The sequence below is a fragment of the Faecalimicrobium sp. JNUCC 81 genome (assembly GCF_053667625.1).
In genome coordinates this window covers 807,398-865,068 of sequence record NZ_CM132203.1, presented here as the reverse complement: position 1 = coordinate 865,068, position 57,671 = coordinate 807,398, and the positions used below count along the sequence as shown (strand labels likewise).

Sequence of the window (57,671 nt, the reverse complement as noted above, 5' to 3'; positions counted from 1 at the left end):
GCTTTATTATATCTACATTACTTCTTCCAGCCCAAACTTCTAACTGTTCTATAGCTGCTGCTCTAAATGTATCTCCTGCTGCTAATAAAACTTTCTTACCTTCTCTTTTGTATCTATTTGCTAGTTTTCCTATTGTCGTAGTTTTACCAACTCCATTTACACCTACCATAAGTATTATAGTTGGAGAATTTTCTACATCTAATGTAGAGTTTTCATTAGTTAATATCTCTTCTACTACACTTTTTAATTCTTCTCTTACATCCATTGGATTTGTAATACCTTTTGACTTTATTTTATCTCTTAGAGAGTCTATTATGTCCATAGTAGTGTTTACGCCAACGTCCGCTGTTATTAGTATTTCTTCTAATTCTTCTAATAATTCTTCATCTACTTTTGTATATGATTTTAATACATCATCTATTCTATCAGTTATGCCTTGCTTAGCTTTAGTTAAACCTTGTTTTAATCTATCAAATAAGTTTACTTTCTTTTCTTTTGGTTCTTCTACTATTTCTGGTTCTTCTTTCTCAGACATCTCTTCTTCTATTCTTTCTTCATTAATAGCTTCAATCGTATCTAATATATCTAGTTCTTTAGTAATATCTATTTCTTCTACTGCTATTTCTTCATTTAAACTTTCTTTTTCTACTTCTGTACTTTCTGTTTCAATTACTTTTTCTTCATAAGTTACTTCAACTTCATTAGATTCAATATTTTCTTCTTCTTTTTTATCTATCTTGTCTTCTTTAGTATTATTTTCTTCATTGCTAGTTTGAGGTTGTTCATCTTCATTAGTTACAACTTCTGCTTCTTTTACTTCTTCTTGTTTTTCTTCTTTTTTCTTTCCAAAGTTAAATAATTTTTTTAACACTTATTTACCTCCTAATAGATTTACTATTATGTTTTATATAATATCAGTCATTTCTTGAGCTTCTTTAAGCTTTAGACTTAATACTTTCGAAATTGCTTTTTCTTGCATTGTTACACCGTATATGTAATCAGATGCTTCCATTGTACCTCTTCTATGAGTTACAGATATAAACTGAGTATCTTTAGCTAGTTCTTTTAAAAACTCTCCAAATCTATATATATTGGCATCATCTAATGGTGCCTCTATCTCATCTAATATACAAAACGGAGTTGGCTTAGCTAAAAGTATTGAGAATAATATACTTATTGCAGTAAGTGCCTTTTCTCCACCTGATAATAGATTTAGATTTTTCATTTTCTTTCCTGGTGGTTGTGCGGTTATTTCTATATCACTTTCTAATATATTTTCTTTATCTATAATAGTAAGTTCTCCGTAGCCTCCGCCAAATAGCCTTTTATATACGAATTTAAAGTTTTCATTAATTTCATTAAACTTAGCCTCAAATTCTGACTTCATATTTTCTTCTAAGTCAGATATTAAAATCTCTATTGCCTCTATTGACTGTTCTAAGTCTTGCTTTTGTTCACTGTAGAAATCATATCTTTCTTTAACTTCTTCATACTCTTTAATAGAATCTATATTTACATTCCCTAAATTTCTTATTTCTCTTTTTAGGCTTTCTAGTAATTTTTTATCTATTTCTAAGTTCTCATCTTTAATTTCTTTAGCTTGAACTACAGTCATTTCATATTTTTCAAATAACTTGTTTATATAAGTTTCTTGACTTGATTTAAGTCTTTCAAGTTTTCCTTGAATTTTAAATAAACTTTCTTTTAACTCTATATATGTTCTATCTGTAGATTTAAGCTCTTTGTTTAATTCATCTAACTTGCTTTTTAGTCCTTCTTTAGAAAGTTTTTTATTCTCTAAACCTCTACTATTATCAAATAACTGTTTATTTAAGCTTACTTTTTCAGTTTCTTCAATAACTATTTCTTCTTCTAATTTAAAAGTTTCTTTCTCACCTTCTCTTAGAGACTCATCTAAATTTTTAGACTTTTCTTCAAGTTCTTTATCTTCATTATTAATTCTTAGTATGTCATTTATTAAAGATTCATGTATTTGTTTGTATTTTACTAGTTCTAAGTTTAATTCATCGTATCTAAGTTTTTCATTTTCATATAAGCCACTTGCTTCCTTATGTTCTTTACTTAGTATTTCTATTTTTTCTTTATGTTCTTTATGCTTATTATCTATATCCAGTATTTCAGCTTTAACTAATTCAGATTTTTCTAATGTATAGTTTAAGTTAGAGTCTAATCCAGTCTTTTCTTTCTCTAATTTATCTATGCTCATTTGCAATGAACTTCTCTCAGCATCTACTCTATTTATATTAGAGTTTTCTATTATTATAGATTTATCAAGCTCTTTTATATTCTTTTCTAAATCAAGTGCTTTTTCTTTAGTTATAGATATAGATTTTATACATTCTTCTTTTTGATTATTTAATAATAAAATATCTTTTTTTACTAATTCTATTTTTTCGCTATATTCATTTATAAGTCTTCTTCTAGATAATATATTTCCATTAGTTCTAAAACTTCCTCCAGTTAAAGATCCCCCTGGATTTAATATTTCTCCATCTAAGGTTACAACCTTAAACTTATGACCTGTTTCTTTAGCAAATTTTATCCCTTCGTCTATAGTACTTATTATAATAGTCCTTCCTAGTATACTTTCAAATATATTTCTATATTTTTCATCAAATGATATTAAGTCACTGGCAACCCCTATAAATTTAGTATTACATCTTATATTTCTAACATCTATTTTGTTTGATTTAATAATATTTAAAGGTAAAAATGTAACTCTTCCTAAATTATTTTTCTTTAAATAACTTATAGCAAACTTGGCACTATTTTCATTATCAGTTATTATATTTTGCATATATGCACCTAATGCCGACTCTATAGCTTTTTCATATTTAGATTCTACATTTACAACTTGTCCTAAAGCTCCATGTATACCTTGTAAGCTTTTATTTTTAAGAACTTCTTTTACACCTTTATTAAATCCTTCATTATGATTTTCCATTTCAACATAAATATTAAGTTTTGAATTATAATCATTTAAGTTATATTTATTATTTTGGATTTTTCTATCTAAATCATTATTATTTTGAATTAGGCTGTTTAGTTCTTTATTTACATCTTCGTTTTTAATTTTCAAACTTTTTAATTCTTCATTTTTAGATTTAAATAAAGATTCTAAATTCCTCAATTCTTCATTTTTATTTTTTAAACTAACATTTATCTCATCTATATCTAAATCGATATTTTTAGTTCTAGAATTTATATTTTCTGTATTAGCAACTAATGTTGATAATTTACTAGTTGATTCTTGCCTTTTATTTAAAAGGTTTATTATGTCATCTTTTAAATTTTCAATATTAGTTCCTATATCCCCAAGTTTATTTTTCTTATCGCTATTCTTTTCTTCTATAAGCTTTATATCTTCTGTCAAAGCTTTTATTTTTTCTTCTTTTTTAGTTTGTTTTTCTTTTAATTCAGTTATAAGTAATTTATTATTGCTTAATTTTACTTTTATATCGCTTATTTCTCTAGATTTTCTTTCTATCTCATTTTTACAGTTTTTTATTCTTTCATTAATAAGATTTACTTGAGCATCTTTTTGAGATATTACCGACTTTATTGTATTAATATATTCCTGAGATTTGTTTATACTTTCATCTATCTCTTCAATTTCTTTGTTAGTTTCATTAAAACTTTTTTCTATTAGAGACTTTTGTTTATCAACTTCGTTAGATTCTTTTTCTAATAAATCACTATGTTTAGTTATTTCATTTAATTCTCTTTCTAATTCTTCTATTTCTTTTACATAGCTATTAACCTCTATAGTTTTTAGTTTTTCACTAAGGTCTATATATTTTTTAGCTTTTTCTTGCTGATTAAAAAGAGGCTTAAGTTGGTTTTCAATCTCTACATATATATCATTTATTCTTTCTAGGTTTTCTTTCGTATTTTTCAGATTTCTTTCTGCTTCTTGCTTTTTGTATCTAAATTTAGATATTCCACAAGCTTCATCAAATACTTTTCTTCTATTTACAGGGTTATTACTAAGTATTTCATCTACCTTACCTTGTTCTATTATAGAGTATCCATCTTTCCCTATACCCGTATCTAGTAGTATTTCTTTTATATCTTTTAATCTGCAACTTTTATTATTTAAGAAAAACTCACTTTCTCCATTTCTATAAGCTCTTCTTTTTATAGTTACTTCACTAAAGTCTAGCTCTAATTTATTATCTTCATTATCAATAGTAAGTGCAACCTCACAATAATTCATCGGTTTTTTAGTATCCGTTCCTGCAAAAATTACATCTTCTAACTTGTCTCCTCTAAGACTTTTTATACTTTGTTCACCTAATACCCATCTAACTGCATCAGAAATATTACTTTTACCACTACCATTTGGTCCTACTATTGAAGTTATACCTTCTTTAAATATAATGTCTGTTTTTATAGGAAAGGATTTAAATCCTTTTAATTCTAATCGTTTTAAATACAATTTTTTCTCCCCCTTCAATGATAAAACTAAAGGTTGTAAATATTATATAAGCTTTTGTAAATGTCTTTCATATCAACGTTTATATTCTTTTGATTATCTAGTACAATTTCTAATCTATCTATATCAATATCTTCTTCCTGCGTTTTTAAAGTTATACCTAATTCATTTTTCATATATAAACTATTACATTTTTTATTTCCTATTATCTTAGATACATTTTTTTTATTCGTTTTTACCACTACACTATCTACGGTTTTAAAATCTAAAACAATAGATTTTAAATAGTCTTTTATCATTTCGCCTTCAACTAGTTCTCTAAAAGCTGGATGGTATGGACCATCAACTATAGCTTTACCTAATTGTATATCATCAGTTGCTTGTAATCCAACTCTTATTACATTTATATTATTAACATAATAAATAGCTAATAGTTTCTTAACTATTTGTATACTTTCATCTAAAGTAAATGGATTATACTCTTTTTTAGATAATAAGTTTTCAAGTCCTGTTTCTTTTACTACTAATGTAGGATATATTCTAACACAATCAGGATTAAGCTTTATAAATTCTCTGGCTGTATTTATACATTTTTCTTCTGTATCAGATGGAAGACCTACCATCATTTGTAACCCTAATTGTATACCATTTTCTTTTATTAATTTTGCACTTTCAAATACTTCATCAGCATGATGCCCTCTTATACTCTCTCTTAGTACGTCTTCATCTAAAGATTGTACACCTAATTCTATTATGCTTGTCTTATATTCTTTTAACATAGTTAATATATCTTGACTTATACAATCTGGTCTTGTAGACATTCGTATATCTTGAACAACACCTCTCTCTACGTATTCTTTGGCAACCGATAATAAACTCTTTTGTATATCTTCATCTATAGCTGTAAAGCTACCTCCAAAGAATGCTATTTCAACACTTGCATCTTTATCTATAGTAGTTAAATATTCTTCAACAATATTTCTTACATCATCACTTGTCATATCTGTGCTTACGCCTGTTATCTTCTTTTGGTTGCAAAATATACAGTCGTGAGGACAGCCTCTATGAGGTACAAATATAGGAATTATTCTTTTTTTCATGTGGTATTATCCTCTTTCTGTATTTTATGAATTCTATATTATGCTTTTTAATGCTACTCTTGCAGCAAGTTGTTCTGCTTCTTTTTTGCTTTTTCCTTCGCCTGTTCCTAACACATCTTCATTGCTTCCGACTTGCATAACAAATCTTTTGTTATGGTCTGGTCCTTTTTCCTCTACTAATTTATACCATATATTACTTTCGCCTCTACCTTGTAATACTTCTTGAAGATGAGTCTTATAATCTCTAAATATTTTACCTTTTCTAGAGTCGCATATTATATTTTCCATATATTTTAAAATAAACTTTCTAGCACTATCTATTCCACCATCTAGATATATAGCTGCTATTACTGCTTCAAATGCATCTGCTAATATTGATATTCTTTGTCTACCACCAGTAGCTTCCTCACCTTTTCCTAATAATATATGTTCTCCTAGGTTTATTTCATTAGCCACTTCGCTTAAAGATTCCTCACAAACTATATTCGCTCTTAGCTTAGTAAGTTCACCTTCAGGCAAGTCTTTTTCTTTCTTAAATAAATAGTCACTTACAACTACACTAAGTACAGAGTCTCCTAAGAATTCTAATCTTTCATTAAAGTCATAGTTTTTATTTTCATTAGAATAAGAACTATGAGTAAGTGCCTCAAGTATATATTCTTTATTTTCAAATTTATAATCTATAATATTTTCGAATTTATCTATATTATCTAATATTTTTTTATTTAATTTCATACTACTACCTCCGAGTTAATTCTCTCTAGATTATAGTGTACTATTTTTCTAGAAGTATTGCAAAATAAAATATGCATTTAGTCGGTTTTTATATAATAAACAAAAATTCGCTTCGAGCCACTTGTGGGCGAATTAATTTGCTCGTGTCGCCGACACAGTCGCTCAAGTTTATAGGTTGAGATTATAACTTATCTATAAAACCAGATAACCTATAATCTCTTAGTAAATAAAAAACCTATGAGATATATCCCATAGGCTTTTTATTTATCTGATTTTATTCACAGTCATCACAATCATCGCATATACATTCATCATCTTCTGATGATAATATAATAGCTTGGCAGTTTGGACAAACAATGTCTATTTCATCGTCATATAAAAGTTCTTCATCTATTTCTACTAAATCAGAACAATTCGGGCATTCCATTTCTATAAAGCTAAGTTCATCATCATCTTCTTCATCTTCTTCGCCATCTTCATAGATATCATCTTCTATATCTGCTAAATCTTCATCTATAGATTCTACATACTCTACAAGGTCAGCTTGTTCTTCTTCTAGTTCTACTATAGCATCAGCAAAACTTTCTAAAGTCTCAACTATTTTATGTATGATTTTACCTTCTTTTGTTTCTTTACTTATTTCTAATCCTTCTGCTAATCCTTTTAGATATGCAACTTCTTCATATAAGTATTTCATAAGTAGCCCTCTCTTTCCTTATTATATAAATTAAAAGCCCGTACATCCTTATTATTAAGATATACAAGCTTTTATATACATTAATTCTTAAACTCTTGATAAATAATCTCCAGTTCTAGTATCTATTTTAACTTTGTCTCCTTGATTTATGAATAAAGGCACTTGAACAACAGCTCCTGTTTCAACTGTAGCAGCTTTTGTTACGTTACTTGCAGTATCTCCCTTTATTCCTGGCTCAGTTTCAACAACTTCTAATTCTGCAAAGTTTGGAGCTTCAACTTGGAAAGCTTGTCCTTGGTAGAATCTTATTGTAGCAACTTCATTTTCTTTTAAGAATTTTATAGCATCTTCAACTTTTTCATAATCTAGAGGCACTTGATCAAATGTCTCTTCATCCATGAAGTAGTATAATTCTCCGTCATTATATAAGTATTGCATTTGTCTTGTTTCTATATGAGCTTTAGGGAATTTATCACTTGGGTTGAAAGCTTCCTCTCTTATTGCTCCAGTTTTTAAGTTTTTGTATTTAGTTCTAACAAACGCTGCACCTTTTCCTGGTTTAACGTGTTGGAAATCAACTATTAAACATGGTTGTCCATCCTTTTCGAATGTAACACCTTTTCTAAAATCACTTGCTGATACCATTTTTGTCCCTCCATCTAAAGTTTATTTTCGATGATACTAATAATTAAGTTTATTTCTTTATTATTATAATCAAAATTTTAATTTTAATCTTAGGCAAATAATTCAATCAATTTGTATATCTGCCGCTATATATGTATTATATCATCGCATCCTTTTTCAATTATATATACTATTGTAATCTTGTCAAGTTATATAAATCTATATTTATACCTATTTAAGTAATGATTTTATTCCTAAAATATAACTTTCAAAACCAAAACCTGATATTTGGCCTATACAAGCGCTAGCAGTTACACTCTTTTGTCTAAATTCTTCTCTTTGATGAATATTAGATATATGAACTTCTACTACTTTAGTAGATATAGATTTTATAGCATCATGAATTGCATAGCTATAATGTGTAAAAGCACCTGGATTTATAACGACTCCGTCAAACTTTTCATTAGCTTCATGAAGCTTATCTATTATACATCCTTCATGATTACTTTGGAAAAAGTCTATATCTACATCATCTTTAAATTCATCTTTAACATATTTCATTAAATCATCTAAAGTTTCATTTCCATAAATACCTGGTTCTCTTTTACCTAACATATTTAAATTAGGTCCATTTATAACTATAATCTTCATAAATACCCCCTGGTTGTTCGACTACAAACTTTTACCAATATAATAATATCACATATTATCTAGTGTAAACAAGTATTTGACTAACTACTTCATCTACATTTTTATTATTAACATTAATTTTTATTTTAGATATATTATTATATTTTTTATATCTTTGTGATAAAAGCTTATTTATAGTTTCATATAAATTGAAACTATTTTTAAGTAGTGGTCTTTTATTTAAATCATATGATACATTATTTATTATAGTTTGCTCATTTGCATCTAAAAAGATTACACATTTTTCTTTTTTTAATAGCTCACAATTTTTCTTTTCTTTAATTATTCCCCCACCAGTTGATATAACTATATTTTCTTTATTTAATAATCTTTTAAGCAAGTTGCTTTCTTTTTCTCTAAAGTATTCTTCTCCACTTTCTTCAAATATATCTTCTATAGAGGAATTACTTTCTCTTTCTATTTCTTCATCCATATCAACGAACTTTAATTTTAATTTTTTAGATAACTTTTTTCCTACTACTGTTTTTCCTGACCCCATAAATCCAACTAATATTATTCTCATATACAATCTCCATTAAAGTTTCTTATAAATACATCAAACTCAGTTTCATGAATTTGATTGTTTTTTGATAACTTTAGCCTTACCTTAACAAAATTACCATCTTCGTAAACAAATGCATACATTTTATCTATATAATCACCTATTTCATAGCCTCCACTTTCACTATTACCCAAATAATTAAGAGTATTTATAAATAATTTACTTTTTTCTTCCTTTAAACTAATCTCTTTATCTTTTATATTTTTATCTTTAGAGTTTTCTTCTTTATATTTGCATTTAATAGAATTGGTCTCCACTAATTTATTACCATCTTGATTTGATTTTGGGCTTATAGATATAATTCCTTTAGAATTACCTATAACTTCTTCTATATATTTACTTATTTCACTCGCTTGTTGCTGTAACTCTATCTTATCTTCAATTTTAGTTTTTGTGTTCATACAAAAAAATAGCAAATAGTATGATACGCCCATTAAAATCATTATTATAGAAAGTGATACTACACTTTCTAACAGTAAGTATCCTCTTCTACGTCTCATACTTACCTTCTTTCAAAAGCACCCTCCCACTAACTGGTACTATTGTTAGTTCTATTTTTACATTTTCTTTATATATATTTATAGTTTGCCCTTTAGGATCTGGAGATCCATCAGATTTAAACTTAATCTTACTATTTCCATATTGAAGATTTGTACCGATTGGTAGAGACACTTTTTTTAAATCTTTTCCATCTTCTCTTACTATATAACTAGTTAATTTATTATCTTCAGAGTAATATATGTATGTTTTTAAATTACCAAGCATATTTGCTTTTCTTACGTATCTTATATCTGAACATAATTGTTTAGTAAATAATTTTATTTGATGTTTACTGATACTATCTTTTGGAAAGCATAAACTTGATATTATTAGCATTATACTAATAGTTATGACTACTTCTACTAAGGTCACATTCCTTCTCTTTTCATAGGTTATATCTCCTTGTAATTATATATAATTACTAAGCTTTTAGAGTCTATACTATCATGTTTATTTTCTTCATAGTAATCTTTTATATCATTTAAATTTGAATCATCAACTTCTGGTTTATCTATTATGTTTTCTTCATCTTTTTCATTTTCTTTTATTGCTAAATAAGGATTCAGTATTTTAACACTAGCTTGAATCTTTTTTGTATAAGTATCTTCTGATGAATTGCATATAATATCAAAGTATATAAACCCTTCTTTATCATATAATATTTTTTTAGATGTATTCACTAATACATTATCTAAGTCACTCTTTGATATATCTTTTATATTATGTATAAAATTATTTTCCAAGAAATATTGTTTAAATTCTTCTTCATTTTTACTTCTTTGTACTGCAATCTCTACTTCTTTTGAAATATTACTATGTACAATTTCTATCGCACCTAGTGCCAATTCTTTTAGATGTATATTTTTATGTTCTAAATTAAAAATACTTTTATTGCTATAGTTTAAACCTATACACATCATACATACCGTACTTATAATAGAAAATATCATTAATGTAGTTATTAAAATTAAACCTTTATTGTTTAAATACATAACTATAAAGACTTATATTATTTCTTTCATTTTTAACTTCAACATTTACTTTATGACATTCGTAGTAGATATCTTTTTCTATTATTGTACTTATTTCGTATGAGTTTACTATTTTTGTATTCTTGGTATTTTCTATAAATTCGCTTGAACTTTTTTTAATTTGATATTTAGTAAGTTCTAAGTTAGTTTTAGCTAGATTTAACATTTCTAGCTGTTCTTTATTAGTATTAACTATAACGTAATTACTATAAAGTGATGTTGATATTATATATACGGCCAAACTTATTATAGATAAACTAATTATACATTCAATAGATACAAATCCATCTTTTTTATACTTCATTTTTTCTCCTTTAACTAGAGATTTTACTTAGTTTTTATACTTTCTTCATAAAGCATCTTTATATGTTTTATATCTTCATTGTTAGCTTTAATACCTGTCCATATATAAAAGGCTTCTATTGCTTGGTTTATCAACATATCTATTCCATATACTACATCTAAGTCATGTTTTTTTGCCCACTTAATAAAAGCTGTTTCATGTGGTTTGTAAACTATATCACAAACTAATAAGTTATTTTTAGGAATTAAATTTTCATCTACCGGGCATAATTCACTTTCCATTCCTATAGGTGTTGTATTTATCAGTATATCTATATTATCCAAATCACTTTCTATGATAGCTTCATTTGAATACGATATATATGTATTAAAATTTGATTTAATTACATCTGATATTTCTATAGAACTATTTATACTTCTATTTCTAATTTCGATAGATTTAACATCATTTGAACATAACTCAATAGCTATACTTCTACACGCACCACCAGCGCCTATTATCATTATTTTTTTACCACATAAATCATAACCTTTATCTAATATAGATTTAACAAAGCCCATTCCATCGGTATTATATCCTTTTAATACATTACCTTCATTTTTGATAGTATTTACTGCACCTATTAATTTAGCATTTGAATCAATACTATCTATGTATTTTATTATATCTACTTTATGTGGTATTGTAACATTACACCCTTCTATTTTTAATGCTTTTATACCCTTTACACTATTTTTTAACTGATCTAGTTCTACATCAAAACATGTATATATTTTATTTTCATTGTATTTCTCAAACAAATAATTATGTATCACAGGTGAAAAGCTATGCTTAACTGGATGTCCCAATAAACATATTGTTTTAGTTGTTGATTTTATATTCATATGTTCTCCTATCTAGCTTTATTGTCATTCATACCTTAATTTATACCACTAAATGGTTAATTTTTACATATTCTTAAGTACTCTTCATAAATAAAGTCATCACCTTTATTTTTAATTCTTTTTTTATAAATTTCAGATTCTTCATCTGATTTAAAGTCTACTTTTATATCTATATCATTATTTAATCCTATTTTTATATCTACTTCTCCGTTATACAGTTTTACTATAGATTTAGCTACTTCGATTCCCATATCTAAACTTTTTCTTTCTTGGTCATTTATATATCTTTGATAATTGAATTTACCCTTACTACTTATATGTATAGTTGTTTTATCATCTAATACATTTAAGTCAACATATACTACACTATCATTATCTAAGTATCTTATTATCATAGATAGTAAAGTTAATATAACTTTTTCTATATCTTGTGGATCAATTTTTGCTACCTTTTCTTCTTCATCTGTATCAAATAATATACTCACATTATTTACTTTAACATATTTATCAAACTCAGAACATACATCTTCTACAATGCTTACTATATTATAATAATCCATTTTAGACTCGTGGAAATCTGATTCTAGTTTAGATAAATTTATAATATTGTCAATTAATCCCATTAGCATATAAGAGTGCTTCTTAACTACTCCTACAGCTTTAGATATTTCACTTTTTGGATTTTTATCTATATAGTCTTTATGCATAACTTCTAACAATTGATTTGATGATGTTATTACATTTAATGGAGTTTTTAACTCATGGGACATATTTATAAAGAATTCATTTTTTATTTTATTTTCTTTTTTCTTTTCCTCTATTTCTTTCTCCATTAATTCAGCTTTGACTTGGTCTGTTACGTCTCTTGTTATACCAATCAGTTTTAATTTTTCATTTACATCTATAACCATAGCCCCACATTCTAAGTATACATCTTCTCCAAATTTATTTTTTATAACTTTTCTTTCAAATTGAACTACATCATTATCTTTTTCTGATGGTATTATAATATTTTCATTTATACTATTTTGAATTTTTTTCATATCAACACTGTTTATCATATTTTCTATTGCTTTATTTGAATAGGTCATTTTCTTTTTAGGTAAATCTAATATACATATCCCTTCAGGAATTATGTTTACCAAAGATTCATATTTTTTCTTACTATATTCTAAATCTTGTAGTAACTTTTTATATTGTGTTATATCTCTTATAGTAATTACATTTTTAGTACTTTCTCTGTCTTTAAAACTTATCCTATTAATATTTAAACATGTTTGTTTACATTTTTCATCTGTATAGTATATTTCTCCTTTTATACATGGTTCTAGTATTATATTTTTTATATTTTCTTTATTAAAGTTTATATTTTCACTCTTATCATTATCGTATAATATATTATTTTCATCAGTAATAAGTACTGAATAAGGTATATTATCAACTACCTTTTTATATTTAGCATCATTTTCTTTTATTTTTAATTTACTTTTCTTTTCGTATGTAATATCTGTTACTGAGCAAATAACTCCTATATTTTCATTACTAATTATAAAAGGAGCGTAGTCTATTTCAAAATATCTTCCATCTTTACCCTCTAATTCTCCTTTTATTTCTTTTTCAAACTCTCTAGCTTTTCTTAAATTGTGTAAAAACTCATCTGAATTTTTTATACTTTCCATTAAGAATAAATTTATATTTATCTTACCTTTGAACCCTTCATACTCTTTCCACATTTTTATAAAATTATTTTCATCGCTTACTATGTATCCATCTTTATCTATTATCATTATACATTTTTTAGATTCATTTAAAATGGCATCTAAAATTGTTTCTTTTATTTCTAAATTGTCATTTATTCCTTTAGTAACAGACTTAGTATGGTTTAATTTTTCATTACTTACTTTCATTTTGTATTCAACTTTATTTAACTTACTATTTAGAGTTAATTCTTTTTTAAACATATCTTTAATATCAACTATGTATACAGTATAAAAAATATATATTGCTAATATTAAATCTAATGTTTCTTTAAAATTTATAAATTTATCCTTAAATGCTAAATTCATTATTATATATATGGAATACCCACCTAAAAGTAATATATATTGTCTTTTCTTTTTTACTAAATTTAGTTGCATTATAGTTAGTATAATTAAAAATTTATATAAAAAGTCTATTGTCATAAGATTATTGTCTATTAAAAAAATAACTTTACTAATAATTATCATAGTCATTGATACTAATAAACTAAAATTTTTTTTACTTTTATTTATTGTAAAATTTGAATATATTATGTATAAACTCATGAGAAAAATCGAGATGCTTAATATACTTATATATTTATACATTTTAATCCCCCCTCATGTTGCCTTATATTTTAAGAACTTACATCAAAATATATATCTGAAAACTCTATATCTATTTTTTCATTATCACTTAAGTTATACCCTAGCTCTATATCTTTATTTAATGTATCATATACTTCATTATTATTTAGCGTAATCTCAAATTGGCTTCCTTTTCCTAGTTTGCTTTCAACAGATATCTCTCCTTTATGAAGATTTACTAGTTTCTTAACCAAAGATAATCCTATTCCAGAGCCCTCTGCACCCCTTGATAGTGTTCTGTCTACTTGTTCGAAGTTATTAAATATAACTTCCATTTTATCCTCTGGTATTCCAACTCCTGTATCTGAGACTTTTATTCTAACTTTGTCATCTTTAGCGTTTACAGATACTTTTATATTTCCATCTTTTTCTGTAAATTTAATTGAATTGGATAATAAATTTAGCACAATTTTCTCTATTTTTTCTTTGTCCATAATTATTACTTTTTCTTCTACATCAGACTCAAAACAAATACTTAAACCTTTTTCATAAATATAATATTTTGATTTTTCAACTATGTCTTTAATTAGTTTTACTACATCATATTTTTTTAAATTCATGCTATAGATGCCATTGTCTGCTTTTTCAATCTCTTCTACATTATTTAATAATCTTATTAATCTATAGCAATTTTGTTTAACTAATCTAGTATAGTTACTTATGTACTTAGAGTTATATTTATCTTTATTAATATTTAACATATTATTAACTGTAAATATTGTATCTATTGGCTTTCTTATATCATTTGTTAAGTTTGCTAAAAACTCTGTTTTAAACTTATTTTTATCACTTATTTCATTTAACTCTTCTTCCATTTTTTCTATCTTATATTGATCATCTAAAGTTCTAACTACTACTACAAAAGTTTCATCTTCTATTCTATCTATTATTGCAACAGATATATTAGTTTTCTCTTCTAAATTTAAAGTGAATTTTTTAAATACTCCATATTCACTTTTATCAATATAATCTTTTATCACTTCATTTAAATTATCAACACCAATATCTTTTAATAGCTTCATCATAACTTTATTTCTGTATATATAATTATTACTTTTTTTATCAATTATCATTATCCCTTCAGGCAATGTCTTTAGTAATAATTTATATGTTTTTTCACTTTGTTCTAGATAAGTTATTACTTTTTCAGAATCAGTTATGTCTATAGCTATGCTAAGTAACATACTTTCGTTATTTAAGGTAATGCTTGTTGTTATAAATTCAATAATTCTACCTTGATTTGTCTCTAATTTCATTGTTGTTTTTTCTTGTTTATTTAATTTAACTATACTCATATTCTTCATAAAGTCTTGTTTAAACTTTTTATTTATATTTAATTTCATATCATCTACTAATATGTTATCTAATGATTCATTTCTTAAATCAAATAACTCTATAGCCTTGTTATTTGCATAGTTTACAGTATTCATATTGTGGATTATCACTCCATCATTTAATATATCCATTAGTTTTTTATATCTTTCCTCACTTTCCATTAACTTATGTTGGATTAATGTGCTTTGAGTTATATCACTTAATATGCATATCTGAATGTTTTTATTGTCAATTTTATTAGCAAAACTTACAAATCTGTATATTTTTCCATCATAGGCATTAATATTTATACTATTTTGTTTTTTAGATTTTATACTTTCTATGATTTCATTGCTGTTTATGAACTTATAATTTAGATAGGCAAATATATCTTCTTCTGCATTACTAACCTTATCTTCATTTATAAATTTTTTAAATGCTTCATTGCTATAAAAGTTTTCCTTTTTGCCTCCTATTACAAATATAGGGGTTTCTGACTCCTCTATAGCTTTCTCTATTTCCTTATTTAATTTTAATATTTCATCTTCATATTTATTTTGTAAATTGCACTCTACATTTATTTCATCAATAGATTTAGAAATAATTTTTTTATTCTTTTTTAATTTATGCTTAATTTCTTTTAGGTCTAGGGAATTTGATTTTATGTGATTTATTATTGTCGATTTGATTATAATAACATTTATTAATATATTAGCTACAATAGGATATTCATATCCTTGTTCTGATAAATATATTATTAATATTAACTCTACAGTGAAGATTAAAGATGTAATAAGAAATGATGTGATTTTAGATGTTCTATAGAGTATAAGAGATATTAATGGAACTGATATAACTATCGCTATATTTATAAGTTCCAATATATCCCTATGTTTATATAAAGTTATCATAATAGTCACCATCCTTTTCTAATTTATTACTGCTTAGTATAAATTTAATTGATTTTTAACTAAATACGATATATATATTTATATGTCTTGATAATACTTGCCTTTGCTACTATATAAGTTATAATATCACATGCAATCTGAATATTTTGTCACTTCTTGATTAGAAAAAACAAATTTGTTCAACAAAAAATTATCTTTTATAACACTTTAATACACTCTAAATAAAGTATTTTAACGTACAAAAAAAAGCCTTAAACAAGGCTTTTTTCTGATTTTAACTCTTTTCTAAGCTTCTTAAGAGCTCTTTTTTCAATTCTAGATACATAAGATCTGGATATGTCTAATTTTTGTGCAATTTCTCTTTGTGTCTTATATCCACTGGTAGTTAATCCATATCGTAAAAGAACTATTTCTTTTTCCCTCTTAGTAAGTATTTTTTCCAACTGTTCATACAGCTTTGATATTTGTACCTTTAGCTCTACTTGATCTATTATATCATCAATATCTGTTCCTAATACATCAATTAAACTAATTTCGTTACCTTCTTTATCCATGCCTATAGGATCTTGAAGAGATACTTGAACTTTATTTTTTTTATTTGTTCTAATACTCATCAATATCTCATTTTCAATGCACTTAGAAGCATACGTTGCAAGTCTAGTTCCCTTATCGACTTTATACGTTTCTATAGCCTTTATAAGGCCTATTGTGCCTATGGATATAAGGTCATCCTGATCCTCACTAGAATTGTTATACTTTTTTGCAATATGTGCTACTAGTCTCATGTTTCTTTCAATTAAAATTTCTTTAGCAGATTCATCTTTTTCGTCTTTAAATTTTGTTAGATAATTAACTTCTTCTTCAGGGGTTAATGGTTTTTCAAATGATTTAAGAATAGTCACAAAGCACCCCCTCTTTTTGACGTGTCATTGTAAATTATATGACGAGAGAGTGCTTAAATTGCTTGTTTCATAAATATTTATTTTTTATTTTTCATTTAATTTTTGGCATATTTCTTTAAATAGAGGTGTTGCAGACTTACTTTTATCAGGTTTCCCTTCTACTAATACTGTAATTGCATACTTAGGTCTATTTTCTGGATAATATCCTGTTATCCATCCATGGTTTATATCCTTTCCATCTGACCTACTTTGTGCTGTTCCTGTTTTAACTCCGCATCCTCCATCTAAATCTTTTAACTCTTTACCTGTACCATTTTTTGATACATCTTTCATCATCTCTTTTATTCTAGTTAATGTATAAGGAGATATAATTTCTTCTGACTTAGAACTTCTAAATCCTTTAATGATATTCTTTTTATTATCTATAATACTATCATACATATACAAAGGCTTATATGTACCATTATTAGCAACTATTTGAGTCATTTGATTTATTTGTAGAGGTGTAAACTCTATGTCTCCTTGACCTATTGCTAAATTACGTATAGCTATATCTATTGGTATATCATTTTTCTTTTCTTCGTCTAATCCTATATCTACCTTCTCATCTAAATGAAGCTGCTTTAAAGCTTTTATTATATTTTTCTCACCTACTTTTAATGCTATATCTAAAAATGCTGTATTGCAGGAATTTGAAAAGGCTTGTTGTAAAGTTTGAGTACCGTGACCATCAAGCTTATTACAATTTAAAACTTCTCCTTTTACTCCAATTTTTGCATTACCAGTACAAGTATATGTATAATTTTCATCTATAATATTATTTTCAAAGGCTGCATAAAGAACTGCTATTTTAAATACAGATCCTGGTGGATATGTGGCTTGTATAGCTCTATTTATAAACTCACCGTCATCACTTTTATTATTTTTAGATATATTATTTAAATCAAAGGTTGGCCTTGAACTCATAGATAATATTTCTCCAGTATTTACATCTGATATTACTACAGCTGTTGGGTTTTCTTCTTTATCTAATACACTTTCAACTTTTCTTTGAATATCTTTATCTATTGTTAATTTAATATGCTTAGCATCTTTATTTTCATTTACTGTTTTTATACTACCTTTTAATATATTTATATTACCTGTATTCCCTGAATCTCCAGCTTTAAATGCAGACACATATTTTTCATTAGATCCACTAAGTACATCATTCATACTCTTTTCTATTCCCGATTGACCTGTTTTGTCTGAGCTTTTTATATATCCTATTGTATGAGATAGTAATTTATCTTTTGAATATCTTAATGTCTTTTCTTCAACTATTAATCCATTATCTTCTAATTTCTTTTTAGTTTTGCTGTCCATTTTAGCTACTTCAATTTGAACTACTGATGAATCAATTTGTTTTTCTATATTTTTATATATACTTGCTTCATCCATTTTAGCTACGTCTTTTATTAATTCACGAATATTATAGTCTTTAATAATTCTTTCTTTTTCAGCTATTATTATTTGCTTTTTTTCAATATCAGTTAATGGTTTGTCATTTCTATCATATATTGTTCCTCTTCCGCTATTTAAATCTACTTTTTGTAAACTTTGGTTATCAACTCTTTCTTTATAACCGTTAGAGTCCGTAACTTGTATATCAAATAACCTGTAAATTAAAAATGTATATACTATAGCGCTTATAAAAAACATACTCCAAGCTCTTCTTATAAGTTTTTTATCTATTACACCCTTTTTTCTTGACATAAAATCACCCCTTAGATACTTGTCATTTTTGACAATTTCTAAGGGGTTAATACTATATATATTAATTTAATTGTGTTCTTATTTTAGTTATAACTATATCTATAGCCACTTCATTTTGCCCACCTTCTGGCATTATAATATCTGCATATTTTTTATATGGCTCTATAAATTGGTCATGTGCAGGCTTTACTGTAGTTAAATATTGTTCTATAACAGAATCTACAGTTCTTCCTCTTTCTTTTATATCTCTTTGAATTCTTCTAAGTATTCTTATATCATCTTCAGTATCTACGTATACTTTTATATCTAATTTATCTCTTAGTTCTTCATCTTCTAATATCATTATACCTTCAACAATAATTATATCCTTAGGACATATGCTTATTGTTTCATTTTTCTTTCTTGTGTGAAGTTCGTAATCATATATTGGTTTTTCAACACAATTACCTTCACACAAATCTTCTATATGTTTTATAAGAAGTTTATTATCAAATGCAAGAGGGTGATCATAATTAGTTTTTAATCTATCTTCAAAACTTAAATGAGTTTGATCTTTGTAGTAAGCATCTTGTTCTAATATTGCTATATTTTCTTCTGGTATGTTCTCTATTATAGCCTTACATACAGTACTTTTTCCAGATCCAGTTCCTCCCGTTATCCCTATTATAAGCGGTCTTTTCTTATTTTTCATCTTTTGATTCTCTCCTTAACATACAGTCCTTGTCTATACTTTGTGATAATTTGATTTTTACAATTTGTTCTTTTTCTGCTAACTCTATTTCTTCGTCATTAGCGTTATATATTTGTTCTATTTTAGATGATATAGTTTCTTTAAATGGAGATATTACTTCAACTTCATCTCCAATATTTATTTTATCTTCTAATTTTATTAAAGCCAGTTCGTTTTCAATATCTTTTACCAAACCAACAAATTCATATTTATTAATATTGTAATATTGTTCATCTTCATTATCATATTCTCTAGTTTCATCTAGATAAAATCCTGTTGTAAAATCTCTACTAGTTCCTTTTTTAATCTCTTCTAACCAAGTAGGATTAAATTTCCATTCATCAGGATTTTTATAAAACTCATCTATAGCCATTTTATATGCTCTAACTATTGAAGCTAAATTGTAAATATTTTTTGTTTTTCCTTCAATTTTTAAGCTATTTATACCAGTCTTTATTAAATCTGGGATATATTCTATCATACATAAATCTTTAGAGTTATAGAAGAATGTCCCTCTCTTATCTTCATAAACAGGGTAATATTCACCTTGTCTCTTTTCTTCTATTAGGTTATATTCTAATTTTCCTGAGTAATCATTTGAATTATTAGCATCTCCTCTTCCATTTAGATAGTTACTTATTAAGCGTCTGCCCGAATAAGATATACATATAGCTCCGTGCATAAATGCTTCTATATCCATATCAAAAGATGTCTTTGCTCTAATTTGAGATATCTCTTTAAATGATAATTCTCTAGCTACAGTTACTCTTTTTACTCCTTGAGTATACCAAAAATCAGCTGTTACATAATTGGCAATGTTAGCCTGACTACTTAAATGTACCTCCATATTAGGAACTACATTTCTTACTATACTTAATACTCCTGGGTCAGCGATTATAATTGCATCCACTTTAGCTTCTTGAAGTTCTCGTAGATATTCATCTAATTGTATAAAATCATCATTATGAGGAATTACATTTACTGTTACATAAAGTTTCTTTCCTAATTTATGAGCAAATTCACTACCTTCTTTTATTTCTTCTTTAGTAAAGTTTCTTGAAGTTGTTTCACAACCAAATATTTCTCCACCTGTATAAACTGCATCTGCTCCATACTTTAATGCTATTTTTAATTCTTCTAAGTTTGATACTGGCGCTAAAAGCTCAACTTTATGCATTTATATCACCTCTTTCTTCTTTTTTGTAACTAAGTGCTACACCATCTCCTATAGGTATTAAAGATGTGTCTAAATAATCACACTTACATATATAGTCTAAATAATTTCTCATTCTTTTTACTATTGTTTTCTTTCTTCTTATTACAAAATCATCATGAGCTACCATACCTTTATAAAGTATATTATCAGATATTAATAAACCATCTATTTTTAATTTTCCTATAACTATATCATAGAATAATTGATATTGACCTTTAGCAGCATCTAAAAATATCATATCAAACTCACCTGAAACTCCACTTAGTAATTCTTCAGCATCCCCTTCTAATATAGTTATGTTTTTTTCAAATCCAGCTAGTTTTATATTTTCTTTAGCCTTTTCTATCATCTTTTCATTTCTCTCTACAGTTATTATCTCTACATCCTCACCTAATGTAGATGCAAATAATATAGATGAGTATCCTATTGCACACCCAACCTCTAATATTCTTTTAGGCTTTTGTACCTTTAATAATACCTTTAATAAATCAGATACTTCTTTGTGAACTATAGGTACATTATTTTCCTCTGCATAAACTTCTAATTCTCTTAAAAGTCCACTTTTATCTTGTAATGTATTTCTTATATAACCTTCTACTAAATCATTTACTATATTACTCATAACACTCGCTCCTTAAGTGACGAAAAAAATTAATATAGGATTACACCTTAAAATTCTAAAGCATAATCCATAATTTAAAATCTTATAATTAAATAATTTTTAGTCTATTTCTCATTAGCTTTATTTTTACTTAATTTATCTCTTTCATCTTTATATTCTTTAACGTATTTCAAATGGTCCTCGTAGTTTGTACTATAATTGTTTCCACCATTCATCTTAGCCACAAAGTATAAATATTCTGTGTCTTCTGGATACAATGTAGCCTCTATAGATTTGATTCCTGGATTAGCTATAGGTGTAGGTGGAAGACCTTTATTTTTATAGCTATTATATGGAGAGTTTATTTTTAAATCATTGTATGTTACTATTTTTTTTCTTTCTTCAAAAATATATTGTACTGTTGCATCTGATTGAAGAGGCATGTCTATATCAAGTCTATTATAAAATACACTTGCTATTGTTGGTCTATCTTCATCTAAAACGGCTTCCTTTTCTACAATTGATGCTAAGTTTACAACTTGTGCAAGAGTCATTTTCAACTCTTTTTGTCTATCTTTTAATTTATCGCTATAAACATTTTTAAATCCTAATAACATTGTGTTTAATACTTCTTTTTCTGATACATCTTTGTCAAAATAATACGTTTCTGGGTATAAAAATCCTTCTAAAGAAGTTATATCATCCTCTTTTAAAAAGCTAGCTTCTTTATAAAAATCCTTTGGATTTTTTATTAACTTTTCATAATTTTCTTTAGTTCCTAGTTTTTTATCTACTAATAATGAAACTATTTCTTTCGAGGTTGCGCCTTCTGGAATAGTTACCTTGATCCCATCATTATACGTCTTACCTGAAGCCAATACATTTAATATATCATTGTTTGAATATGTTTTATTAAGTAAATATTTTCCAGCCTTTATTGACGGAGCTTTATTACTTAGTTTCACTACAACTTTAAATAGAGTCTTATTCTTTATAAGATTATTTTCATATAATATATTAGACATAGTACCAACACTTGCACCTTGAGGTATTTCTATAACTATGTTTTCTTTATTATTTCTATCAACTGCTCCTATTTGCATAAATACAAATATTCCGATCAAAATTATTAATATAATAGCAGTTAATCCTACTACTTTCCACTTATTCTTGCTAAAATCCATAGAGTTTTCTACTCCTTATAAATATATTTATATCCTTTATATTATAAATCTAAGCATGAAAATTTTCAATAAAATTGTCGAACAAATTTGTTTAAGCTCTATTTATAATATAAAAAATTTCACTAGGCTTATAGTTATTAAAGCTTATTTGAATGGAAATTATTAATTTCCTACAATTAAAAAGCCTAACGTTATTGTTTACACGTTAGGCTTTTTATAATCACTTTTTAGAATTTTTTCATTTCATCTTTAGTTACAACACCATAGATTAGATTTTTAGGCTCTACTTTTTCTTCTACTATTGAATATGCTCCTATAAATCTTTCTTTAGATGCTTCAAATTTATCTTCTCTATCATAGTGAATATATGCTAATACATCACCTTCATTGACATACTCTCCAACTTTCTTTTCTAAAACTATTCCAGCTGCCATATCAAGTGTGTCTTCTTTAGTTTCTCTTCCTGCACCTAAAATCATAGCTGCCATTCCAACTTCCTCTGCTTCTATTTTACTTATATACCCACGCTTTGGAGCTTTTATAGCTACTATATTCTTAGCTTTTGGAAGTAATGAATAATCATCAACTATATTTTTGTCTCCCCCTTGATTTTCTATAAATACTCTTAGTTTATCAAGTGCCGCTCCTGAATTTATAGCTTCTCTTATTTTTTGTACTCCATCTTCAAAGTTATCGCAAACTTTAGCTAAAACTAACATATAAGCTCCTAGAGTTTCACATAAAAGAACAAAGTCTTTAGGGCCATTACCCTTTAGTGTCTCTATAGCTTCTATAACCTCTAAAGCGTTCCCTACTGCAAATCCTAATGGTTCATCCATATCAGTTATCATACCTATAGTTTCTCTATTCATACCACAACCAATATCAACCATAGCTTTTGCTAATTCAAATGAGTCATCTAATGTTTTCATAAATGCCCCGTCTCCAGTTTTTACATCAAGTAATATAGCATCAGCTCCTGAAGCTAGTTTTTTACACATTATACTTGCTGCTATTAAAGATATATTATCAACTGTTGCTGTAACATCTCTTAGTGCATACATTTTCTTATCTGCTACTGCTATAGATGCAGTTTGTCCGCATACAGCTATTTTATGCTCGTTTACTGACTTTATAAACTTATCAGCTTCCATTTCTATTGAAAATCCTGGTATAGCTTCTAGTTTATCTAGAGTACCTCCTGTATGCCCTAAACCTCTACCTGACATTTTTGCTACAGGCCCACCGCATGCTGCTACAAGTGGTGCCAATGCTATTGTAGTTTTATCTCCTACTCCTCCTGTACTATGCTTATCTACCTTTATACCATCTATATCTGATAAATCGATTACATCTCCAGACTTCATCATTGCTTCTGTAAGGTATACAGTTTCTTCTTTATTCATTTTATTTAAGTATATTGACATTAATAAAGCTGATGCTTGATAATCAGGTATTTCCCCTTTTGAATATTTATCTACAAAAAACTCTATTTCTGATTTACTTAATTCATGATTATCTCTTTTTTTTCTGATTATATCATACATTCTCATAATAATTCTCCTTAATACACTTATATTAATTTATTATTTAGGCTAATCACAATAAGCTTAATACTAATTTAAAAATTAGCATTAAGCTTATTATATAAAGCTATATTTTATTAACTACAGTTTTTACTAAGCTTAAAAATTCTGCCTTTACCTTTTGAGTAGTTTCTATAACTTCTTCATGATCAAGAGGCTGGTCAAGTATTCCAGCTGCCATATTAGTTATACATGATATTCCTATAACATCCATGTTAGAATGAGATGCAACTATAACTTCTGGAGCTGTCGACATACCTACTGCATCTGCACCTAATAGTCTTGCCATTTTAACTTCTGCTGGCGTCTCATATGTTGGACCACTGAAGAATGCATAAACGCCTTCTTGTATTTCCATGTTTAACCCTTTTGCACATTCTTTAACTAAGTTTATATATTCTGGTTTATAAGCTGTTGACATATCAGGGAATCTTACTCCTAATCTATCATCATTTTTTCCTAATAATGGATTACTTCCACTTAAATTTATATGATCTTTAATAACCATTAAATCTCCTGGCTTATAGCTTTCATTTGATCCACCGGCTGCATTAGTTACTATTATAGTTTCTACCCCTAATGCTTTCATAACTCTAACAGGGAAAGTTATTTCTTTTTGAGTGTATCCTTCATAGTAATGGAATCTTCCTTGCATAGCTATAACTTCTTTACCTTCAAGTTCTCCTATAACAAGGCATCCTGCATGCCCTTCTACTGTTGATACTGGGAAGTTTGGTATATCATTATATTTAATCTTTACTGGGTTTTGTATTTCATCACCTAATACACCTAATCCCGACCCTAATATTAGTCCTATTTTAGGTTTTACACTACTCTTTGATTTTATAAATTCTGCACTTTCTTGTATTCTATCAAATATATTATCCATAAATTTTGTCCTCCACAAATTATTTTGTCATCTCATCTTTAAAGCTAGTACCATGTTTTGGCATCTTAACATTTAATATATCTGCAACTGTTGCTCCTATGTCTGCAAAGCTATTTCTTATACCTAAGTTTACACCTGTCTTTAATGATTTTCCATAAACTAATACAGGTATATATTCTCTCGTATGGTCTGTCCCTTTATAAGTTGGGTCATTACCATGGTCTGCATTTATTATAAGTATATCATCATCATTTAATGATTCTATTATTTCTGGTATTCTTGCATCAAACTCTTCTAAAGCTTTTCTATATCCTAAAGAATCTCTTCTATGTCCATATTTTGAATCAAAATCAACTAAGTTTGTAAATATTAATCCATTATTCTCTTTTTTGATGTAGTTTATAGTTTCATCTACACCATGCATATTGTCTTTAGTGTGTATAGCTTCAGTTATACCTTGTCCATTAAATATATCTTCTATTTTACCAACCGCTATAACATCAAGACCACTTTCTTTAATGTTATCAAGTACTGTAGGTTCAAATGGGTTTAATGAATAATCTCGTCTATTAGAAGTTCTTTCAAACTTTCCAACACCTGTTCCTATATATGGTCTTGCTATTATTCTTGCTACAGCATTATCTCCCATCATTATTTCTCTTGCTATTTCACACATTTTATATAATTCATCTAAAGGTATTATTTCTTCATGGGCAGCTATTTGGAATACACTATCAGCTGAAGTATATACTATCACATCTCCAGTTTTCATTTGATGTTCTCCATATTCATCCAATATAGCTGTTCCAGAAGCTGGTTTATTTGCTACTACTTTTCTTCCTGTTCTTCTTTCAAATTCATCTATTATTTCTTTAGGGAATCCATTTTCAAAAGTTTTAAAAGGTGTTTCAACTAATATTCCTGTCATCTCCCAATGTCCTGTAGTTGTATCTTTTCCTTGAGATACCTCACTACACTTACCGAATATACCCATTGGGATTTCTGTTTTTTCTAAAAAGTCAACACCATCTATATTTCCAACTCCTAATTTTATTAGGTTTGGTATTTTTATATCTCTATGTTCTTTAACTATGTTTCCTAAAGTATTAACTCCTATATCGCCAAATTCCTTAGAATCTGGAAGCGCACCTATTCCTACACTGTCGATTATAACCCATACTACTCTACTCATTTGTTTTGTCCTCCTTATTATGGTTTACTTTCTAGGATGTTTTTCTTTTATTTCTCTTCTTACATTTTTATTTATGTGGTTTAAGTATGACTGTAAACTAGATAAGTTAGAATTTCCTAATATTTTACTAACTACAGCTATATTTGCTCCTTCATTTAATAAATGAATTGCGAATGAATGTCTAAGCATACTTGGGTTTATATTTTTATTTATATTAACAGAGCCAGCATGCTTTTTTATAAGCTTCCAAAGACCTTGTCTTGTAAACCTTTGCCCTAGAGAGCTTACAAACAATGCTTTTTCCCCTTTTAATATTAACTCTGGTCTTGCTTCTTTTATATATTTTTCTAAATATATTTTGGTTATTTCAGAAAGAGGTATAACTCTTTGGTTTTTAGTAATATTACAATATATATAGTCTATTTCTAAATCTACATCATCTATATCCATTTCAACTAATTCGGATACCTTTATGCCTGTCCCATATAAGACTTCAAATATAGCTTTATCTCTTATTAATTTAGGAGTTGTTAATTTCGGAAAATTTAATAGTCTTTCTATTTCTTCTTCTGTCAATATATCTAAATCACTTTTTTCTATTTTAGGCTTTTTTATACTTTTTGCCGGATTAGTTTCACTAACATGATTTAAAAATAGATAATCATGAAAAGATTTTATTGAAGATATCATTCTTGATATTGTTGCCACTGATATATTGTCTTTCTCTAGTTTTATTATATACCCTATAATATCATTTTCTACTACATCATTTAATTTTATTGTTTTTTCTTTTAGATAGTCTAAGTATTTTTTAATGTCTGTAAAATAAGATGATACAGTATTATCTGATAATCTTTTTTTATCTTTTATATATGCTATATATTCCTTTATAACTTCCATAGTAAACTCCTTATCTGACTAGGAACTTAATAATACCAATACTTACAGTATTTAATATTAATTGTAAACTAACTGTTATAGCTAGTACAATTATGGCATTTAGTAAATATCTTTTTCCTAAAAATAGTATATTATCTCTTTTTCCCTTTTTCAACTCATAAATAACTTCTTTTAGGTAATTAAGTGAAATTAATATTAGTATGATTGCACCTGGTATGATAATTAAATTTTTAAGTAAAACTATTAAAATCATCTTACTACCTTTTAGCTTTAATGCTAGTATAGCACTATTTATAGTATAGCCTATTGATAAACCTTTTAGCATAAATATTATAAGTATTATAGGAAAAGTTATAACTAATAAAGTAAATATACTTATAGAAGTCATAAATATAAAATCATTCTTTAAATTAGATATTACTGCATCCTTTGTACCTGAACTTAAATTATAGTATTCTATAACTGGATTAATATTATCCATTATATTATTTTGATGAACTGGCAATATTTTATTTAAAAATGCACCTAGTATCACAAATACTATAAATATAAATCCTACAACTATTATCTGTTCGTTTATTTCTCTAAAATTCCCTTTTCTATATGTTTTTCTCAAATTTATAACCTCCTCTACTACCTTACAAAATACTATGTAAGTAAAGAGGAGGTTATGCATTTTATATTAATTCTTTAGATAATAAAAGACCTATTGAAGTTTTTGCATCTTCAATTTCATTTCTAGATATCATATTATAAGCTTCTTCTAAGTCTATTTTATGAACCTCTAGATCTTCATCATCATCAAAGTTATTATCTCCAGCTGTAAGTCCTGTAGCTAAAAATACATATACTTTTTGATTAGAAAAACCTGCTGATGTATAAAATTTATGTATTAACTTCATATTTTCTGCACTATAACCAGTCTCTTCTTTTAATTCTCTTATAGCGCAATCTTTAGGATTTTCTCCTATTTCTAATTTTCCTGCAGGAATTTCCCATATAACTTTTTCTATTGCTTTTCTAAATTGTTTAACTAGTATAACCTCATGTTCATCATTTATTGCAACTATTGCCACGGCTCCACCATGTTCTACAATTTCTCTTTTTTGATACCCTTTTTTTTCAATTTCAACAGTATCAACTTTTAAACTAATTACTTTACCTGTATATATTCTATCACTACTTATGGTCTTTTCTTCTTCTCTCATCACAAACCTCCATTAAGTAATACGCTGCACTACTTGCAGCATCAAAAAATTCCTTATCTTGTTCGTAATTCCTACCCATACTTCTAACTTTAAGTCCAAAATGATTTAAATCATTTTGTGTGCTATCGTTTTTAATATATACTACATTATGTTTATCTTTTAATTTATTATTTATTATTTGTTCTTTTATTATATTTAATTTTTCATCATCATAAGTTGTTATCGGTATGTTTACCTCTACATTAACAATATCTTTAAATACTGTCAAACTATGATGAGATATTCCTCTATGTCTATCTCTTTTATCTGCAAAACTTACTCGAGGTATAGCTATTGGGAATCCTCCAAGCTTTTTAGCAGCGTCTAAAATAGGTCCTTGTTCTATACCTGTAAATCCATATTTAGTTCCTGTACCTGCAATTCCTGGGCCCATACTTACAAATACTGCATCAGCTTTTAAAACTTCTTTTGCTGTAATTAAAGCTGTATATATATTTATACAATCATAATCTGCACCAAATGCATTTCCTATTGTTATTGTATTATCTATTAGCCCTTTTTCTTTAAGTGTAGATACGTTTTTGCTTAAAAATATAGGAAGCGCAGCTCCATCAGTCATTATGTACACTAATTTTTTATTAGGGTTATTCTTTTTATATGATGCAACAAATGGAGTTAGCATACTATGAAGAGTACCTACTACCACTGGCATATTGTCTAAACTTGAAAAGTTTTCAATTTTATCATGATAAGGACTTTCTTGTTCTTCTACTGAATCAACTTTTACTTGAAATGGAGTATACCTTAATTTCATTATATGTCCGCCTTCAGTAAATTTGGATTCTAAATTGTTTAAATTTGCTATAACAAAGTGGTATCCTCCAGTTCCTAAACTAAGTTCCACTGCTGTTGTATTTAAAACAACTTCATCTCCTATATTTATCTCACCTGTCATCTTAGAGTAATTATAGGCTCTTTGAATATCTCCATTTAAGTTAACTCTTATATCATCTAGTCCATTAGTTCTATCAACTATGGATTCTACTGTTGCTACTCTTTTACTTATCATTATACTACCTTCCTAACTTATCTATGAAATTTAAAACTTTATTTTTTTCAATTATTTTTGTTAGTGAATATTTTTCTGTAAGTATATGTATAAAAATTAAAAATGCTAACCATAATAATCTAACTTTTAACGAATATCCAAGTACAAATAATATTCCTATTGATATTCCAAGCACGTTAGATCCAGTATCACCCATCATAGCTTTAGCTTTTAAATCATATCCAAAATACGCTAATACATTTGGAAGTATTAAAAGAGGAAGTGCTTTTGTAAATCCAGTTAAAGTTATAAATATTGATACCATTATAATTAAGTATATCTTTATAGCTCTTCCTGGTCTTAAATCTAGTAAATTCATTAAGTTTGTAGATAAAGCTATTATTAAAGTATTTATAATCAAATCTCCTATACTTTTAGATACTCCTAAAGATATTACAATACCTATAAACCCTCCAAATAATGCTTTAAATCCACCAGTAGTAAGACTACCTTTTAATAGACTTTTAAAGTGACCTTTTAATCCACTTACATCTCTGTTTCCTACTATGTCATCTAATATCCCTGCAAAAAACATGCATATCATTCCAAATATATACATAAATAAGTATAATAAATTTTCATAATTCGTTGTTGAAAATACAAGTATTGCACTATTTATTACTACCATGGGAAGAAATACAATACCCATACTTACAGGTATCATATCGCCTTTATAATTTGGTCTAACAACGTTGCTATCAACTAATAAATTTTTAAATAAAGGTATTATAGCATACGTGCCACCTATACCTACTATTAATAAAATGGTATAAAGTATATAAGTTTCCAAAATACTACCTCCATTCTTTTCTTTTTTGCTTTAAAACTTTCTTAATATGATAGAACTGCTTTCCTCTATGAATAAATCCTTTTAAGTTTCTTCCAGTTTCACTATGAGTCATATTAACTAGCACTTCTTTTATTGTATATCCATACTTTAATATATCTATGGTCATTCCAACTTCCACACCATATCCAAATGGTATTTCATCAAATTTTTCTAAAACTTCTTTTTTGAAAATTCTTTGCCCAGATAAAGTTGCATCTAATTCTTTACCTGTCATTTCTAAAACTGATTCTTTAGCTAATCCTTTTACAAAACCTAATCCACCTTTTTTCTTAGCAGGTGGGAATTTTGCTATTATTACATCTGCTTCATTATTCAATATAGGTGTTATAAGTTTTTCAACTTCTCTTGATGAACTTCCTAAGTCTCCATCTAAAAAACCTATAATATCTGCATTTTTCATAGCTATTTTAAGTCCATAGTTTAGTGCATATCCTTTACCTCTATTTTTATCTAGTGTAAATACTTTAATTTTATCATCTTTAACATTCGATGCTACTAAACTTGTCTTATCACTAGAACCATCATCTACAACTATTACTTCATTTATCTCTTTTATATTTTTTATATTTTCTAATGTATCTTTTATTTTATCTTCTTCGTTATAAGCTGGTATTATTATACTTATATAAGGATTCATTTTTATCTCTCCTTTTTTATTTCTTATATGGTAATAATGCATCTGAACCTTCTAATCTTCCAAAGTTTTCACCTGTTCTACCTTCTTTTAAAGATATAACTAAAGATAATTTTCCTACACCTTCGTTTATATTATCTATAGTTGTAATTTTATCTTTAGCATATAATTCTATATTTGAGAATTTGGCATCAGATTTTTGAACACCTACCATATACTTATTTTCTTCTTTTAACTTAGAAATTAATATTTTATCTATTTTTTCAAATTGTTCTTTACCAGTTTTAGGATCATTCCCTCCAGCTAAAACAACAGAATCGTAATTCATATAGTTACTATTTAAAGCATTTACTTTTAATACTCCTAATTCTTGAAGATATCTTAATTTATCACTAGCATCTTCACCTTTTAGAGCCTCTACTATATAGTTTATTAGGTCTTGTTCACTTTTCATTTCTGTATTTAACTTTTCTGATATTTCCTTTAATTTAGCATCATTATATATATTATTTTTTAGGACAATATCAAATGCTAAAGAACCATTAGCTTTAGTTATTGTTTCCCCTATTTCTTTTGTATAGTCATTATTATCATTAGTTGATATTATACCTATATTTTTTTCTTGTAGTTCACTAACTATTACTTTATCTACATTTTGGTTAATAAATTCTATTGCTTTATCGTACTCAGTAGTTACGCTAGCTAAAGCTTTTTCCAAATTATCATTTTTACTTTTTAAACTTTCAAATTTAGTATCTAAATCTTTTATAATCTCAGCTTGTTGTTTGCCTAGTTCTTGGTCATAGTTTAGGTTAAATCCAACTAATATACCTATTCCTAAAGCTATAAATATAGCACCTATAGTGACTATATAATATTTCATATTTATATGCATTTTTTTCCTCCTAATTTACATCTGTAATAATAATCTAAGCTTAAGTTGCATTAAATGTATAAATTGTTGAGCACCTGGCAATATCAATATAAGAACTAATATCGGGAATAGTGCAGTAGCTATAAGTGCCCAAATATATTTCATTTTTAATTTACTTCTGTATAGTAAATTAACTCCTTTTGCATCTATAAGTTTAGAACCTATTTTTAATCTAACTAAGAATGTACTTGCCATTCCTTTTCTTCCTTTTTCTAAGAAGTCAATCATATTAGAATGTGTTCCAAGAGCAACTATAAGTTCAGCCTTATACTCATACGCTATAAGCATAGCTATATCCTCACTAGTTCCTGGTGCTGGAAATACTATTGCATTTAGTCCTAAATCTTGTACTCTCTTAAGTCCTGGTGCTCTTCCGTCTGTATATGCATGTACTATTATTTCATTAGCTTTCTTTAGCGCTTCATCACTTACACTATCCATATCTCCAACTATAACATCTGGAGTATATCCAAATTCTAAAAGTGCATCTGCTCCACCATCAACACCAACTAGTATTGGTTTCATTTCTTCTATGTAAGATAATATTGTACTTAAGTCTTGCTTGTAATCTTGACCCCTTACAACAATTAGCACATGCCTGTTAGCATAGTTTGTTGTAACATGAGGTATTTCAACCTCTCCTAGTATGAATCCTTTTTCTTTTTTTGCATAATCTATTGTATTATCTATAAATCTATCTAATTCAACAGATAAGTTTTCATACGCTTTTTTTAATTTAATTGATACTTCTTGTTTATCTAAAACTTCACCTTGTCCTAAAACTTCTCCGTCTCTATATATCTTTCCATCTATAACTTCAATTATTTGACCTTCTTTTAGTTCATGAAATAACTCTTCTCCTACATTATCAACTATAAGGATATTTTTTTCAGTCAATATTCCTGGTCCTTTATTAGGATACCTTCCACTTATAGATTGTGATGCATTTATTATAAGTTTGACTTTACCTTCTACTAAAGAATTTGCAGCTACTTCATCAATATCTATATGATTTATTACTGCTATTTCTCCACCTGTAAGCCTCTTCGCAAGTCTTTTCGTTTTTCGGTCTACCTTAATAGGGGCTTCGACTCTCATATTTAAAACCTCCGATATCATTTTTAAAATCACATAACATTATAGCATTATTTAACAATAAAAGAAATGTTTTAAGGTTGTTTTACTTTTTTACTTATCTTTATTGATTTTCTTATATTAATAAGAAATTTTATTTAATATTAAAATTTTTTTATACTTTATATTAACTTTTATGACATAATTTTATTGTATTTTAGCTAGTTCTATAAGTGTTTCTTTTTTATTTAAATTTGGATTTTTCATAACTTCATAAAGTAATTCTTCTAATTTTTCACCAATTTCTTTTCCCATATATCCAATATTTCTCAATAATTTTCCATCTATATTTAAATCTTTTATAGTGTAACACTCTTTATTTCTTTCTATTTTTATTATCGTATTAACATATGTATCTAATACTTTATTTTTTTCTTTTAATTTACAATTATCGTCTTTTAAAATATAGCTATAATAAATTCTTTTTAACTTAAGAACTTTAATTAAATTACTATACCCTATTTGCCTTAGCCTTTCTTTAATTTTTATTTCATCTGTATTATTTTCATCTAAAAACATATTTTCAATTAATTTATTACAATTATCTATAGTTTTTTTTGAGTATCTAAGTAAATTAATTATACTTTTATCTTCTTCATAACTAACTTCATTTTCTTTTCTATTTATGATCAAATATTCTAACATAACTAAACATTCTTCTAAGCTATCACTACACTTAGATAATATATCTAGTTTGTTTTCAAATATATATTTTTCATCTTTATCTAAATCAAGTTTAATACCTAAATATTTTAAAATTTTAGTTTCGTATAAAGTAATAATCATTTTAGGATTTTTACTTAGTATTATTTTATTAAATTCATCTGTTATTCTCTCTATACTTATGTTTTTAATTATACTCGCATTTTTATATATACTATTTAAAGTATTTTCTTCAATTTCAAACCCCAATTTTGCGCTAAATCTAATAGCTCTTACTATTCTCAATCCATCTTCGTTAAATCTTTCATTTGGATTTCCTACTGTTTTTATAATTTTTCTTTTTATATCATTCACTCCATCAAATTTATCAATTAATCCTACTTTATCGTTGTATGCCATTGCATTTATAGTAAAATCTCTTCTTTTTAAATCATGATAAATATTTGATGTAAATTCTACACTTTTAGGCCTTCTATTATCCTCATATTCACTTTCAAGTCTATATGTAGTTATTTCATATAGTTCTTTATTAACTATGACGCTTACAGTCCCATGCTTTATTCCTGTTTCTATAGTTTTATACTCTTTAAATATTTCTAATATTTTCTTTGGTGTAGCACTAGTAGCTATATCATAATCACTAGGCTCTAGATTTAAAATATAATCCCTTACACATCCACCGACTATAAAAGCTTCATATCCATTTTCATATATTTTATTAATTATAAATTCAACTTTTTTAGGTAGATTTATTTTCATATTTTTCTCCTTATATACAATAATGAAAACACTGTATTTTATATAAATTTTATGTAGTTTTACTATTTATATACTTAGGCATAAATAAAGCCTTCTTTTATCTAGAAGGCTTTTTTCTTTATATAATTATTTTACCATACTGTGTTCTAATCTTAATTTATCTGCTATCATTGCTATAAATTCAGAGTTAGTTGGCTTTCCTTTAGTATTATGAACTGTATATCCAAATAATTGGTTTATTGTATCAACCTTACCTCTACTCCATGCAACTTCTATCGCATGTCTTATAGCTCTTTCTACTCTACTTGGAGTAGTATTAAACTTCTTAGCTATACTAGGATATAATTCTTTTGTTACAGCTCCTAAAAGTTCAACATTTTCTATAACCATTTTTATAGCTTCTCTTAAATATAAATACCCTTTTATATGAGCTGGTACACCTATTTCATGTATTATATTAGTTATTTCTGTTTCTATATTTCCTACATTTTTAACAAAGTCACTTCTTGTCATTTGTATATCAGCATGACTTTTAGGCTTTGTTTCTATATGGCTTACCCTATTTGACACTAATTCTCTTATTCTATTTATAAATATTACAAAATCAAAAGGTTTAACTATATAGTAATCTGCTCCTAAGTTTATCGCACTTTGTGTTATCTTATCTTGACCTACTGCTGATAAAACTATTATTTTTGGCATTTTAGGTATATTCATAGCATTTAATTTTTCTATAACCCCTAAACCATCTAAGTGTGGCATTATAACATCTAGTACTAATAAATCTGGTTGCGTTCTTTGTACTAAGTCTAACGCCTCTATCCCGTCTTTTGCAATACCTAATATTTCTATATCATTTTCATTAGATAAATACTCCTTTAGGACTTGACAGAAATCCTTATTATCATCGGCTAAAACTATTTTAATTTTTTCGTTCACTAAAATTCCCCCCATTAATAAAACATATTATCTTTTTTATATATAATAATATCAAAAGTTTTTCACTACTAAGCATATTCGACATACTAAAATTATATTCCTTCTACAAGTTTTGTTTTTTTTAATATCTCTTATCTAATTCTATCATCTCATTTATAAAAATACCATATCCTTTTTTAGGATTATCTTTAAAAACATGGGTTATCGCACCAATTATTTTATTATCTTGTATTATAGGTGACCCGCTCATTCCTTGAACAATTCCACCTGTATAATCAATCAACTTTGGGTCTATCACTTGGATTACCATATCTCTATCATTATTTTTATCACTTAATATACTCTTTATTTCTATATCATAACTTGTTATATTTCTATTTTCATCTTCAAATAAAATATATGCTTTTCCTAATTTTACATCTTTAGAATTTCCTACTTCTATTAATTGTGTAAATTTATTTTTTTTTCCTATCATATTTCCGCTTATTCCAAAATTAGAGTTTTCAGAAAACTTTCCTATTGGACTTTCTGTACTAAATTCACCTTTTATGTGTCCAACTTTATTGTCATTTCCCTTTATTATTTTAAGACTTGTGGGGTTATATATGTATCCTTGTTTTATTCTTAGTAATTCATTTGTGTCTACATCTGTAATAGCATGTCCTATTGCCTTAAATTTATCATTTTCTTGGTCGTAAAATGTTACTGTTCCTATTCCAGATATTTTATCTCTTACCCATAAACCTAATTTAGATTTTCCATTTTCTTTTTTTAGTTTTAAATTTTCTTTCAAATATTTATTATCTCTTTCAAATACTACTTCTATTTTATCTTCTTTACTTTCTTTTAAAATTTCTTTTACTTGTTCAGTATTTTTTATTTTCTGTCCATTTATTTTTACTATGTTATCTCCTCTTTTAATACTTCCTATATATTCAACATCATTTTCTTCATATCCTACTACTAATACTCCATCTGTATCAGCCTTAACTCCAACTATTTTTCCAAATGGATATACATATTTTTTTTTATTATTTTCATTTAAATTTAGTGTTTCAATACCAGATTGCATATATTTTTCATTTATTATCTTAAACCCTAAAAATATAAAACTAAATAATGCTATAAATAATACTAATTTATTACTTTTAATATTTTTCATTTTACCCGCTCCCTGATTTCTATTTTATGTATTTAGCATTCCTTGGTATTAAAAATTTATTCCCTTATTATTACTTTTTCTAATATAATAGAAATAAAAAAGAAGCCTTAGAGGCTTCTTTTTGCTAATTCTATTATTTCACTGGCATGTTCCATTGTTTTTTCTGTTATATTACTTCCTGCTATAAGTCTTGCTATCTCATCACGCTTTTGATTATGATTAAGTTTTTTTATAGTGGTAAAAGTTCTATCATTTGAAGTACTTTTTTCTATACAATAATGAGTATCTGCATTTGCTGCAATCTGAGGTAAATGAGTTATACATATAATTTGTTTTTTCTTACCTATATTACTAAGTTTTTCACCTACAATTTGAGCCGCTATTCCACTTATACCTGTATCTATTTCATCAAATACTAATGTATCTATTTGATCTATATCTGCTAGTATTGTCTTAAATGCAAGCATAAATCTAGACATCTCTCCACCTGATGCAACCTTGTATATTGGTTTAATATCTTCACCTAAGTTAAATGATATCATAAATTCAATATCGTCTTTTCCATTTGCAGTAAATGAACTATCTTTAAAGTTAACCTTAAATACTACGTTTTTCATATTTAAGCTTTTTAATTCGTCTAATAAAACTGCTTCTAACTTTGATGCTACTTTTAATCTTTCATTTGTTAGATTATTTGCTTTTTCTAAAAGAACTTTTTCTAATTTTATTATTTCTGACTTTAACTCTTCTACTTTTTCATCTCTATTTAATATTTCATCTAATCTAGCTTTAGTTTTATTATAATATTCAAATATTTCTTCTATATCTTCCCCATATTTCCTTCTTAGGTTATTGATTTCATCAACTCTAGTCTCTATCTGTTCTAATTCATATGGTTCAAAATCTATACTATCTTTATAATTTCTTATATCTCTAGATATATCTTGAAGTTCATACATTATTCTTTCTATATCATTATTGTAATCACTTAATGCTTTATCATACCTGGATATAGAGCTTAATTCGCTAACTGCATTTCCTATTAAATCAACTGCATTTACACTTCCCTCATATAAATGTTGATAAGTTAAATTTAAGTTGCTATATATTTTTTCGCTATTTCTATAAACATCTCTTTGTTTTAATAGTTCTTCATATTCATTTTCACTTAAATTTGCAGCTTCAATTTCATTTATTTGAAATTTTAACAAATCAATTTCTCTTTGAATTTGCATATCATCTTTATTTTCAGTTAGTGTATTTAATGATCTTTTAACTTCACTATACTTACGGTATATATCTTTATAATCAACTTTAAATTCTTCTAATTCATTTTCTCCAAATAAATCTAAAAATTCTAAATGTGTTTCTTTATTAAATAACGCTTGAGTTTGATGTTGACCATGAACATCTATTAGTGTTTTTGATATATCCTTAAGTATAGACATTTTAACAGTTCTTCCATTTACTCTTGCAACACTTTTTCCATCTGAATATATAACTCTTGTTATTACTAGTAAATTATCATCTTCTAATTCTATATCATTTTCATTTAAAACTTGTTTTAGGTTAACATTTTGACATTGAAATATAGCTTCTACTAATCCCTTTTCCGTTCCTTTTCTTAGGAAAGATCTATCATATTTTTCACCTAAACAAAGTCCTAATGCATCTATTATTATAGATTTTCCTGAACCTGTTTCTCCTGTTAATATATTTAAATTTTCATCAATACTTAGTCTTAATTCTTCGACTAAAGCACAATTTTTCATATATAGTTCAAGGATCAAATTAAATCCCCCTCTTTTTATATACAATTTATAAATATTATAATTTGTATGTTAGTATCTAGTTATTTTTAATTTGTTTAGTCTAAAGTATGAGAAGCCTCTACAACTTCTACTATCTTTTTACTATGAATTTCACCATCAAAAGTATATCCTTCATTTCCATTTCTTAAATGGATTAGGTATTCTATATTACCTTCTGGACCTTTTATAGGAGAATAGTCTAATCCTACTATTTCAAATCCATTTTCTACTGCAAAGTTAGATACCATTTCTATAACTTCAATATGAGTAGATTTTTCTCTAACTACACCTTTTTTACCTACTTTTTCTCTTCCTGCCTCAAATTGAGGTTTTATTAATGCTACTACTTCTCCACCAGGACATGTAAGTTCTTTTGCCTTTGGAAGAACTAGTTTTAAAGATATAAATGAAACATCTATTGATGCAAAATCTGCAAACTCTTTTGTGTTTTCTATGGTTACATGTCTTATATTAGTTCTTTCCATACAAACAACTCTTTCATCTTGTCTTAATTTCCAAGCAAGTTGCCCATATCCTACATCTATAGAAAATACTTTTACTGCTCCATTTTGAAGCATACAATCAGTAAATCCTCCTGTTGATGCACCTATATCCATACATACCTTACCTTCTAAGCTTAAATCAAAGTTTTTCATAGCTTTTTCTAACTTTAATCCACCTCTACTTGCATATGGTATTGGATTACCTTTAACTTCTATCTTTGCATCATCATTTACATCTACTCCTGCTTTGTCACATCTTTGATCATTAACAAATACAAGACCTGCCATTATAGCTCTTTTGGCTCTTTCTCTACTTTCAAAATGACCTTGTTCTACTAATAATACATCTATTCTTTTTTTCATGAAGTTACCTTTCTTGTTTATAAACTTTTTATTTTATCTGCTATTTTACTTGGTGATAAATTTATACTTTCATAGATGTCGTCTGCATTTCCATGCGGTACAAATTCTTCTGGAAGACCTATATTTACTATCTTAGATTTATATCCATTATCAATAGCAAATTTATTTATTCTACTTCCAAATCCTCCAACAACTACATTGTCTTCTATTGTAACTATAGTTTTATATTCTTTAAATAAAGAGTGTAATATCTTCTCATCCATAGGTTTTAAAAACCTTGCATTTACTATGGTAGGGTTTATATCCGATTCTGATAGCATTTTTTTAGCTTCTATACTATGTTTAACCATAGTCCCTATTGCTAATATTGCTATATCCTTACCTTGTGATAAAACCTCATAACTTCCTAATTTTATAGGCTTATAATCTCCTAAATCTATGTCATAAGCATTTCCTCTTGGATATCTAATAGCTAAAGGTGAATCTAATTCTAAAGATAAATCCATCATTAGACTTAATTCCCTGCTATCTTTCGGTGCCATTACTATAATATTTGGAACTATATTTAAGTAACTTAAATCAAACATACCATGGTGTGTTTCTCCATCATTTCCTACAATTCCAGCTCTATCTATAAGAAATGTTACAGGTTTTTTTGTTATACATACATCATGTATAAGTTGGTCATACCCTCTTTGTAAGAAAGAAGAGTACACTGCAAAGTATGGCTTCATTCCATTTTTTGCAAGTCCAGCTGCAAATGTAGCTGCATGCTGTTCAGCTATACCTACATCAAAGAACCTTTTAGGATATACTTTTTCAAATACATTAAGTCCTGTTCCAGACGGCATAGCTGCAGTTATTGCAACAATATTATCATTATTAGCTGCCATTTGTACTAATTTCTCACCTACTTGTGAAGATATTGATTTCGTACCTGAACTTTTTATTCCTTCTTTTATATCAAATTTTGATACACCATGATATTTATCAGGTGCTTCCTCTGCGTATCTATATCCCTTACCTTTTTTAGTTATTACATGAATTAAAGTTGGGCCTTTGCGATTTTTTACCTTTTTTAATATTTCTATTAATTCTTTAGTGTTATGACCATCAATTGGACCGTAATACTTTATACCTATAGACTCAAAAAATGCACATTCTTGAGGTGTAAACTTATCTATAATACTATCTTTTACTTTATTTGCAGTCTTATATATTAAGTTCCCTCCTGGAGCTACACTTAATATTTTTTCAACTTCATCTTTTACTTTATTCATTGTTGAATTTCTTATTAAGCTTGATAGATGTTTTGACATCCCACCAACATTTTTATCTATAGACATTTCATTATCATTAAGAATAACTATCATATCTGTATTTGTATATCCCAAATGATTAAGCCCTTCAAGGGCCATACCACCAGTTATAGATCCATCTCCTATCACTGCTATTACACTGCTGTCTTCATTTTTTATATCTCTAGCACATGCAATACCTTCAGCTACTGAAATTGATGTAGAACTGTGCCCAGTATCAAATATATCATGAGGACTTTCATTCTCCTTTGGAAATCCACTTAATCCATTAAATTGTCTTAAAGATATGAAGTCATTTTTTCTGCCTGTAACTATCTTATGTACATAAGATTGATGACCTACATCCCAAACTATTTTATCTTTTGGACTATTAAATACTTTATGAAGTGCTAAGGTTAACTCTACTACACCTAAATTAGATGCGAGATGGCCTCCTGTTTGAGAAATAGATCTTACCAAAAATTTTCTTATATCCTTTGCTAAAAAATCCATTTCATCTATGCTCATAACTTTTATATCATCTGGAGAATTTACTTTATCTAAATATTTATACATGCTATCCTCACCTTTTACTGATCAAATTTTTATTAACTTAAAAAAGCCTTCTATGAGAAGACTTTTTCTTTACATAGTTTTACATAATCGCAAAATGAATATATCTTAGTATTGACTAAGTTATATTCATTTTATAACTATATTAAAATATAAAAATCATATCATATTGTATATGTTCTTTCAAACTAAGACATTACTATGGCAGTTACAATTCCTAGTATTGCTCCAAATAAAACCTCTTTTGGAGTATGTCCTACTAGCTCCTTTAATCTATTTTGTTCTATATGTTTTTTATGATGTAAATCATCTAATATTTGATTTAAAATAGCAGCCTGCTTTCCTACCGATCTTCTAACACCTGACGCATCATACATTATTATAAGTGCAAATACTGCTACTATTGCAAAGTCCGTTGAACTAAATCCTCGTTCGATTCCTACTAGTGTCGCTAGACTTGTTACAAAGGAACTATGAGAACTTGGCATACCTCCAGAAGTAAAAATTCTTGAAAAATCAATTCTTTTAACTTCTCCAGTAAATATTTTAAAAAATTGTGCTAAAAAACAAGCATATATACTTATTCCTAAAACTCTGTTGCTAAAAATCTCCGAAAAAACGTCCATTTATCCTCCTTAATATTCTCTATCTATTATATAATCTGCTAAGCCAACTAGAAACTCTGAATTAGTCCCTATATCTTTTATATTATCTTTAGCTTCTTCTATTAACTTATGTGCAATTATTTTAGATTCTTCTAAACCTAATAAAGAAGGATATGTTGATTTATGATTGTCTATATCACTTCCAACTTTTTTGCCTAGCTTTGCCTCGTCACCTACTATGTCTAATATGTCATCTACGATTTGGAATGACAATCCTATATTTTTTGCATATTTTGTTATCTTATCTAAATTTTCTTCGCTAGCATCACCGATTATAGCTCCAGCTCTCATACATCCAATTATTATTGACGCTGTTTTATTATTGTGTATATAATCTAACTTTTCCTTAGGTATTTGTTTATTTTCGCTTTGAACATCAACTACCTGTCCACCAATCATGCCATATATTCCCGATGACTTTGCTATTTCATTTATAGCCTTTAAATATTTTCTAGGATTTTCCTTTTCTATTGAATTTGAAAGCATAATTTCAAAAGCATAGTTTAAAAGAGCGTCTCCTGCAAGTATTGCCATATCTTCTCCGTATACTATATGGTTAGTTTTTCTTCCTCTTCTTAAATCATCATTATCAAGTGCTGGTAAATCATCATGTATTAATGAATATGTATGTATCATTTCTATAGCAACTGCAAAAGGTATTGCATCTTTCTCATTACCGCCTACAATTTTACATGCTTCTAGTGTCAAAATAGGCCTTAACCTTTTTCCTCCAGCTCTTAAACTATAATTCATAGACTCCATAATAGTCTTTTGATATCCTTCTTCTTTAGGCATATATATATTTAATAGCTCTTCTATATAATTAGCTCTTTCCTTTAGAGATTGTTTAAACTCCATGTTTATTCCTCCCTCATATCTAAATCTTCTTCTATTCCCAATTGAGTAAATTTACTTATTTTAAGCTGTGCATCTTCTAAAAGTTTATTGCAATGTTTATAAAGACTGATACCTTCTTCATATAAACTTAATGATTCATCTAAGCTAGCGCCTTTAGATTCTAATTTTTCTAATATTTCTTCCAATTTCTTATAGGCTTGTTCATATGTTAAATTCATATTTATACCTCTTTATTTTTAATTTTCTCTACAATACACTCTATATTTCCATCTTTTAATACTATATCTATATCGTCTTTGAATTTTAATTCTTGTACACTATTTATAACTTCTCCATCTTTTTGAACTATACTATATCCTCTATCTATTGTAGCAAGTGGACTTAGATTATGAAGTATAGCTCCTACATTTGAAAGTTTTTCCGTTTTGGTATATATATTATTTTCTATCTCAGAACTTATTTTATCATATATTTTGTCTAATTGTATAATTTTATCTCTTATGATGTATGATTCTAGGTAACCATTTATTTTATCAAATGTTGAATTTAATTTATATTCATTAACTTGGATATTATTTACTAATGATTTATTCATTCTGTTTTTTATATTTTCAAGCTTATAATTTATATCATCTAGTGATGGAGTTGCTATCTCTGCTGCTGCAGAAGGTGTCGGCGCCCTCATGTCAGATACAAAATCACATATAGTAAAATCTGTTTCATGGCCTACTGCTGATATTATAGGAATTTCTGATTCAAATACTGCTCTAGCAACAATTTCCTCATTAAATGACCAAAGTTCTTCTATAGATCCTCCACCTCTTCCAACAATTATGGTATCTACATTATCTCTTTCGTTGAAAAATTTAATACCTTCGCATATATCATACTTAGATCTATCACCTTGAACATTTACTGGATAAAGTTTAATGCTAACCTTAGGGTATCTCCTTTTTATAACATTTATTATATCTCTTATAACAGCTCCAGTTTGCGATGTTATAACTCCTATTGAATTTGGAATTTTAGGTATAGTTTTTTTATACTTTGTATCAAATAAACCTTCTTTACTTAACTTTTCTTTTAGCTTATTAAACTCTATATATAAGTTTCCTATTCCTTCTATCTCTACACTATTTATATATAATTGGTATGAACCATCTCTTTCATAAACAGATATATACCCGTTAGCTATAACTTTTACCCCATTATTTAGCTTCATTGTAGGATCATAGTTATTTCTAAATATTACACAATTTAATTTAGAATTTTCATCTTTTAATGATAAATAAACATTACCACTAGTGTGTACTTTAAAATTTGATATTTCTCCTTTAACTTTTAAATTATATAATATTGGATCATTACTTAAAATTCTTTTTATATATGAGTTTGCTTCACTTATATCTAAAGCTCTTAGTTTCATTTTTATTCTCCTAAAATTTGCTTATCTAAGCCTATTATAGCACATCCTATCCCATTGTCAGTTGCATACTCAGGCTTTGTAAAATATGTATTTACGTTATGCTTTTTTAGCTTTAAGCTTAATTCTTTTGATATATACTTACTTGCCGATACTCCTCCTGCAAATACAACCTCATTTACATTATGTTTTTCAATTATATATAATATAGACTTATACATATTTCTAACGACTGAATCTAGTACTAATTTAGATATATATTCTTCGCTTTCATCATTTATAATTTTATATATTTGATTTTCAAGACCTGATAAATTCATATAACCTTCTTTTACAGAAGTTTTTAGGCCCTGTTTTATTTTTTCTTTACATTTCATAGCAGATTCATCTATATATTTTCCAGCTGGAAATTTATATCCAAGCTTTACACCTACTCTATCTATAAATTGCCCAAAACTTATATCTTTACTTCCACCAACTATCTCTATACTATATTTTGAATTAGTTTTATCTTTATTTTCATTTATCAAAAGTATTTCCGTAGTACCTCCAGACATATGAACAGATAGAAACTTTTCTTTGTTTTTTATTTCATTTGTTAAAAGACTTGATTCTATATGATTTTCTTGGTGACTAGTTATGTATAATGGGCACTTCATCATACTAGATGATAATTTTGCAAAATTATATCCTGCCATAAATACTGGCATATATGAACCCTTTACTGGCCTTGGTTTATTTGATACACATATACCTACTATATTATAGTTTTTAGTAAGTTCTTTTATTTCCAAGCTTAATTCTCCTAAGTTATTAATATGCTGAAATACAGCTTCACTTTGTCTAAGCCCATTTCCATTTTCTTTTACCTTTAGCATAATTTTTTTATTAAAAATTACTTTTTTACCTAAAGATATAGCTGCTATAGAAGTTGTATAGCAGCTAGTATCTATTCCGATTATTATATTATTTTCCTGAAAGTTCATTAACAACACTTCCTAATATTCCGTTTATAAACTTAGGAGCTTTGTCATCACAGTATATTTTTGAAATTTCTACTGCTTCATTTATAGAAACTTTATTTGGTATTTCTTTAGCAAATAAAATTTCACATACAGCTAATTTTAATATAGATGCATCTACCTTTGGCATTCTATCTACTGTCCAGTTCTTAGCATATTTGTTTATTAATTCATTTATTTTATCATTGTTTTCTTTTAAGTAACCGCACATATTTTTCATATAATCTTTATCTATTACATTTTCTAATTCTAATGTTCCAAGTTCTATTTCCGGATTATTAGAGTATTGTAATCTAAGTTCTTCATATCTATTAACTATATATTCAAAGTTATTATTTAAAAAACTATCTAATATATCACCCATATCTTCTTTAGTTAAATCCGCTTGATATATTAATTTCATCATATATTCTCTACTTGTTACTTTTTTTGCCTTATCGTTTCTCATTGGTTGTAATCCTCCTTCAATTCCTATTATGCGCACATTAAGCAAGAAAAAACCCTCTGATTTTTCAGAGGGTATGTATTAACTTTTTTTGATTTGCTTAGCTTCTTCTTTCTCAGCCTTTTCTCTTTTAAAGCTGATTCCTTGAACATGTATATTCACTTGAGAAACTTTTAATCCTGTCATTGTTTCAACAGTATTAGCTACATTTTCTTGAATCTTAAAAGCTATGTCAGGTATAGATACACCATAGTCTATCATAACCATTACATCTAAGTTAACTTCCTCTTCTTCTATTTGTATTTTTACGCCATTATTTTTAAGTAATTTATCTGTGAATGTTGTATTCGTTTCTACGCCTTCAACCTCTAAAGCTGCAAGTCCTGCTATAGTAGCAATAACTTCATTAGATATTTTCACTTGTCCAAAATTGTTATTTTCCATGATAAAGACTACCCCCTTATTTTAAGGAACTATTTTATAAGTATAATAATACCAAATACAAATGAACTTTGCAAGAAAATAACCTCAGTTATATTCTGAGGTTTATATATTTTCTTAAGATATTTAGGATTATTTTATTTCTAATTTTGATTATTATTCATTAATTTTATATTTTCATATTTTACACTTGCTTGTTCTGCTACTAAGTCAAATACTTTAGCTGCATCTGATTTGTCTAATTTTTCTTCATTTACAACAACATTTACATTTTCACTGCTTATGTACACTAGTGCATCTTCAAATCCTTTAGCGCTTAGTAAATTTTCTATTTTTAGTTCCGTTTCTTGATCTTTAACTAATTGAAGTTTCATTGATGAAGCTTCTTTTCTAGATTCTTCAGTTGTAGATGGATTATTTATCATTTCATTTAAATCTTGAGTTAACTCATTTCTTTGTTTTTCTCTAGTCATTTTCATATCTAATATATATGTAGCTTTTTTCATATTTTTTTCTGATGTTAATTGGCTTTTTATTTCCTTACTAGTTTCTGTAGCTTTTTCATTTATTTTATTAGTTTTACTATCTACCACTTCAACTTCTACATCTTTTTTACTTGCTTCTTTTTTAGCTTCTTTATTATTTTCGCTATCTTCATTTTTTTTCATTTGAGCTTGTTCATATGCCTTCATTTCTTTAGATGTTTCAAGTACAGACTTTTGACTGAACTTATAATTAACTACTCCTAATACAACTAGCATTGCTGATAAACTTATTACTACAAATCCTCTTCCCTTATAATTAAATCTCATTTTTATCCCCCCAAGTTTAATATAATTATTTAGTATATACTTCTACCTGATGTCCTGATACTTGTAATGCTGTTTGTACTGCGCTATAAAGAGTTTCTTTAACATGCGAATCACTAGCTCCACTTGATACCACTATAACCCCTTTTATTTTAGCTTCATTGGTTTTTAGTACTACAGGGTTATTTGAACCAGATGTTATCATAGTTTTATTTTCGCTAGATGTTGTTACTGTTCTTTCTCCACCTTGCGCATCTGTTTCTTGCGTTTTTTCTGTGTTTGAATTAGAGTTAAATGCCGGTTGAATCTCCTCACTAGATTCAAATGTTATCATTACATCAACATCTCCAGCTCCTTCTATTTTTGATAGTATATTTTTTAGTTTTGTTTCTATCTCGTCATTTTTATTTTCCTTGGATACTTCTGCTTGTTTATCAGTTTTAGCATTTTTTTCTTCTTCACTTTTGTTATCTTTAGAAAAGCTTGGCAATACAACAAGTGCTATTGCACATACAACCCCTAAAGATAATAGTGAGTATATCTTTTTCTTATCTTTTTCATTTAAGTTTTTAAACATTCACCCAACCCCTATTAATCAATTTCTATAGTTTCAATTGATACATCAAGTATTTTTACTAAATCTTCTTTTAACTTATTTTCATTTAGATTAAGTTCATGCTCCTTTTCTTTTGGTGCATCCTTTTCTTTAAATACTTGTTTAGATTTTTCTTTTTCATTAGATTGTATGTCCTCATTTTGACTTTTATTACTATTATTTTTTTCTTTTACTTTAATATTTCCTATTTCTGATCCGTTAAATTCTATATCATCAAGCTCATAACCGTATTCATCTAATTTAAGTTTTAATACATCTTTTAATCCATTTTCATATCCTTTTGATAAGCTATTATTGCCTGTTTTATCAGCCAGTGTATTTATACTATCTACATATTCTTTATTATAGTGACTCATAGATTGCAATATTTTATCCTCTAGGCTAATATCCTTTGAAAAAAATCCTATTACTGGAGTTAGTACAATAAACACAAATATAAAATTAAGTACTAAATTTATATATGGCTTTATTTTAGATTCAGGCAAAATCATATTTACTATATTTACTATAAATGCTCCTATTAAAATGGTTATAATCCACATTTTTATGTTATCTATCATATAGCCCCTCCTCTATCCTTGAGCTACTACACTTATTGAAGTTAATACTGCTACTGTTACAAAAAACATTATTGTTATAGCTATTATACATGCAAGCATTATTACCATTAAGTTTGCAACTTCATTTAAAAAGCTTGATATACCTTCTTCTCCTATAGGTTCTACTACTATTGCAGAAACCTTATATACAACTATTATTGATAATATTTTTATTACAGGTACTAAGCAAATTCCAACTAATAAAACAAGCCCTAATCCACCAAATACACCTTTTATAAGTTGAGATGAGGATAATAATATATCAACTGAATCTGATACAAATCCACCTACAACTGGTATAAAATTTCCTATAGCATATTTAGCTGTCTTTACTGTAAAGTTATCAATGTTTGTTACATATAAACCTTGCATTGAAACAAGTCCTAAATATATGGTAAACATCGCTCCTAAAGACACTAAATTTATTTGTTTTATAAACGATGATAATTTTTTTAGTTTAATATTTTTAGATAAGTTATTTACGACTAAAATTGCAAAAGCAACTGCAATTGATACGAATAAAAAGTTTTTAAATACAACGTTTATAAATGTTACTCCACCTATAAATATTGGATTTAATACTGTCGATGTGATAGGAAATCCAATTAATACTAATAATGTTATTAATACCGGCATTATGACTTGCATAAGACCAACGGTTGAATTTATGGTGTTATTACATATTTCAAGTACATCTTTAAATCCTATTAATGTAAGTGAGACCATTGTTATAAATACTATATATGTAGTTATTTGACTAACTGCACCTGATGAAAAAGAATTGTCCAAACTTTTTAAAACTGATGATAATAATGCTAATACCAAAATTATGGTGGCTACCTTTATACTAGACTTAACTTCATCAAATATCATTAACTTGATTCCCTCTTTGTTAAATAAGTCCAACATCGTTTTATCTCCACTGACAAGCTCTTTTATAAATGTTTTTAGACTTACATTATCTAGAGCTGTAGATTCTTTTATATAACCTTGTATTTCATCTAAATTTATCTTTTCTAATTGCCCATCAATATATTTATCTATACTTTTTTTAGTTTCACCATAGTTTTCTTCCTTTTTATCATTTGCAAAGCAAATCATAAAAGATCCAAATACTAAAAGTATGGCTAGTACTATGCTTGAAAATATTTTTTTCATAAGTAACCATTCTCCTATGGGATAATATTTAGTACCATTTCTACAATTGATAACAGTATGGGAAATGACATTGTCATAACTATTATTTTCCCTCCAAACTCTAGCTTAGAGGCAATATTTCCTTCCCCACAATCTTTACAAAGTTGTATGGCAAACTCCATAAGATATGCTATCCCAATTAATTTTATTATTAAAGATATGTACATAGTAGGAATATTGGCTCTTTGTGCCAAATCTTGTATACTTTCTACTATAAAATTAAGCTTAAATATTACTGATAATAATATTGTTATTCCTGTAAGTATTGCTATAAACATTGCTATTTCTGGTCTGTCCTTTTTTATTACTAAACAGAGTGTCGTTGATATTATTGCAATCCCTACTAATTGCATAACTTCCAAAATATCTCCTCCTCTTTAGTAAAGTTGAAACATTGTTTTAACTGCATTAAATAAATTACCTATCTCCCCTAGTACCATACTTAATACAATTATTACTCCCGCTAATGTTGTAAATGATGCCCAATCTTTTCTATCTGTTTTTTCTAAAAGCATATTAAGGACTGATATTAATAAACCAATTCCTGCAACCTTTATTATTAAAGATATATCCATAGCTCCCCCCTATATTAAAATTATTCCTATTATTAATCCTATTACGGTAGATAATTTTCGATAGACTGTACCTTTTTTTTCTACATCCTCTTTAGTCTCTTTAGTTAATGCCTTGAAGTTTTCAACAGATAAATCTATCATTCTTGTTTGAGATTCTATGTCGCTCTTTCCTAAAGTAAGTATAAGTTTTTTTAATTCATCAACCTCCTTATTTTGTAAGTAAGTTTCTTTTATTAAAATCCCTATATTATCATTTAAAATTTTATCTAATACCTTACTTTGATTGTTATGTAGCTCATATTCCATACTCTTAAAAAATTTTGATGTGCAGTATTCTGTTTTTTCACCAATTCTTTTAAATATTTCCTCTAATGTATATAGCCCAAAAGATAAATCCATTCTTATTATCTCTAATATTCTTATGAGGTCATTTAGCTGTTTATGCCTATTTGTATAAGCTTTATAAATATGTTCTCCTATTAAATAACTACATCCAACTAAAATACCTATAATAATTATTTTAATTTGCAAAATACCATCTCTTTTCTTCTAAATCATATATTTTTTCTATGGTTCCTGGGCCCTTTTTAGCCGATAATATGATTACTTTTGTAAATAGTTCTTTATCTAATAAACAACTTAGCTCTTTTCTACTTTTTATATCCTCTATTGAGTCACCATGGACTGTAGTAATTAAACTTACTCCTCCATTTAAAGCTGTATACAAAGCCTTTATTTCCTCCATATTTCCTATTTCATCTGTTACTATAAGATTTGGAGACATTGATCTAAGTAGCATGGTAATACCTAAATCCTTTGGGCAAGTCTCTATTATATCTGTTCTAATACCTATATCCATCTGAGGCTGTCCTAAGTATGACCCTGATATCTCATTACGCTCATCTATTAATGCTACCTTTATCCCCTTAAATCCATAATTTGTATTTCCATTACTTAAATTTCTTACTATATCTCTAACTAAAGTTGTCTTACCACATTGGGGCGGAGATATTATCAAAGTATTATTTACTTTATTTTCTCCCCTTATAATATGAGATAATATTTTATCTGAACATCCAATCACTTCTCTAGAAACCCTTATATTAAGTGAAGATATATGCTTTATATTCTTAACTTGTCCATCTTCAACTATTGCTTTTCCAACTAATCCTACTCTATGACCTCCTCTAAGTGTTATAAATCCTTTTTTAATATCATCCATAAAAGAATGGATTGAGTATTTACATATTATTTGAAATGTTTGTTCTACATCTTCTTTACTCACTATATATGGGTTGTACATATTTAAATCTAGATTATTTGAGCTTAGATTATAGAAGTAGTCTTTATTATTTGCATTTACTATTAATGGCTTATTAGACCTAAGCCTAATTTCTTCTATACTTACATTATCATTTGAAATATTTTTAATTTTTTCTCTTAAGTTCATTGAAAGCGAGTTTATTATCTCATCACAAAGTTTTTTCATACCTTGTCCTCCTCTCTTGTTTGTTTATATAATTCTATTTATAAATTCATAAAAATATTACAAAAATAAAATAAAAAATACCTCTTAAAGAATTTCTCATCTTTAAGAGGTATTTTTTATTTTATATTATTTGCATATTTCTATTCTATTTTCTTCTAATACACTAACCTTACCTGTAACTACTTTAATAGATTCATTATCTTTTAAGTTAGTAAATATAACTGGACTTATATCTGATTTTGCATTATTTTTTATAAAATCAACATCCATCTGTATTAATTTATCTCCAGCTTTTACTTTATCTCCAGCCTTTACAAAAGTTGTAAAACCTTCACCTTTTAAATTTACAGTATCTATTCCAAGATGAATTAATATTTCAGTCCCATCATTAGCTTTTAAACCAACAGCATGCTTAGTTTCAAATACCATTTCAACGCTTCCATCTATTGGAGATAATATATTTCCATCATTTGATTTTATAGCAAATCCATCTCCCATCATTTTTTGTGAAAAAACTTCATCTGGTACTACAGATATATCTAATATTTCTCCATTAGTAGGCGATACGATACCTTTGTTTTTTACTGATGCTATATCTTCTTGCTTTGACTTTTTAAATATATCAAAAAATCCCATGTTCTTACTCTCCTCTTTATGCTAGTTTAATATCTTAAATTCTTCAATAGTACACATAGCAGCAATAGCTCCTTTTTTAGTTGTAGTGTCTGCTGCATACTTATTACTAAATAATAACATATCTTTTATTTTTTCGTTACTTATATTTTCTATTTCATCTATTTCAATATAATTTTTACCTAATTGATATAAAAATGATCCTATAAAAGAATCCCCAGCACCTGTTGTATCTATGGCATTAACATTAATTCCTTCTTTTTCAACAACTTTCATTATATTATCCTTTTTAGTGATAAAAGACGCACCTTCTGGTCCTTTTGTATATATTATTGCCTTTACATTTCCAACAAATAGGCTTTCTAAAGCTAATCTTTCATCTTTTATACCTGTTATAAATTCTAACTCTTCATCAGATATTTTTAATATATTTACAAGTGGTAAAAACTCTTTTATTACATTTTTACATTCTTGTGAATTGTTCCAAAGTGGTAGCCTTACATTAGGGTCAAAACTTATTATTGCTTTATTTTTAGTTGCATATTCTATAGCTTTTTTATGAGCATATTTCATAGGGGATTCTACTAAATCTACTGAACAAAAATGTAGTACTTTACAATCTTCAAACCAACTTTCTTTTATTTCATCTTTACTAAGTAACATATCTGCACTTGGATTTCTGTAAAATGAAAAATCTCTATTTCCATCTTCTTTTAATGATACAAATGCAAGCCCTGTATTTGCTTTATTAGTTCTAAGTATATATTTTGTATTTACATTAGCATCATTTAAAACATCTATTATATGATCTCCGAATGAGTCATTTCCAAGTTGAGATATAAAATAAGCATCACCACTTAATTTTGCTATGGCTGCTGCTACATTTGCAGGCGCACCGCCTGCAACCCTCTCAAACCCGTCTACTTCTTTAAGCATACAACCCTTTTTATTAGGTATAAAATCTATTAATGCCTCTCCTATGGTAATTATTTTATACATATCGATACTCTCCAAGTTCATATAAATTTATTTTTACATTATCTAGGTTTCCTTTTAGTACTATTTTATCTTTATTATCCTTTGGATAAATACGTGTAGTAAATACTTCTTCTCCATCATTTACAAATATTTCAAGAGACGACGTATCACTGAAAATTTGTAGTTTTCTTAATTCATTTATATCTACAGCCCTACTCTCTCTTCCATAACCACTATTTCCTAAAGTTAATTTCATCAATTTTTTGTCTTTATTAAAAGTAATCTTACAATCTTCTCTTAACTCTAATTTAAAGTCATCTACTTCACTATCAAATTCTATATCTAATTCGAAAACTTCAGCTTTTAATTCATCATATACTTGAACATTATTTAGTTCTTTTGTTATTTTACTTTTTCTAAGTTCTTTTAATTCATCAATTGGTCTTTGATATATTTTATTATCTACAAGTTCTAGCACTCTAGGAATTGTAAGTGCATGTTGCCACCCAAATTCAACTGTAGGATTTGTGTAGTAATCATCATCTATATCAGGTAACCCCATCCATCCAATCAATATATTTCTATTTTTTTCATCTATAAATGTCTGCGGTGCATAAAAATCAAATCCTCTATCTAGTTCTGTAAATTCTTTAAAATCATATTTTCCATCATTTAAATTCATATTTCCTAAGAAATATCCACTTTGATATATATTATTGTACTTATGCCCGTTTTTTTCTATTCCTTGTGGAGATATGCATAAAATTGTTTTTGTATTTTTGCTAACTTTGTCAGTTAATTCAAACATATCTGGACATTCCCACATATATCCAAATTTTTCATCACTAGTTATTATATTTACAAAACTCCAATCTTCAAGATTTGAGCTTTTATATAAAAGTATGCATCCTTTGTCATTTTTATCTCTTGCACCTAATATCATATAGTAATTATTATCTTTTTTAAATACTTTAGGATCTCTAACATGACATGTCATATTTTCAGGGTAATCAATATTTTTAAATATTAATTTTTTATCAGTAAAGTTTATTCCATCATTACTTTTAAACATTATTGTATTATGCTGCCTGCCTTTATTTATATAATCAAAATCTCCAACTTCTTTAACATTTCCCGTGTAATAAAAATATATTTTATTATTTTCAACAAAAGCAGACCCTGAATAAACACCATGACAATCATTTAAGTTATCTGGGTAAACTTGAGCTCCCATGTCATTCCAATTAATCAAATCCTTTGATTTATAGTGCCCCCAAAATTTTAATCCACCCTTAGCCTCAAATGGTGAGTATTGATAAAAAATATGGTACTCTCCTTTAAATTGACATAATCCATTAGGATCATTTAACCAACCAATAGGTGGCATTAAATGATATTTCAGTCTAAATTCATCATTATTTACCTTATCTTTTTCTAATCCTTTGCGCATATCTATAAGCTTAGAAAATTCTTTTTTTAAAATACTCATTCTCTATCTCCTTATATTATAAAATTCGCAAGCTATTTATATTAAAATATATAAATAGCTTGCGAATTAGTATTATTTACATGTATAAAACTAATCTTCTTTAATTCCTAATATCATTGTTAATCCAAATGAAACTCCAAGTGCTATAGCAAACATTATTATATATTGAATAGGTGCATGTAAAGTAAGAAGTATTCCAAATATTCCTGTTACCCCTGTTCCTGTAGCTCCAAGACCAACAATTGCAGCATATAAGGCTGCTACAGCTGCACCAATAGAAGCAGCTATAAATGGTTTTACAAATCTTAAATTAACACCAAATATTGCAGGTTCTGTTATACCTAAAAGAGCACTTATACCTGCTGGAAGAGCTAATGCTTTTGTATTTTTATTTTTTGATTTAAGGGCAACTGCAAGTGCAGCTCCACCTTGCGCTATATTTGCAGCAGATGCTATTGGTAAGAAATATGTCATTCCAAATTGTGATATTTGACCAAAATCTATTATTGTGTACATATGATGTATTCCACCGACAACTGTAGTACTATATATACCACCCATTAAGAATCCACCTATTCCGTAAGGTATTTGTATTAGTTTTTGAACTCCATCTATTAATGTATTTTCTAGACCTACAAATACCGGACCTATTATTGTTAATGTCAAATATCCTGTTATAAAAACTGTTAACAATGGAGTTAAGAATAAATCTAACATTGCTGGAACGAATTTATGAAGTTTGTTTTCTATAAAACTCATTAGATAAACGGCTATCATTATAGGAATTACATGACCTTGATATCCAACTAATGGAATTTCATATAATCCACCCCATACACTCAACGTAGATTTATAACCTTCTGTTGCAACGGTCCAAGCATTTTGTAAGTCTGGATGAATCATAATCATGGCAATTACTGCCCCTAAGTATACGTTTCCACCAAATACCTTGGCTGAACTATACCCTATAAGGATTGGTAAAAATACATATGCCGCATTACTAAATAATTTTAGCATTACAAAGAATGAATTGTTCATATCTATATTTAGATATCCATTTGCTGATATAAAGCTTAAAGCCTCTGTAAGTCCCATCATTAAACCACATGAAACTATAGCTGGCAATATAGGTACAAATATATCTCCTAAAGTTCTTATTAACCTTTGAAATGGATTTGATTTTTTAATTGATGCTCTTTTTACTTCATCTTTAGTAGCAATTTTTGTATCTGCAATTTTTGCAAATTCTTCATAAACTTTATTTACAATACCAGTTCCAAATATTATTTGAAGTTGATCTGCTGTTATAAATACTCCTTTCACTCCTTCAATATTTTGTATTGCTAATTTATCAATTAATTCTTCATTTTTTAAAACTATACGTAGTCTTGTAGCACAGTGTGCTGCTGAGTCTATATTACTACTATTGCCTATGTTTTCTAGAATTTCTTTTGCTACGTTTTTATAATTCATACCCTCTCTCCTTTATATACTTTATTATACTTTCAAATTCTTTATTTATTTAAACATAAATATCATAAGGTATCGTTCCCATACATTTCATATGAAATCGTTCCCTCTATTTTATTCAATTATATATTCTTTTTTATAGTTTGTAAACATTTTCTTAAACTATAAAATATACTTTAATATTAAAAATAACCTATCTAAATTAATAGAGTTTTTTACTCTACTTATTTATATAGGCTATTTCTATATTTTAACACTTTCTCTACTTTTAAGCTTATAACCTAGCTTAATACTATTTACATCATTTTTACTATCTATCATCTTTAAAATCATTCGTGCACTTTCTATTCCACTATTTTCATAGTAATAATGCATAGTTGTAAGCCTTGGAGATATTATATTTGAAATTTTCGAATCTCCAATTGCACATACACTTACGTCATTTGGTATATTTATATTAACTTCTTTTAAATATTCTATAGCTCCTAATGCAATATTATAAGTTGCACAAAATATAGCATCTATATCTTTATTTTTTTCAATTAATTCTTTTGCATTTTTATATCCAGATTCTTGAGAAAACTCTCCAATTTTTATAAGACTTTCGTTTATTTTTAGTTTATTACTTTTCAAACAATCTTTATATCCTAATTCTCTATTTAGACCTGCTGATATATCATCTTTAGTTACACCTATGTATGAAATCTTTTTATGTCCTTTTTGGATTAAATATTTTGTCATATCATATGATGCTTCATAATCACTATGATATACGCACGGATATCCATCTATATTTTGACCTACTATAACAATCGGTATCTTCATATCCTTTATGATATCTAAATGCTTCTGAGTAATTATTGTTGCTACAAGTATTACTCCATCAACGTTTTTATTTTTAAATATTTGTAAATACTCTATTTCTTTTTCTATATTTAAATCTGTATTTCCAAGTATTATATTATATCCACTATTAGAAGTTTCTTCACTTATACCACTAACTATTTTACCTATAGTTTCAGAACTTATTTTAGGCAATATGACACCTATTAAATTTGTTTTTTTAGTTCTTAAAGTTTTTGCATAACTTGATGGAATAAATCCGGTCTCATCAATAACCTTTTGAATTTTACTTCTATTTTCTTCACTTACATATCCATCATTTAAAAACCTTGATACAGTAGATTTAGATACACCTGAAAGTTTAGCTATATCAATAATATTCATATATTTTCTCCTAGATATTTTTATAGTATATAGGAAATTATATTCATTTTAAATCTCTTAATAAGTATAATTTTCATATATATGCTTTAAAAAGCTATCATTTATAATATTTTATAGAAGGCTTTTTATAAATTAAAGTTTATATTATTTTTTATACTATGTCCATAGTATTTAAAAAGCCGTACTGTATAATATCAGTACGACTTTTTATAGGATTAATATTTTTTAAATACTAAAGTTGCATTATGCCCACCAAATCCTAAAGAATTTGAAACTGCATATCTAACTTCTTTTTCTCTTCCTTTATCTAATACATAATCTAAATCAAGTTCTTCATCTACATTTTGAACGTTTATAGTAGGAGGTACAAAACTATCATTTATACTCATCGCACATATAACAGCTTCAACAGCTCCTGCTGCTCCTAACAAATGTCCTGTCATAGATTTTGTTGATGAAACACATATATCATATGCTTTATCTTTGAATATATTTTTTATAGCTTGAGTTTCAAGTCTATCATTATAAGGAGTTGATGTACCATGAGCATTTATATAATCAACTTCATCTAATGGAACATTTCCATCTTGTAGTGCCATTTGCATA

The 57,671-nt window shown here is 27.1% G+C and carries 59 protein-coding genes (2 of these 59 running past the window's edge); all 59 read right to left on the bottom strand.

The window, feature by feature from the left end:
- A protein-coding gene (gene ftsY, locus JNUCC81_RS04250) for a signal recognition particle-docking protein FtsY (RefSeq protein WP_454095441.1) crosses the window boundary here: on the bottom strand, positions 1-871 show its 5' portion. The gene continues 428 nt to the left of window position 1, outside the view; 871 of the gene's 1,299 nt are visible here — the first part of the coding sequence; its start codon is at positions 869-871; the stop codon falls past the left edge of the window.
- A 33-nt stretch (positions 872-904) separates the two neighbouring features.
- A complete protein-coding gene (gene smc / locus JNUCC81_RS04245; RefSeq protein WP_454095440.1) occupies positions 905-4,459 on the bottom strand; it encodes a chromosome segregation protein SMC in 3,555 nt (1,184 codons plus the stop codon).
- 26 nt (positions 4,460-4,485) lie between these two features.
- Positions 4,486-5,556 (bottom strand): elongator complex protein 3, encoded by a 1,071-nt coding sequence (locus JNUCC81_RS04240; protein WP_454095439.1) that lies wholly within the window; start codon positions 5,554-5,556, stop codon positions 4,486-4,488.
- A 33-nt stretch (positions 5,557-5,589) separates the two neighbouring features.
- Complete coding sequence (rnc, locus tag JNUCC81_RS04235; RefSeq protein ID WP_454095438.1) at positions 5,590-6,291, bottom strand: ribonuclease III; 702 nt, start codon at positions 6,289-6,291, stop codon at positions 5,590-5,592.
- Between the two features lie 274 nt (positions 6,292-6,565).
- Entirely contained in the window at positions 6,566-6,988 is a 423-nt protein-coding gene (locus JNUCC81_RS04230; protein ID WP_454095437.1) for a CD1247 N-terminal domain-containing protein, read from the bottom strand.
- A gap of 87 nt (positions 6,989-7,075) precedes the next feature.
- The gene (efp, locus tag JNUCC81_RS04225) at positions 7,076-7,633 is read right to left on the bottom strand and encodes an elongation factor P (protein WP_042271953.1); all 558 of its coding nucleotides are present in this window, start codon (positions 7,631-7,633) and stop codon (positions 7,076-7,078) included.
- 210 nt (positions 7,634-7,843) lie between these two features.
- Positions 7,844-8,263 carry a type II 3-dehydroquinate dehydratase gene (gene aroQ, locus JNUCC81_RS04220; RefSeq protein ID WP_454095436.1) on the bottom strand — a complete coding sequence of 140 codons (420 nt, stop codon included), beginning with the start codon at positions 8,261-8,263 and terminating at the stop codon, positions 7,844-7,846.
- A gap of 55 nt (positions 8,264-8,318) precedes the next feature.
- Positions 8,319-8,825: a shikimate kinase gene (locus JNUCC81_RS04215; protein WP_454095435.1), complete on the bottom strand. Its 507-nt coding sequence runs from the start codon at positions 8,823-8,825 to the stop codon at positions 8,319-8,321.
- Positions 8,822-9,364 (bottom strand): type II secretion system protein, encoded by a 543-nt coding sequence (locus JNUCC81_RS04210; protein WP_454095434.1) that lies wholly within the window; start codon positions 9,362-9,364, stop codon positions 8,822-8,824. Before JNUCC81_RS04210 ends, JNUCC81_RS04215 begins: the two co-directional genes overlap by 4 nt.
- Positions 9,354-9,776, bottom strand: coding sequence for a pilus assembly FimT family protein (locus JNUCC81_RS04205; protein ID WP_454095433.1), 423 nt, complete (start codon positions 9,774-9,776; stop codon positions 9,354-9,356). The genes JNUCC81_RS04210 and JNUCC81_RS04205 overlap by 11 nt, the downstream gene beginning before the upstream one ends.
- Positions 9,777-9,796: 20 nt before the next feature.
- Positions 9,797-10,396 (bottom strand): hypothetical protein, encoded by a 600-nt coding sequence (locus JNUCC81_RS04200; RefSeq protein ID WP_454095432.1) that lies wholly within the window; start codon positions 10,394-10,396, stop codon positions 9,797-9,799.
- A complete protein-coding gene (locus JNUCC81_RS04195) occupies positions 10,380-10,739 on the bottom strand; it encodes a hypothetical protein (RefSeq protein ID WP_454095431.1) in 360 nt (119 codons plus the stop codon). The genes JNUCC81_RS04200 and JNUCC81_RS04195 overlap by 17 nt, the downstream gene beginning before the upstream one ends.
- Positions 10,740-10,762: 23 nt before the next feature.
- A complete protein-coding gene (aroE, locus tag JNUCC81_RS04190; protein WP_454095430.1) occupies positions 10,763-11,623 on the bottom strand; it encodes a shikimate dehydrogenase in 861 nt (286 codons plus the stop codon).
- 56 nt (positions 11,624-11,679) lie between these two features.
- A complete protein-coding gene (locus tag JNUCC81_RS04185) occupies positions 11,680-13,971 on the bottom strand; it encodes a histidine kinase dimerization/phospho-acceptor domain-containing protein (RefSeq protein ID WP_454095429.1) in 2,292 nt (763 codons plus the stop codon).
- A 29-nt stretch (positions 13,972-14,000) separates the two neighbouring features.
- Positions 14,001-16,235 (bottom strand): ATP-binding protein, encoded by a 2,235-nt coding sequence (locus JNUCC81_RS04180; RefSeq protein WP_454095428.1) that lies wholly within the window; start codon positions 16,233-16,235, stop codon positions 14,001-14,003.
- Between the two features lie 251 nt (positions 16,236-16,486).
- Positions 16,487-17,137 carry an RNA polymerase sporulation sigma factor SigK gene (sigK, locus tag JNUCC81_RS04175; RefSeq protein WP_208332132.1) on the bottom strand — a complete coding sequence of 217 codons (651 nt, stop codon included), beginning with the start codon at positions 17,135-17,137 and terminating at the stop codon, positions 16,487-16,489.
- An 84-nt stretch (positions 17,138-17,221) separates the two neighbouring features.
- Positions 17,222-18,892, bottom strand: coding sequence for a peptidoglycan D,D-transpeptidase FtsI family protein (locus JNUCC81_RS04170; RefSeq protein WP_454095427.1), 1,671 nt, complete (start codon positions 18,890-18,892; stop codon positions 17,222-17,224).
- Between the two features lie 61 nt (positions 18,893-18,953).
- Positions 18,954-19,583 carry a uridine kinase gene (gene udk / locus JNUCC81_RS04165; protein ID WP_454095426.1) on the bottom strand — a complete coding sequence of 210 codons (630 nt, stop codon included), beginning with the start codon at positions 19,581-19,583 and terminating at the stop codon, positions 18,954-18,956.
- Positions 19,573-20,799: a peptidase U32 family protein gene (locus tag JNUCC81_RS04160; RefSeq protein ID WP_454095425.1), complete on the bottom strand. Its 1,227-nt coding sequence runs from the start codon at positions 20,797-20,799 to the stop codon at positions 19,573-19,575. Before JNUCC81_RS04160 ends, udk begins: the two co-directional genes overlap by 11 nt.
- Positions 20,792-21,460, bottom strand: coding sequence for an O-methyltransferase (locus JNUCC81_RS04155; RefSeq protein WP_454095424.1), 669 nt, complete (start codon positions 21,458-21,460; stop codon positions 20,792-20,794). The genes JNUCC81_RS04160 and JNUCC81_RS04155 overlap by 8 nt, the downstream gene beginning before the upstream one ends.
- 104 nt (positions 21,461-21,564) lie before the next feature.
- Positions 21,565-22,623, bottom strand: coding sequence for an endolytic transglycosylase MltG (gene mltG, locus JNUCC81_RS04150; RefSeq protein ID WP_454095423.1), 1,059 nt, complete (start codon positions 22,621-22,623; stop codon positions 21,565-21,567).
- A 227-nt stretch (positions 22,624-22,850) separates the two neighbouring features.
- A complete protein-coding gene (locus JNUCC81_RS04145; RefSeq protein WP_454095422.1) occupies positions 22,851-24,176 on the bottom strand; it encodes a pyrimidine-nucleoside phosphorylase in 1,326 nt (441 codons plus the stop codon).
- A gap of 100 nt (positions 24,177-24,276) precedes the next feature.
- Complete coding sequence (locus JNUCC81_RS04140; RefSeq protein ID WP_208332126.1) at positions 24,277-25,098, bottom strand: purine-nucleoside phosphorylase; 822 nt, start codon at positions 25,096-25,098, stop codon at positions 24,277-24,279.
- Between the two features lie 19 nt (positions 25,099-25,117).
- The gene (locus JNUCC81_RS04135; RefSeq protein WP_454095421.1) at positions 25,118-26,290 is read right to left on the bottom strand and encodes a phosphopentomutase; all 1,173 of its coding nucleotides are present in this window, start codon (positions 26,288-26,290) and stop codon (positions 25,118-25,120) included.
- Positions 26,291-26,314: 24 nt separating this feature from the next.
- The gene (locus JNUCC81_RS04130) at positions 26,315-27,190 is read right to left on the bottom strand and encodes a tyrosine-type recombinase/integrase (RefSeq protein WP_454095420.1); all 876 of its coding nucleotides are present in this window, start codon (positions 27,188-27,190) and stop codon (positions 26,315-26,317) included.
- Between the two features lie 10 nt (positions 27,191-27,200).
- A complete protein-coding gene (locus JNUCC81_RS04125; RefSeq protein WP_454095419.1) occupies positions 27,201-27,806 on the bottom strand; it encodes a stage II sporulation protein M in 606 nt (201 codons plus the stop codon).
- A 61-nt stretch (positions 27,807-27,867) separates the two neighbouring features.
- Complete coding sequence (locus JNUCC81_RS04120) at positions 27,868-28,398, bottom strand: NUDIX hydrolase (protein WP_454095418.1); 531 nt, start codon at positions 28,396-28,398, stop codon at positions 27,868-27,870.
- On the bottom strand, positions 28,370-29,467 hold the full coding sequence (locus tag JNUCC81_RS04115; RefSeq protein ID WP_454095417.1) for a DUF3866 family protein: 1,098 nt from the start codon (positions 29,465-29,467) through the stop codon (positions 28,370-28,372). Before JNUCC81_RS04115 ends, JNUCC81_RS04120 begins: the two co-directional genes overlap by 29 nt.
- Before the next feature lie 4 nt (positions 29,468-29,471).
- The gene (locus JNUCC81_RS04110; protein ID WP_454095416.1) at positions 29,472-30,296 is read right to left on the bottom strand and encodes a glycosyl transferase; all 825 of its coding nucleotides are present in this window, start codon (positions 30,294-30,296) and stop codon (positions 29,472-29,474) included.
- A gap of 4 nt (positions 30,297-30,300) precedes the next feature.
- Positions 30,301-30,993: a glycosyltransferase family 2 protein gene (locus JNUCC81_RS04105; RefSeq protein WP_454095415.1), complete on the bottom strand. Its 693-nt coding sequence runs from the start codon at positions 30,991-30,993 to the stop codon at positions 30,301-30,303.
- Between the two features lie 16 nt (positions 30,994-31,009).
- Positions 31,010-31,885 (bottom strand): copper transporter, encoded by an 876-nt coding sequence (locus JNUCC81_RS04100; RefSeq protein ID WP_454095414.1) that lies wholly within the window; start codon positions 31,883-31,885, stop codon positions 31,010-31,012.
- Between the two features lie 15 nt (positions 31,886-31,900).
- The gene (steA, locus tag JNUCC81_RS04095; RefSeq protein WP_208332117.1) at positions 31,901-33,022 is read right to left on the bottom strand and encodes a putative cytokinetic ring protein SteA; all 1,122 of its coding nucleotides are present in this window, start codon (positions 33,020-33,022) and stop codon (positions 31,901-31,903) included.
- Between the two features lie 183 nt (positions 33,023-33,205).
- Entirely contained in the window at positions 33,206-34,480 is a 1,275-nt protein-coding gene (locus JNUCC81_RS04090) for a CCA tRNA nucleotidyltransferase (RefSeq protein ID WP_454095413.1), read from the bottom strand.
- A gap of 126 nt (positions 34,481-34,606) precedes the next feature.
- A complete protein-coding gene (gene spo0A / locus JNUCC81_RS04085; RefSeq protein WP_042271891.1) occupies positions 34,607-35,434 on the bottom strand; it encodes a sporulation transcription factor Spo0A in 828 nt (275 codons plus the stop codon).
- 106 nt (positions 35,435-35,540) lie between these two features.
- Entirely contained in the window at positions 35,541-36,581 is a 1,041-nt protein-coding gene (locus JNUCC81_RS04080) for a SpoIVB peptidase S55 domain-containing protein (RefSeq protein WP_454095412.1), read from the bottom strand.
- 107 nt (positions 36,582-36,688) lie between these two features.
- Positions 36,689-38,353, bottom strand: coding sequence for a DNA repair protein RecN (recN, locus tag JNUCC81_RS04075; protein ID WP_454096373.1), 1,665 nt, complete (start codon positions 38,351-38,353; stop codon positions 36,689-36,691).
- 95 nt (positions 38,354-38,448) lie between these two features.
- A complete protein-coding gene (locus JNUCC81_RS04070; protein WP_454095411.1) occupies positions 38,449-39,258 on the bottom strand; it encodes a TlyA family RNA methyltransferase in 810 nt (269 codons plus the stop codon).
- Positions 39,259-39,275: 17 nt separating this feature from the next.
- Complete coding sequence (gene dxs / locus JNUCC81_RS04065; protein WP_454095410.1) at positions 39,276-41,132, bottom strand: 1-deoxy-D-xylulose-5-phosphate synthase; 1,857 nt, start codon at positions 41,130-41,132, stop codon at positions 39,276-39,278.
- A gap of 185 nt (positions 41,133-41,317) precedes the next feature.
- On the bottom strand, positions 41,318-41,755 hold the full coding sequence (locus JNUCC81_RS04060) for a divergent PAP2 family protein (protein WP_208332110.1): 438 nt from the start codon (positions 41,753-41,755) through the stop codon (positions 41,318-41,320).
- Between the two features lie 9 nt (positions 41,756-41,764).
- Positions 41,765-42,652, bottom strand: a complete 888-nt coding sequence (locus JNUCC81_RS04055; RefSeq protein WP_454095409.1) for a polyprenyl synthetase family protein — start codon at positions 42,650-42,652, stop codon at positions 41,765-41,767.
- A 2-nt stretch (positions 42,653-42,654) separates the two neighbouring features.
- Positions 42,655-42,870 carry an exodeoxyribonuclease VII small subunit gene (gene xseB, locus JNUCC81_RS04050; protein WP_042271876.1) on the bottom strand — a complete coding sequence of 72 codons (216 nt, stop codon included), beginning with the start codon at positions 42,868-42,870 and terminating at the stop codon, positions 42,655-42,657.
- Between the two features lie 2 nt (positions 42,871-42,872).
- Positions 42,873-44,078 carry an exodeoxyribonuclease VII large subunit gene (xseA, locus tag JNUCC81_RS04045; protein WP_454095408.1) on the bottom strand — a complete coding sequence of 402 codons (1,206 nt, stop codon included), beginning with the start codon at positions 44,076-44,078 and terminating at the stop codon, positions 42,873-42,875.
- A 2-nt stretch (positions 44,079-44,080) separates the two neighbouring features.
- Positions 44,081-45,061 (bottom strand): Kae1-like domain-containing protein, encoded by a 981-nt coding sequence (locus tag JNUCC81_RS04040; protein ID WP_454095407.1) that lies wholly within the window; start codon positions 45,059-45,061, stop codon positions 44,081-44,083.
- Entirely contained in the window at positions 45,042-45,545 is a 504-nt protein-coding gene (nusB, locus tag JNUCC81_RS04035; protein WP_454095406.1) for a transcription antitermination factor NusB, read from the bottom strand. The genes JNUCC81_RS04040 and nusB overlap by 20 nt, the downstream gene beginning before the upstream one ends.
- Positions 45,546-45,623: 78 nt before the next feature.
- Positions 45,624-45,986 (bottom strand): Asp23/Gls24 family envelope stress response protein, encoded by a 363-nt coding sequence (locus tag JNUCC81_RS04030; protein WP_042271866.1) that lies wholly within the window; start codon positions 45,984-45,986, stop codon positions 45,624-45,626.
- 140 nt (positions 45,987-46,126) lie between these two features.
- Positions 46,127-46,795 (bottom strand): SpoIIIAH-like family protein, encoded by a 669-nt coding sequence (locus JNUCC81_RS04025; protein ID WP_454095405.1) that lies wholly within the window; start codon positions 46,793-46,795, stop codon positions 46,127-46,129.
- Positions 46,796-46,820: 25 nt separating this feature from the next.
- Positions 46,821-47,369, bottom strand: a complete 549-nt coding sequence (locus JNUCC81_RS04020) for a stage III sporulation protein AG (protein WP_454095404.1) — start codon at positions 47,367-47,369, stop codon at positions 46,821-46,823.
- A 14-nt stretch (positions 47,370-47,383) separates the two neighbouring features.
- A complete protein-coding gene (locus JNUCC81_RS04015; RefSeq protein ID WP_208332102.1) occupies positions 47,384-47,968 on the bottom strand; it encodes a stage III sporulation protein AF in 585 nt (194 codons plus the stop codon).
- 12 nt (positions 47,969-47,980) lie between these two features.
- The gene (gene spoIIIAE, locus JNUCC81_RS04010; protein ID WP_454095403.1) at positions 47,981-49,165 is read right to left on the bottom strand and encodes a stage III sporulation protein AE; all 1,185 of its coding nucleotides are present in this window, start codon (positions 49,163-49,165) and stop codon (positions 47,981-47,983) included.
- 14 nt (positions 49,166-49,179) lie between these two features.
- Positions 49,180-49,557 (bottom strand): stage III sporulation protein AD, encoded by a 378-nt coding sequence (gene spoIIIAD / locus JNUCC81_RS04005; RefSeq protein WP_242824042.1) that lies wholly within the window; start codon positions 49,555-49,557, stop codon positions 49,180-49,182.
- A gap of 24 nt (positions 49,558-49,581) precedes the next feature.
- On the bottom strand, positions 49,582-49,779 hold the full coding sequence (gene spoIIIAC, locus JNUCC81_RS04000; protein ID WP_042271848.1) for a stage III sporulation protein AC: 198 nt from the start codon (positions 49,777-49,779) through the stop codon (positions 49,582-49,584).
- Between the two features lie 9 nt (positions 49,780-49,788).
- The gene (locus JNUCC81_RS03995) at positions 49,789-50,310 is read right to left on the bottom strand and encodes a stage III sporulation protein AB (protein WP_454095402.1); all 522 of its coding nucleotides are present in this window, start codon (positions 50,308-50,310) and stop codon (positions 49,789-49,791) included.
- Positions 50,300-51,268 carry a stage III sporulation protein AA gene (gene spoIIIAA, locus JNUCC81_RS03990; RefSeq protein WP_454095401.1) on the bottom strand — a complete coding sequence of 323 codons (969 nt, stop codon included), beginning with the start codon at positions 51,266-51,268 and terminating at the stop codon, positions 50,300-50,302. The genes JNUCC81_RS03995 and spoIIIAA overlap by 11 nt, the downstream gene beginning before the upstream one ends.
- Before the next feature lie 126 nt (positions 51,269-51,394).
- Positions 51,395-51,904 carry a PTS sugar transporter subunit IIA gene (locus JNUCC81_RS03985; protein ID WP_454095400.1) on the bottom strand — a complete coding sequence of 170 codons (510 nt, stop codon included), beginning with the start codon at positions 51,902-51,904 and terminating at the stop codon, positions 51,395-51,397.
- A gap of 21 nt (positions 51,905-51,925) precedes the next feature.
- Positions 51,926-52,900: a carbohydrate kinase family protein gene (locus JNUCC81_RS03980; RefSeq protein WP_454095399.1), complete on the bottom strand. Its 975-nt coding sequence runs from the start codon at positions 52,898-52,900 to the stop codon at positions 51,926-51,928.
- Positions 52,893-54,368 carry a glycoside hydrolase family 32 protein gene (locus JNUCC81_RS03975; protein ID WP_454095398.1) on the bottom strand — a complete coding sequence of 492 codons (1,476 nt, stop codon included), beginning with the start codon at positions 54,366-54,368 and terminating at the stop codon, positions 52,893-52,895. Before JNUCC81_RS03975 ends, JNUCC81_RS03980 begins: the two co-directional genes overlap by 8 nt.
- A 90-nt stretch (positions 54,369-54,458) precedes the next feature.
- The gene (locus tag JNUCC81_RS03970; protein ID WP_454095397.1) at positions 54,459-55,841 is read right to left on the bottom strand and encodes a PTS transporter subunit EIIC; all 1,383 of its coding nucleotides are present in this window, start codon (positions 55,839-55,841) and stop codon (positions 54,459-54,461) included.
- Positions 55,842-56,081: 240 nt separating this feature from the next.
- Positions 56,082-57,065 (bottom strand): LacI family DNA-binding transcriptional regulator, encoded by a 984-nt coding sequence (locus JNUCC81_RS03965; RefSeq protein WP_454095396.1) that lies wholly within the window; start codon positions 57,063-57,065, stop codon positions 56,082-56,084.
- Positions 57,066-57,280: 215 nt separating this feature from the next.
- Positions 57,281-57,671, bottom strand: the 3' portion of a protein-coding gene (gene fabF, locus JNUCC81_RS03960; RefSeq protein ID WP_454095395.1) for a beta-ketoacyl-ACP synthase II. The gene runs 845 nt beyond the window's last position; only the last 391 of its 1,236 coding nucleotides appear in the window; the start codon falls outside the window, past its right edge — the gene reads right to left on this strand; its stop codon occupies positions 57,281-57,283.

Bases quoted from the DNA above. Each gene is read 5' to 3' on its own strand.
- JNUCC81_RS04240 (WP_454095439.1), bottom strand. From the start codon at position 5,556: ATGAAAAAAAGAATAATTCCTATATTTGTACCTCATAGAGGCTGTCCT.
- rnc (WP_454095438.1), bottom strand. From the start codon at position 6,291: ATGAAATTAAATAAAAAAATATTAGATAATATAGATAAATTCGAAAAT.
- JNUCC81_RS04230 (WP_454095437.1), bottom strand. From the start codon at position 6,988: ATGAAATACTTATATGAAGAAGTTGCATATCTAAAAGGATTAGCAGAA.
- efp (WP_042271953.1), bottom strand. From the start codon at position 7,633: ATGGTATCAGCAAGTGATTTTAGAAAAGGTGTTACATTCGAAAAGGAT.
- aroQ (WP_454095436.1), bottom strand. From the start codon at position 8,263: ATGAAGATTATAGTTATAAATGGACCTAATTTAAATATGTTAGGTAAA.
- JNUCC81_RS04215 (WP_454095435.1), bottom strand. From the start codon at position 8,825: ATGAGAATAATATTAGTTGGATTTATGGGGTCAGGAAAAACAGTAGTA.
- JNUCC81_RS04210 (WP_454095434.1), bottom strand. From the start codon at position 9,364: ATGAGACGTAGAAGAGGATACTTACTGTTAGAAAGTGTAGTATCACTT.
- JNUCC81_RS04200 (WP_454095432.1), bottom strand. From the start codon at position 10,396: ATGTATTTAAACAATAAAGGTTTAATTTTAATAACTACATTAATGATA.
- JNUCC81_RS04195 (WP_454095431.1), bottom strand. From the start codon at position 10,739: ATGAAGTATAAAAAAGATGGATTTGTATCTATTGAATGTATAATTAGT.
- aroE (WP_454095430.1), bottom strand. From the start codon at position 11,623: ATGAATATAAAATCAACAACTAAAACAATATGTTTATTGGGACATCCA.
- JNUCC81_RS04185 (WP_454095429.1), bottom strand. From the start codon at position 13,971: ATGTATAAATATATAAGTATATTAAGCATCTCGATTTTTCTCATGAGT.
- JNUCC81_RS04180 (WP_454095428.1), bottom strand. From the start codon at position 16,235: ATGATAACTTTATATAAACATAGGGATATATTGGAACTTATAAATATA.
- JNUCC81_RS04170 (WP_454095427.1), bottom strand. From the start codon at position 18,892: ATGTCAAGAAAAAAGGGTGTAATAGATAAAAAACTTATAAGAAGAGCT.
- udk (WP_454095426.1), bottom strand. From the start codon at position 19,583: ATGAAAAATAAGAAAAGACCGCTTATAATAGGGATAACGGGAGGAACT.
- JNUCC81_RS04160 (WP_454095425.1), bottom strand. From the start codon at position 20,799: ATGCATAAAGTTGAGCTTTTAGCGCCAGTATCAAACTTAGAAGAATTA.
- JNUCC81_RS04155 (WP_454095424.1), bottom strand. From the start codon at position 21,460: ATGAGTAATATAGTAAATGATTTAGTAGAAGGTTATATAAGAAATACA.
- mltG (WP_454095423.1), bottom strand. From the start codon at position 22,623: ATGGATTTTAGCAAGAATAAGTGGAAAGTAGTAGGATTAACTGCTATT.
- JNUCC81_RS04145 (WP_454095422.1), bottom strand. From the start codon at position 24,176: ATGAGAATGTATGATATAATCAGAAAAAAAAGAGATAATCATGAATTA.
- JNUCC81_RS04140 (WP_208332126.1), bottom strand. From the start codon at position 25,098: ATGGATAATATATTTGATAGAATACAAGAAAGTGCAGAATTTATAAAA.
- JNUCC81_RS04135 (WP_454095421.1), bottom strand. From the start codon at position 26,290: ATGAGTAGAGTAGTATGGGTTATAATCGACAGTGTAGGAATAGGTGCG.
- JNUCC81_RS04130 (WP_454095420.1), bottom strand. From the start codon at position 27,190: ATGGAAGTTATAAAGGAATATATAGCATATATAAAAGATAAAAAAAGA.
- JNUCC81_RS04120 (WP_454095418.1), bottom strand. From the start codon at position 28,398: ATGAGAGAAGAAGAAAAGACCATAAGTAGTGATAGAATATATACAGGT.
- JNUCC81_RS04115 (WP_454095417.1), bottom strand. From the start codon at position 29,467: ATGATAAGTAAAAGAGTAGCAACAGTAGAATCCATAGTTGATAGAACT.
- JNUCC81_RS04105 (WP_454095415.1), bottom strand. From the start codon at position 30,993: ATGAATCCTTATATAAGTATAATAATACCAGCTTATAACGAAGAAGAT.
- JNUCC81_RS04100 (WP_454095414.1), bottom strand. From the start codon at position 31,885: ATGCATATAAATATGAAATATTATATAGTCACTATAGGTGCTATATTT.
- steA (WP_208332117.1), bottom strand. From the start codon at position 33,022: ATGAGAGTCGAAGCCCCTATTAAGGTAGACCGAAAAACGAAAAGACTT.
- JNUCC81_RS04090 (WP_454095413.1), bottom strand. From the start codon at position 34,480: ATGAAAATAAATCTACCTAAAAAAGTTGAATTTATAATTAATAAAATA.
- spo0A (WP_042271891.1), bottom strand. From the start codon at position 35,434: ATGGGGGGAATTTTAGTGAACGAAAAAATTAAAATAGTTTTAGCCGAT.
- JNUCC81_RS04080 (WP_454095412.1), bottom strand. From the start codon at position 36,581: ATGAAAAATATTAAAAGTAATAAATTAGTATTATTTATAGCATTATTT.
- recN (WP_454096373.1), bottom strand. From the start codon at position 38,353: ATGAAAAATTGTGCTTTAGTCGAAGAATTAAGACTAAGTATTGATGAA.
- JNUCC81_RS04070 (WP_454095411.1), bottom strand. From the start codon at position 39,258: ATGAAAAAAAGAATAGATGTATTATTAGTAGAACAAGGTCATTTTGAA.
- dxs (WP_454095410.1), bottom strand. From the start codon at position 41,132: ATGTATAAATATTTAGATAAAGTAAATTCTCCAGATGATATAAAAGTT.
- JNUCC81_RS04060 (WP_208332110.1), bottom strand. From the start codon at position 41,755: ATGGACGTTTTTTCGGAGATTTTTAGCAACAGAGTTTTAGGAATAAGT.
- JNUCC81_RS04055 (WP_454095409.1), bottom strand. From the start codon at position 42,652: ATGGAGTTTAAACAATCTCTAAAGGAAAGAGCTAATTATATAGAAGAG.
- xseB (WP_042271876.1), bottom strand. From the start codon at position 42,870: ATGAATTTAACATATGAACAAGCCTATAAGAAATTGGAAGAAATATTA.
- xseA (WP_454095408.1), bottom strand. From the start codon at position 44,078: ATGAAACTAAGAGCTTTAGATATAAGTGAAGCAAACTCATATATAAAA.
- JNUCC81_RS04040 (WP_454095407.1), bottom strand. From the start codon at position 45,061: ATGAACTTTCAGGAAAATAATATAATAATCGGAATAGATACTAGCTGC.
- nusB (WP_454095406.1), bottom strand. From the start codon at position 45,545: ATGAGAAACGATAAGGCAAAAAAAGTAACAAGTAGAGAATATATGATG.
- JNUCC81_RS04030 (WP_042271866.1), bottom strand. From the start codon at position 45,986: ATGGAAAATAACAATTTTGGACAAGTGAAAATATCTAATGAAGTTATT.
- JNUCC81_RS04025 (WP_454095405.1), bottom strand. From the start codon at position 46,795: ATGAGATTTAATTATAAGGGAAGAGGATTTGTAGTAATAAGTTTATCA.
- JNUCC81_RS04020 (WP_454095404.1), bottom strand. From the start codon at position 47,369: ATGTTTAAAAACTTAAATGAAAAAGATAAGAAAAAGATATACTCACTA.
- JNUCC81_RS04015 (WP_208332102.1), bottom strand. From the start codon at position 47,968: ATGATAGATAACATAAAAATGTGGATTATAACCATTTTAATAGGAGCA.
- spoIIIAE (WP_454095403.1), bottom strand. From the start codon at position 49,165: ATGAAAAAAATATTTTCAAGCATAGTACTAGCCATACTTTTAGTATTT.
- spoIIIAD (WP_242824042.1), bottom strand. From the start codon at position 49,557: ATGCAATTAGTAGGGATTGCAATAATATCAACGACACTCTGTTTAGTA.
- spoIIIAC (WP_042271848.1), bottom strand. From the start codon at position 49,779: ATGGATATATCTTTAATAATAAAGGTTGCAGGAATTGGTTTATTAATA.
- spoIIIAA (WP_454095401.1), bottom strand. From the start codon at position 51,268: ATGAAAAAACTTTGTGATGAGATAATAAACTCGCTTTCAATGAACTTA.
- JNUCC81_RS03985 (WP_454095400.1), bottom strand. From the start codon at position 51,904: ATGGGATTTTTTGATATATTTAAAAAGTCAAAGCAAGAAGATATAGCA.
- JNUCC81_RS03980 (WP_454095399.1), bottom strand. From the start codon at position 52,900: ATGTATAAAATAATTACCATAGGAGAGGCATTAATAGATTTTATACCT.
- JNUCC81_RS03975 (WP_454095398.1), bottom strand. From the start codon at position 54,368: ATGAGTATTTTAAAAAAAGAATTTTCTAAGCTTATAGATATGCGCAAA.
- JNUCC81_RS03970 (WP_454095397.1), bottom strand. From the start codon at position 55,841: ATGAATTATAAAAACGTAGCAAAAGAAATTCTAGAAAACATAGGCAAT.
- JNUCC81_RS03965 (WP_454095396.1), bottom strand. From the start codon at position 57,065: ATGAATATTATTGATATAGCTAAACTTTCAGGTGTATCTAAATCTACT.